Genomic DNA, 57671 nt, shown 5'->3' with positions numbered 1-57671 from the left:
CTGGCCATTATTACCAGCCTTATTCTTATTGGGGTTTACTATGCCCTACCTAGTGGTAAAGCCCCCGACTCGTCGCTGTCGCTTCGGCCCAAAGCGGTGTTGGGCAATTTTTTCACAGTATTGAAGCAGCCACAGTTTTTAACCTATTCGCTGGTGAGTGGTATCGCAACGGCTGCTCCATTTGCCTACATTTCAGGCTCACCCGATGTGTTCATGAACATCTATAAGGTGAGCGAACAGCAATATGGCTGGATTTTCTCATGTCTGGCCATTGCCATTATTGCCCCTTCGCAATTTAACCGATTCCTGCTGAAGCGGTTTAGCAGCGAGCAGATTATCTATACAACATTACTCTACCAGTCGACGGTTGGGCTAATTATGGTATTCGGCACCTGGGCAGGCTGGTTTGGACTGTATGGCCTGATGGGTATGCTCTTTCTGTTTCTGGGCGGGCAAGGGCTAACAGCCCCGAACTCAACCGCGCTGTCGCTTTCGCCCTTCGTTCGGCACGCGGGTAGTGCTTCTGCCCTGATGGGGAGTTTCCGAATGGCTTCGGGGGCGGTAGTGTCGGGGGCGGTCAGTGTGCTTCACAATCATACGGCTATGCCAATGGTAGGCGTTATGACTTCCTGTTCGGTTCTGGGACTTGTGATTCTGTTGGTTGGACAACGGATTATCGACTACCGTAGCAAACGCGCTCAATTTAATACGGTATCGGAAGTTGCCCTGTAAGACTGATTCGATGGGTTCGAAAAATTCATTACTTTTCCGAATAACCTTCGTTTGCCATGCCCGACAATGCTGAAAGCGTAAACTCGTCTGACAGCCCGTTCGACTACCGTCTGGAGTCCCTTACGATACCCGATCTCACAGACAGCGTTCTGGCCAGGCATAGTTTGGGCTGGATGTCCGACGCGACCGAATTGTCGGCTATTCAGCCACTGGTTATTTCTGTCGATCAGGGCTCGTTTACCAGTGCATCGCGCCTGACGTATTTCCCTACCGTTACCGTAGTACAGGATGGGCAATCGCTTCGGCTATCCTGCTTGTGCGGAGGTGGGGGTGGGCGCTTGTGCAACCATGAGGTACAGGTTTTGGCGAGTATCGTCAGGCGTCGGGAACTTCGCCTGTTTTTTGACCGGCAGTTGCGTCGAGATGCCATAATTCCTGTCGCCAAAGAATATGGTCTGGAAACAGAACCAGATCTGGATGCCTACTTCCAAGTCATCTATGAGAACAAGACCGTTTGTATCCGCCCTAGCCGGACCGACCTGTTATCAATCACTCCGGCAAGTAATGAATCGCTTCAGGCTCAGCTAATTCCTCAGCGACTAAGGCGGCTCCCGGTAGTAAATGAACCCGTTACGCGTCAAAAAAAGATCGTTGTTTTTGCGAAACATCGGTACTACGATCCGTTTTGTCTGGAATTATTCGAGGCCGCAACCGCCCGCGATGGTAAACCCAAAAACCCATTAACGCCGATTCAGCCTCTGAATCTGACTGCGGGAACGGCTCGTCTGGACGAGTTGAAATTTTATTCGGCCCTTGCCAAATTTCAAAATCACCACCGAACAAAACAGGAAGATACCGACCTCGAAACCTTACGAATCATTGTCAGCAATCCGTTGCGGTTTTCTTTCTTTTACCATTCCAGTGCGATTTCTGAAAATATAACCACCCATTCGCTGATTCCGGTTGTGGTGCAGGCCCTCAACGCAACGCTTACGCTGTCGGTGAGCCAAACCGGCAGTTTTTATACGCTGAGTGGCACCCTGCTACTCGACGGAGTACGGTATGCCCTGCATACGCTTGTACTCAAATATGACTATTTCGTTCTGCTCAACGACAAACTGTATTTAATCGATACTCCCGATAAGGTACGGTTGATTCAGTTTTTTTGCGCCAGGGGCTCCTCAATTCTGGTTCACCAATCGAAATACAACGAATTTCGGCAGGCCGTTCTGACCAACCTAGAAAACAGAATCCCAATTGATTATGCCTACCTGAAACCTGCCACACCAGAACAGCTAACCGAATCCGGGTTCAATCAGGAGCGGGAATGCATCCTCTATCTGACCGATACCGAACAGTATATACTGATTACACCCGTCATGAAATACGGCACTGTTGAAGTCCCGGTTTTATCGAAACGGCAGATTTACTCGGTCGATAGCCAGGGTAAACCATTTTTGGTAGCCCGCGACGATGCAGCCGAAATCCAGTTTACGATGGCGATTATTAATCAGCATCCCGACTTTGCTGACCAGCTCGATCTTAGCGAGTTCTATTTGCACAAAAAACATTTTCTGGACCCCCACTGGTTTCTAGATGCTTTTGATGATTGGCAGCGTCAGAATATTCGTATTCTCGGCTTTAACAAACTCCGAAACAACAGGCTGAATCCGCATAAAGCCAAGGTTTCGGTAGTTGTCAATAGCGGCCTCGACTGGTTTGAAACGTCAGTGGGCTTATCGTACGGAAAACAAAAAGTTAGCCTGAAACACCTGCACCGGGCACTTAAAAACAAAAGCCGGTTTGTAACCCTGGATGATGGAACGCAAGGCGTATTACCTACCGAATGGCTCGACCGATTTGCCGCTTTTTTTCAGGCGGGCGACATTGTCGACGAGCATATCCGAACGCCCAAAATTAACTTTTCGAGTATTACCGAACTCTACGACAACGAGCAATTAGCTCCCGATCTGCGTAAACAACTGGCTGAACTAAAGAACACATTCGCCAACTTCCGGTCTATTCAGCCCGTTGCCATACCCAAAGAGCTGCACGCATCGCTCCGCGACTATCAGAAAGAAGGGCTAAACTGGCTGAATTTCCTCGACGATATGGGGTTTGGCGGCTGTTTGGCCGACGATATGGGACTCGGCAAGACCCTCCAGATCATTGCGTTTTTACTTCTGCTGCGGACCAAACGAGAATCCGCTACGCACCTGATTGTAGTGCCAACGTCGCTCTTGTTCAACTGGCAGGCCGAACTAATCAAATTTGCGCCCAGTCTGAAGTTTCATGTACGGTATGGCACTACCCGAAAGCTCCGTAAAGATGAATTCGGGCAATTCGATCTTATTCTCACTTCCTACGGTACACTTTTATCCGACATTCATTTCCTAAAAAGCTACCCATTCAATTACATTATTCTCGATGAATCGCAGGCCATAAAAAACCCCGAATCGCAACGTTATCAGGCCGTTCGAAGGTTGCAGGCCTACAATCGAATCGTACTGACGGGTACACCCATCGAAAACCACACCTTCGATCTCTACGGGCAGCTTTCGTTTGCCTGTCCGGGTTTGCTGGGTAGTTATACCCATTTCAAGGGCCATTATTCAACGCCAATTGACAAATTCGACGATCGGCAACGCGCCCGCCAGCTTCAGAAAAAAATTGACCCCTTTATTTTACGCCGAACCAAAGCACAGGTTGCCCGTGAGCTTCCCGAAAAAACGGAAATGATCATTCACTGCGAAATGGGGCCTGAACAACGAAGCGTCTACGACGCCTATGAACGAGAATTCCGCAACTTTCTGCTATCGACTCAGGAAGGCGACATACCCCGCGTGCGTTTACATGTGTTGCAGGGACTGACCAAGCTGCGGCAAATTTGCAATTCGCCCGCGCTCCTCAATGATAACGAGTTCTACGGTGATTCGTCGGCCAAAATTGATAGGCTGATCGAACAGATCGAAACAAAATCGCCACAGCACAAAATCCTGGTTTTTTCGCAATTCGTTAGCATGCTCGATCTGATTCGGGCCGAACTTGATTCCCGGCAGATTGGTTTTGAGTACCTCACCGGCCAAACCAGCAACCGCGCTGCCTGTGTCAGTCGTTTCCAGTCGGACAGTAACGTTCGGGTTTTCCTGATTAGCCTGAAAGCAGGCGGCATCGGCCTCAATCTGACTCAGGCCGACTATGTCTACATTGTTGATCCATGGTGGAACCCGGCCGTTGAAAATCAGGCTATTGACCGAAGCTATCGGATTGGGCAAACGAAAAATGTGGTGGCCATTCGACTAATCTGTCCCAACACAATTGAAGAAAAGATTATGGAACTCCAGGAATCGAAAAAAGAGCTGGCCAACAACCTGATCAAAACCGATGAATCGACGCTTAAATCACTGACCAGAGCCGATTTATTGGCGCTGCTGGGCCCATAAAACCGACTTAGGTCAAGCATAGACCTGAGAGCTGCCGTTCTGATCGAAAATTCCCGACCGAAGCCAGTAAACAAAACAGCCGTAGCGGGTAACTAAACCGCTACGGCTCACGCATAAGTTCATTGGTTTTAAACAGCACCAGACTCCGCCACGGGTTGTTCCTGCTCAATAGCGGCCGGGTCCATGTACATAATTGACCAGTTATGGCCGTCCAGATCTTCGTAATCGCGGCTATACATAAAACCCTGATCATCGGTGCCATTGACTGTAGTAGCACCGGCAGCAATGGCTTTGTCGACCAGTTCATCTACCGCTTCCCGGCTATCGGCCGACAGGCAGAGCACAGTTTGGGTGACTTTGGTAGTATCGGCAATTTCTTTCTTAATAAACGATTGAAAGAAGGGTTTAACCAACAGCATTGCATAAATATCCTCACTGATAATCATACAGGTTGCTTTCTCATCGGTAAACTGCGGATTGAACCGATAGCCTAGTTTGGTGAAGAATTCGACCGATCTGTTGAGGTCACTGACGGGCAGATTAACAAAGATTTTAGTTGCCATATGTATTTGTCATTACGATTTACATAGCAAAAATACCACCCATCGGCCAGACGACAGGGGTGTGTTTGCGGCATTGTAGCGGTGCATTTGCGGCAGCGTTTCAGGGTCTGTTCAGGGCTATCGACACACTTTTTTGGGCAACGGTTCATGATCACTTTTCAATCTGATTATCTTCGCAAAACCTATCGTTCTATTGATGAAAAACCTCTCCATTCTGCTTCTTATATTTTTAGTCAACTGGCTCTATAGCTGCCAGACTCCCCTTAAAGATCAACTGTGTCAGGCCTGGCAACTGGATGGCTTTGATGTTAGCCCCGACTATGAGCAAACGCTTGCTCAGGAGAGTTCGGAAACCCAACGAAAACGGTTCCGATCTTTCATGCGTACGTATATGAAAGAAATGGTTATCCGGTTTTACCCTAATGGCGATTATACCCAATTAAGTAACAACCGCTATACAACAGGGCGATGGTCGTTCGATGAAGCCAGTTCGTTGCTGACAATTACAGAAAATGAAGGCAAGCTTAGGTTCAGGGTCGAACCCAATAATGCAACTTCGTTAAAGCTTTTTATTAGCAACAGTAAGGATGTGGGGCATGAACAAATGTCATTTTCGCTGAAGCAGGATACAGAATATCAGCACGATGCCATTGATTTACTAGCCAGAGAGCGCAATAAATGGCGCCAAAAACCAACTCATCCCGAATCGGCAACCGAGCTAAAAAATCGTCTGATCGATCAGTTAGCATACATTATAGATTATTTCGAGCTGACTCTAAAAAAGAAACAGGGCTACTTCAATACGAGCTATTTAGACGCCCCGTTCCGCTTTTATCAGAATGGAGTCGGCTTGTATAATGAATCTGAACTGCCCACAAACTGGAAAAACTGCTATTTTAATGAAGCTGATGCCTTAAAAGCTCATGCCATGCTCATCAGCGCATTTAAAAGCGGCCTCGTCTATCCTGCCAAAACGGAAACCTTCACGGAAGGATATGCCAAATTTCTCAGGCAGGTTAAGGTTTATCTTATTGCAGAAAATAATGAAACTACGGATACTAGTCAATAACAGCGGATTTGTCGGCGTTGTCGGTTCCACCATTGGTCTATGTCGGCAAAAAGCTACGCCTAACTCTGGCTCAAGATTCATGTAAAGGGTAAGCAAACAACTATGGGAAAGCGGAACTGGTAGCAAAACCGGTTCCGCTTTCCCATAGTTGTTTGGCCCACTTAAATTCTGACGCTTGTGCCATCGAAAAGAGGGATATTCATCGAGAAATTTTCGCCGTATTGAAGTTTCTGTTCTTCCAAAATACCAAGCGCTACCTGTTCGCCCAATCGTAATGATTCAATCTGGTCTGACCAATAGTGGACTCCCGCCCAATCGCGTCCGAATGCAATGTTAGCTGCCAGCTTATTCAGCTCATTTTCGACGGTCAGTTTTCCTTTAAACGGCAGGTCTTCGGTCAGTTCTTTACCACCATTGGTAGGCACATAAGCAAACGGCAATACATACCCTTCATCAAAAAAAGCTTTCAGAATTGTAACGCAGGCTCCGGCAACCGTAGCATGACCCGACCCGTAGGAAGGGTGCATAGGCGATCCTTCAACAAAAGCCATCGGAAGCAGAAATGAATCTTTACCCGCAAAGCCATCGCTATCGCGATCGGGCAATGCGTTCTGGCTGGCGTTATGAATCCTGACCGCATCCCAGACTTTTTTAGCATTGGCCGGAACGTTGCCTTTAAATACGTCAGTTGCTTTTTTCATACTATCCAGATTGGTGGTGTGCCCAGTTCCATAGCGATGAATCCAGCCCCCGACCACTTCGGGGCGCACACGCCGATGAACGTTGTATTTCTGATACCGGACCGCCTTGAGGGCACGAGTGGCCACTTCCGACACCAAATTCAGGATATGGGGTGGTCCAAACTGCGCGAATCCGGTCTGTTTGTCGACACTGTCGGGCAATCGAAATGGCAGACCCGGATCAAACGGCGCATCGATACCTAACAAAATAAGACAAGCATTGAAATAGGCCTGATGTAGTGCATCGTAGTGAACCCAGGTACACAAATCGCGGGGTGTCCAGATAAACCGATAGCCGTCATCCGTATTATCATACGTTTCCAGTTTACGCAAATCGGCTCCGTTCTGCACATCGAGCCACTGTTTCCAGTTTGTTATGTAATCGACATCGGGAGTAGCCACCCGAACACGCTGGTCGGCCGTAATTGCTCCATAGGCGATCTTCCCTTCCTCTTTCGTAAACAGGCCCGGTTTGCCCAGGGCGTCGTTTCCTACATACAGAAACTGTGAAATATAATGGCCAAAGTCATCGCCTTTTACATTACCCCGGAAAATATCTTTACTGGTATAGGGCACTGCTCCGTAGCTCATCCGGGTTAGATCGGTGGGATCTTTGAAGTACCCCCGTTTGCGAAGCATCTGATAGGGCTGCAGACCATATACAGTCTGCTGGTTAAACCAGGGGAGCGAATTCAGATCGGCCAATGCATCGGCTATTTTGGGGCTCGTGTCAAAATCCGTAAACGGAACATCCCGACAGAGTGCCATCCAGTACAGCTCCAGCATTTCGGCAATCAGTTCTTCGCTGTCCAGCCCGGGCGCGGGCGGAATAGTTAACGACTGTGCATCGGGGCCTTCCAGATCATAGGTCAGGCCTGCTCCCATACTTTCCCAGCCCCGAACTTTTGCCTTTGCTTTTTTAGCGATTTCAGATCGCCAGTTTGTGTTCTTATTCAGATTCAGCACCCGAATCGATTCGAGATCGCCCACATCGCAGGCCCGAATAAACAGCTGATAATCGTCGTCTTCGGGCTTCACCATAAAGCCATCGGCAGTATGTTCGAAGCCTTTCGTAAAAGCAGCCATGTAGGATGGATAACTTTTTCCATCACCACCAATGATGCGGTAACGGTTCTCTTCGCCATTCGAGCGCTGATAAGGGTGTGGACGGTTGTAGGCGACATCGGCTGCCTCATAGCGAAGCAGATGCGCCGAGATTCTACGGTTTTTCATATAATCCGGAAAATGGGTGGATTTCAGTTCATCCCCTTAGTCGGCATCTATCCCGGAATCTGTAACACATCGCCCCAAAAATTTTCCAATCCCCGGTTACTCACACATTTCACCATCCAAGCGAAAATACCGAACAGCCACGGGCATAGCAGCGGTAGAATCGACAAACCCTTTCAGGGCAAAAATGCCCACGTACTTTGGTTTAATGCTAAATTCGTAGGTAGCCACTTCTTTAAACGAAAAGTTGTCGACCGGACTCGCTGAATACAAAAACCGAAACTTCTGGCCTTGTTTTTCAATTCGAAAGGCAAAATTTTTAAGGTTATTGGCCGCCAGCCGACGGTCGTTGGCAGTCTCTAACTGAAACAATGGTTTGTGGGCAATTTCCTCCAGATTGGTATACCCTTTTCCATACGATGCAACTGCCTGTATCAGTATTTCGCCGGGCCTGACATATCCGCCGAAAAAATCGTTGTATGCCAGCGATATCCGAATACTCCTGCCCGCAAACGTAGTATCTTCCAGCAACACCAGCCCGGCCTGCTGCCAGTTGGCAACAGGTACAAAATCAGTAAAATGTACTTCGGCACGAAAACAGTCGTTCCGGATCGGTTGCAGCAACAGGTTCTGTATTTGGGGTTCTTCGCCGGTTTTGTGCCAGTTATCTCCTTTTAATGTAAACAGTGTCAAACGGTTAGGAGTCTGGCCGCGTCGATTCCAGAACACAGCATTCGGGCTATGCAAGACCCATCCTTTCTGGCTCAGGTACGACGTATCAGTCGAATGAAAATCATCGGTCATTTGCTGCAACTCCGGCTTTCGTAGCAGCCATAAACAGCTAACGGCGGCTAAAATGAGTCCTCCCATCAACCAGCCAGACCAAATCGGTTTGCGGGGCTTCGCGACGGATACCATCGATTGGGCCGAGTGTTTTAGCGATTCCCGATACCGAAACCAGTACGGAAAATACTCTTCGTTCTTCTTGCGCTCGGCTTCGGTCGTAACTGGTGCTTTCAGAACATACCGCGCCAGCGTATCGAGTGTGGCAACAGATGGATTTTCCTGTCGGCCCGAAGTGGGGTTTCGCAGGAAAGCCGCGTAGTTTTTAATACTCCGCCACCCAATTACTAAGCCGGTGGCTTCTTCGATTTCGTTGCTCAGATGTTTGCTTTCCGATTCGGACAAGGGTTCACTCAGCGAGTGTCCAAAACACGTTTCAAGTACATCTGCAAATAAAGCGGTAAACGCCCGACGGTCTAACTCATCCATACTGTCAATGGCATTAATCAATCCCTGAAGCCGGTTTACTACCGAAATATTGGCGGTTGAAGCATCCTACGACTCCGGAAACGTGATTTCTGTAACGTTTCCGCCCAAATTCCGGCCCTTCTTAGCCAGCAGATGAAGCTTTGTTGAAACGTTTGTCGTCGATCGATCCTTCTTATGAAAACGCTATTGCTGCTTGTTTCCGTCTTCTTTAGCCCCTTGGTTCGGGCGCAACAACTTCAGTTTCATTACGATTTCAGGCATTCTATTGACCCTACCCAGAATCGAAGAAATTATGCTACCCTTGTGTTTGAGTATTTCAAATCGAACGACTCAACCGGATCGTTTTTGCTGAAAATGCAGACCGACTTTTCGGGCGAAAATAACAATATCGGCCAGCTCTTTCTACAGGTTTCCAAAAATCTACGCTATTGGCGCCCCCCGCTCTATCTGTCGTTAACCTATAGTGGCGGGTTGGGCGTTGCCCCTCCCGCCTATGGCTACTACTTAACTAATTCATTTGGAATAGGCGTTGCTTATCCCTTTCAATGGAAAGGGGCCTGGTTCAGCACGAGTCTGGTTTATCGATACAACGCCTTTCCGAAGGCAAGCCATGATCCGCAGCTTACGTTCTATTTCGGGAAGGGGTTTTTCCAATATAAGCTGATGATAGCCGGGAGCCTGGTTGGCTGGAGCGAAAACCGAAACCAGGGTACAGATTATACGGCAGGACAACAAGGAAAAAAAATTGCTTTTTTTGGCGATCCTCAACTCTGGCTCAAGATTGGAAAAAGTGTTTCGTTGGGTTCGCGTATCAACCTCTATTACCACACCCTAACCAGCGAAAACCGCATACAGGTTTACCCAACTCTGGCGCTAAAAACCCAGTTCTGACTTTTCTGAACAGGCTCCAGACTCACGCATAAAAAACCTTTACGACTATGCTGCCTAGCACCAGAACAAAAAAAAGGAATAACATACCCACAATATAGACCGTACCAATGCCAGGTCCTTGCTGACTGTAGGCACTCAGGGCTTTATCCATGGCCAGATGTGCGCCAATGACCGAAGCGATCCAGATGCGTAGCATTAGCCAGTTGCGCTCAACCCCCGGCACAAACCAGAATGCAAAGGTCAACAATCCGGCCAGCGCAATCCAGAGATGAAAATCCTCCAGAATACCATCGATCGATTTGGAGGGTGGCACATTGGCCTGAGCCAGCATAACCGATGCCAATACCAGCAAAGCCCAGAATAACTCCGGGCCAATGAGAATATGAAGAAGTCGCGACATGGAATCAGCCTTTTAGTGCTTTCACTAACGAACCAATCAGGGAGGGGTAGCCAATCAGCGAAAAAATGATCCCGAACCCACCAAACACAGCGGGCAGCAGCCAGCTATCTGCACCTTCGAGGGTTACATCCTGCTGAGGTTTGTCGGGCATATACCAGAGCTTAACCGTATCGCCAACCTGAAAACTGGCCGGGGTCGTGTAGGTCTGTGAGTAGTAGGTAATGGGTGTGCCATCGACCGTTCTGAACTGCACAATGGGTGCCTGTGCCGTGGTGGTTCGGCCTCGTTTATCACGACTATAATACGTATCGATCACAATTCCCTGCGTTTCGATACCCGTCTGAACAATTCGCTGAGTGGATTTCCAGCTTATATAGGCGGCTACCGTAAAAACAGTACCTACCAGGGCAAACAACCCGAAAAACAACAGGCTGCCATCTACGTTGAATCTCATGTTACGATGTTCGTTCGTTTTGTAGTGACTGGAACAAACCTACTTTGTAGGCCACTGATTCACAGCAACCTACAAACTGGTTAGTAGCAACAAACCTACTATTTTTACGAGATTCTCAGGATGAGATTTTGTGTATACGGTATTGCTTCTACGTCATTGGTCAATAGTCATTCGTTCTTACTGATGCCTATTGACCAACAACCATTGGGCTTAAAAATCGGTATTGGGCTGTTTGAGATCCAGCGGTTTAATCCAGATGTTTCGATACAGCACATCGTGTCCTTCAGCCTGTAACTTTATACCACCGGGCGTATCGGAAATGCCTTTGCCGCCATCGTTTCCACCGTCGATACCCGAATTAGGGCCACCCCAAACCTGATTGATGGGCTGGTTGGTATGTGCCTTTTTGCCATTGAGATAAAGTGTTACCATGGCCGGTTCAGTCCGTTTGCCGTCTTTGAAACGAGCCGCCCGAAATTCAATATCGTATGCATTCCATTTGCCAATACCCGTATACAGGTGGTAGGGCGATGGCGACTCGTTGATTACGGCCCCCAGCCCATGTGAGGTGGTATCACCATCAAAAATCTGGATTTCGTAGCGATTTTGCAGATAAACACCGCTATTGCCACCCGCTTTACTGACAAAAAACTCCACATGCAGCCGAAAATCGCGGAAAGTTTCTTTCGTTACAATATCGGCAGCGCCATATTTTCCACCGATGGCCGCCGGGTCATTGCTGTTCAGAACCGTTCCGGTGCCTGCCGGATCTTTTTCGATCTGCCATTTGATGGGCAATGTAGCCGATAAACGCGGTCCTTGCCAGTACGTCCATTTTTCGTCGAGCATCTTTCGCGACCCGTCAAACAACACTTCGGCTCCTGTTATTGGTTTAGCCCCTACTCCTATCTGGGCCTGAGCGCCAGTAGTTGATGCCAGTCCAATTATTGATAGTAAAGTAGCGGCTTTTATACCCGAAATTTGGTAAAAGAAATTCATCAGACTTCATGAGTTATAGATCGAACCAATTTACGTAGTAAGCTACCGCTACTGATTATCTACTTCCAGCGGAATTCCCGTACCTGGCTGAGCCGGATTCTGACGAAAAATTTCTTCCAGACGGGCAAAAAGTTCGGGGTGTTTTTCCTGCAAAAGATCAGGGCGTTTGAAAAAGTATTCCGACACTACGGCAAAAAATTCAGCTTCGTTCGTAATCCCATACGGATTTATATCCGACCGATTGTCTTTAATTTCCTGAATGCTTCTATGAATCAGTTGGAGCCAGGGTTTGAGGTGGCTTTTATCCAATAAATATTTCGGTAAACCGTCGGTAGCACCATCCACCTTGTCGAGCAGATGAACAAATTCATGAATGCCCGTATTACCTTTACTGCTTTCGTTGGCAAATCCTTCGTGCAGGGCTGGCTTTGAGAGCACCATTGTGCTTTGCAAAGCGCCCCCCTCGCCAACCATCCCCAGAATAGTGCGCTCCTCACCAGTAGTTTCATAGGCTTCATTAAACCGATCGGCATACAACAAAACATCAGTAAGCGGATAATACCAGTCGCTAAACCCAAAAATCGGAATAATGGCGCTACTGGCCACCAGCACTCGGTCCAGGTCATCGACAACGGTGCCAATACCCTCAATTTTGGTCTGGTTTAGAAAATGCCTGACCCGCTCTTCAAACAATGTTTTTTGTGCAGGGCTCAGCGAGTGGTAATAGGCAACATGCGTTTCCAGCAGTTCGGGATAAGTAGCCGGCAACGGTTGAGCTTCCTGTTTTTTCTGTTGTTGCTTTCGCCACAAAAACCAGATTACCAATAAACCAGCAAGAACAGTCAGCAGAATCATTTGAAGAAAATAGGTTTAATCATCAACAACAGCACTTTTGCAAAAAACCGTGCCACGGTTCTCCCATTAGGTACAAACTAACCACGGTGCGTTGTATGCTGGCTCGGCTTTTTGCGAAAGTCCTGACCAATTCAACTATACCGTTGCGTTGAAGTAAAACTCAAAGTTTTTGTACCTGCACCGATACTTTCGAGTTTACTTTTATCAATGCCTGGATGCCATCGGGCCGGACGGCTATCTTCTGCGGCACAAAGTGGAATGACTGAATGCCCAGATCTGTTTTTTTGCCAGGACCTTTCTCAAACGCTTCGTTGATTTTCTGGGGCAGTTGGTTAATTTCGTCGCCCAGCGAAATAGTCAGCAGGCTTTGCAGTAATTTCTGTAATCCTCGATGAACTATCGATCCCGACAACTTCGACAGCGCATCGTCGGTAGCCGCGTCGAAGTCCAGATTATGAATACTTAGTGTATTGGTAAGCGTGTCGAACACGGGCCGTCCGCGCAGGTAAATTATGCCATCAATCAGGCCACTTACGGTTGTTTTCACCACAATATCACGCTGTGAACCATAGATAGACGCCCCGTTGATTGTCAGCATTCCCAGGGCTATTTTCTCGGGTTCTTTCGTCAATGTTCGGGCCAGCATCTGATTGATGTCGGCATACGGAATAAAGCTCATGATGTGCAGTTCGGACACCTGCGAAACGGTGTCGCGTTTCTGTAACTGGGGTAAGGGGACTTTCGTTGGAACAGGTTGTTTAGGTTTTAACTCCGTTTCGGTTTCAAAGGCAATGCGCAGATGGGTTGTTATGGCCTCATTATTTCCGGTAATGGGGCTAGCGGCTACACTGATCGGCTTAGGCAATAGCCACAGTCCATACTGTTTGTTGATACGCAACGGTTTCTGAATATCCTGCCAGATCGGACTCACCGTCTTGTCGAGCCGAAGATCTTTGTAGATAGCCGAATCAATGGCTTGCTCGATGTCGGATTTATGTCGCTCCAGTACTTTTTGTGCGAGATTTGTCAGCGATATATCTTTTCCTAAAAGGCGAATCTCCGGTTCCTGAATCCATTGGTAGTCGACAAACTTGATTTTGCTGGCCATCCGCCAGTTTTCTGTTACGCGCAATGGGCTCTGAAAATTAACGTGCATAGCACAGAACGGTTTGTTCGGGGATGTTTTGTCGGAGCTAAAGGGTGTCGTGAGCCACAGTTGCAACGGAGCCGATAGTTTCACCTGCTGATTTTCGTATTGAATCTGAACCGGTCCCGAACGTTCGACTCTAAACGATACGATACCCCCTTTCTTTTGGCCTTTCGATCCTTTTCCGACCAGCACAGGGTCCAGTTCCTCATTAATTTTTTTTTGCAGTTCTTCCAGCCTGAACGTGATTGGCCCGGCCAGGTATGAACGCATGGGCGGAATTGGCGGATCGAAGCCTTCCGCTTTCGGAGGCTTTGTATTCACATGCTGACATTGCAGGAAAAACAGGCACATTGCCAGCGTAAGCAGCAACAGATTTTTTTCGGACGATTTCATTAACGTGTAGTGACGTACTGCAGAATGCAAGCGATCAATCAGCCTCAATTTAAGCGGCTTCACTATAGTTAACTTCTCTCCTATTTAGTTGTTTTTGAGAAACCTAGTTAGCTCCGCCATTAATAGCAGCGCCACTCTTTTCCTGCTTCTGAAGATAGTCAAGCCAAATGGCTAAATTTATGATTCGTACAAGCGGAGGCATTGCCGCATACTCTCCTTTATAAAGAAGCGATATATTTTCCATAACGGTAGCTCTATTCACTATTTTCCAGATTGGGTGATTCAGCGGTGTCTGCTTTTCAAAATCATTCCACAGATCCTTAAACAAAGCGGCATAGTGCGTAGTAAACACAGCTTTAGTAGTCCGGTTACTAATTTCTTCTGGCAAGTAATTAATTAATGCTTTTCGGACAGTTCCCCGTTTTCGCCCATTGTCAAACTTAATTCGTAGTGGTATACTCAAACAAAGCTCAAGCAACTCTCTATCGAAAAAGGGGTGGAACGTTCGCATATTATTTTGCCTGTACAATTCAAAATACTCTTCCTGGCCATATGTCTGGTTTCCCTTAAAGATAGCTTTCAACTGGCGTTTTTGAAAAAAACGTTGAGACGCATTCGTTGTATCTGCTATAACAAGCTCTTCGAACGGATACTTATTCAAAATCCGTTCTCTTTCAGAAAGTATATCTGCATTTATCAATCGATCAGCATTAGGTCGGGGTTGTTTTGATTTTACGTTAAGTTTATCGATAAGTAATTTTAAAAAATCCAAAATAGAACAATCAAAATATCGCATTAATATCCATATCAACTTTGGCATACGTCTCCATACCCTTTCCTCTTTAGCTCCCTTAAGAAAAAGCTTTATTGTGTAAGCCCTCTCCATAGAAACCTTCTTTTTTTCACAACTTACATTATTGTTAGTATAGATAGAATTACTGAATAACTGACTTATAGCCTTCTTTAAGGCAGGCCAGTCTTTTTTGATAAAAAGTTCTTCTGGATACAATAAACCGTAATCAACTACCTGATCGCCCCAATGCCCCGACAATAATACATCACAATTGTTCTCTTTCGCAGACTTTATTAACTCAAGTTGAATAGTATGGTTAATTACAAATAGAGGTTGGCCCGTTTGTTCTATAATTGCCTTAATGGCATCGTAACTGGAAAGGTCAGACTGAATAGTCCTGTGTATGTTTCCGCATTTACCTACAACCGCCTTTATATAATTATCTTCCTGAGCTTCTTCAGTTTCTGGCTTAAAATTAAACGTATAAATAGGTTTTTTTTGTAATGACTGAGCCACACAACACACTGATGAAGAATCCAGACCGCCACTTAACGATGCGGCTATTTTCTCCGAATGTGTCGTACTTTTTTTTACCGACTTAACAAATAGATCCCGAAAAGTAGTAATATACTCTTCATCAGTAAAAGATTTATATTTTACTATATCAAATTTACCATATCGCTTCAACACTTTGGTATCTCCCTGGCCAATTAGTGTAATATAACCAGGCAGTAACCTGTATATATCGCGATAGAACGTGTGGTTGTTAGGAAGCTCAAAAACGTTAGCACCTATATATTCTACTATTTTTGCATAGTTAATACCCCTATTGACCTTGCCTGATACAGCCAAAGCTTTCATCGAGAAAGAAAAAATCCTTTGCCTTGTTTCTCCTGGCGATTCGTAATAATAAACAGGGAAATTTCCCATAAAATCACGAACGGCAATTATTATATCAGTATTAGCGTCATAAACTATGAATGACGAATCGTCAGGCCGTACGTTATCAATAAACTGTTCACCATATTTTAAATATGACAAAAGAATGAAGTCCTGAGAATTATAACCGCACTCCCATACATATACGTCGTTCCTAGACTGAAAATTAATAATATAATTGGCAGATGAGTTTCCTGAAGAATCAAGCTCAGTCTGCCAATTATAATCGCAAAAAATAAAGGAGCTGTTTGAAGAAACAAACGTTTGCAAACCGCTATTCATTAACTCACATTATTTATAGGCACTCTATTGCAGGTCCTCTATTATAGAACCTTCATCTAAATTTACGCTACCAGCCCCTAATGTTAGCTGTTTAACATTACCTAATTTTATTAAATCAGGCCTATGGTACTGTCTCTTAACAAGTTTATCAAGTTGTAAATGAACCTTGCTTTCTTCCCGCATTTTCATCTAAATTTAAAATACATAAACAGGCTATCACATTACAAAAGATACAAAATGCATTCCATTGATTCTTTTTAATATAAAGGATACTAAGAGCGTGTTGGGGAATTGAAAAGAGTTGAGAGTCGTGTCAACTTTGTATCGACCAAAATGCAAAGTGATGACCAAACAGTGGCAACCACTGACCGACCCTCAATGGGACGCAATTTCGCCTTTCTTTGACCTCAAACGCAAGCGAAAACATGAATTGCGCCAGATCATCAACGTTATTCTGTGGCTGCTGCGAACCTCAGTGCTGGACATTGAGGGAGTAGAATAGGAAAAAGCGAGGGCAAATGCTTGTTTTGTAGCGTGACCAACTTAACAAGATTCCACTCCTCGCTTTTGGACAAAGCTAAGGATTTTGGCCAGGATCTCTCACCGACTCTGCTGAAAAATCTCATCGCCATCGGCTGCGCCATCCTCATCAAGGAGACCGTCAACCTTAACAAGCTTAAGAACCACATGGGGCTACTACTAGGTAATCAGCACACCCAGACGGATTCGCACTATCGCCGACTTACCCGCTTCTTTGACCATCCAGTGGCCCAGCGGAGGCTGTGGAAGTGGCTGCTGGTGTGGATCTTAGGCTATATCAAACGCTGGGATGGCCGCTCCATGAGCCTTTACCTAACGTTGGATGCTACCAGTTGGCAGCTAGGTAAACAACCTATTCAGTTGTTGGTTTTGTCTCTGGTCTATCGGCAGGTGAGCCTGCCTTTATTCTGGATGGATTTGGCCAGGAAAGGTCATTCTTCTCAGCAGCAGCGCAAACGCTTGCTCCAGCAAGCCATGAAGCTCTACCCCGTGAAGGGCTTCTGCCTGTTAGGGGATCGTGAGTACGGGGGTAAAGCCTGGTTGCAGTTTCTAACCCAGAGTGGCCTCAACTTTATTATCCGTTTACCCAAAGATTCTTATAAAGAGGCTATTAGCGCCGGGGGCAAGGCCTACAGTGCTTTGCTCAAGCGAGCTTTAAGGGGCCGCACCGTCAGCCAGTGGTTTACCCTGGAGGGCCACCGCTACCAGTTTGTAGCTCGGTCTCATCAGGATGGCGCCCAAAGTGCGGACCCTTTGGTGCTCTTGATCAGTAATCTAAGCTGGTCCAAACACGTCGTTGTTGAGCGCTACCGCATCCGCTGGACCACGGAGTGTCTGTTCAAGCATTTGAAGAGCAATGGGTTCCATGTAGAAGAGCTGGGCGTTCAGCACTGGGCTAAAATTAGGCTGTTAGTGGTCATTATCGTCGTGTTATACGTGATCTGTGTCGCTGAAGGCTTTCGGCAGTATCATCGGCTTCGTCCGAAAAAGAAGGAATTGGGCAACTTTCAGCCACGGGAGTCGGTGTTCCGCAAGGGTTATTCAGGCGTGGTTAATCAGCTTAGCTCGATTGAACATTTCTTAGATTGGTTGATGAAGCAGTTAAGTAAGCCGCTGAAGATTCCTATCCGCATCTTTTTCTTCAATGTCCAGCACTGAGGCTGCGAACCGGTTGTCAATGGCGGAACCTGCCACCGCAATGGCCTAACTGGCAGGCGGTTTACTATTACTTTAACCGCTGGAAGCAGGACGGCACCTTCGAACGAATCAACGCAGCCTTGAATCAATCAGACCGAAAACGAGTGGGTAAGGAAGCTCAGCCATCTGTTCTATGCATTGATGCACAAAGTGTTAAGTTAAATCCCATGATCTGCGAACACCGGGGTATGGACGTCAATAAACGCGTCAACGGGCGAAAACGAGAGTTCGTCGTGGATACCGACGGCCGCTTGTGGGTGGTCGATGTGCATGCGGCAAATGAAGCAGAAGGACCGGCGTCAATTTCTCTGATTGGGACAATCCTTTGGCGAGTTGGGGAACGCCTGGAGAAGGTTTACGGCGATCAGGCTTACAATGGAGCTTTTGCCCAGGCATTAACCGAGTGGAGCATCGATTTCGAGAAGGCTTCGCGTCCCGAATCAACCCAAGGTTTTGTGCCTGTGGCCAAGCGATGGGTCGTTGAACGGAGCATTGCCTGGACGAATTTCTTCCGGCGCATCGTCAAAGATTACGAGTACACGCTATCTTCTTCGGTGAGTTGGCTGTATTTAGCAAACATTCAGATCATGCTACAACGCCTTTGACTGCTTCACCAAATAAAATTCCCCAACACGTTCTAACACTTTAGCAAAACAAAAAGCATGAATAAACAACCAAAAGATACCAATTTCACTATATCCTAAATATGCTATAAAAAAATACGGTTAACCGCCTATCGTCAATTCAAATAAATAACAATATAATACCATTATATTTTTCATTAATCTAGCTTCACATTAAACCAGCATTGCTTGTTTTTGGCGTCCTCATCCCATTCAGTAGGTTTTAATCAGAAACCGGCATTATGGCATAATTTTATTTAGGCTCCTAACTATTTTTTTAGAATTTGCCAGGGTATCCAGTTAGCGAATTAAGTCAGGCATAATCAGCGCCTTAACTTAATCTACAGTTTGAGATTGTAACTGATAAATAGGAGATTAGAAGCGATACTCCGTTAACTATGTAGTAGTTTTATAGCCTAATATGCATTTCGATGGCCGAAGAAGTACCCTACGGAGATCCGAACACACTACGAGATCTGGTTGATTATCAAATGCCTTTTGGTAAGTACAAAGGTCGGCTGATTCGGGAATTGCCCGTTTCGTATCTGGAATGGTTTGCCCAGAAAGGATTTCCTGCCGGGAAGCTGGGCATGCTGCTCCAGACAATGTATGAAATAAAGCTTAACGGCTTAGAGTATCTCCTTGCCGGGATTAGAAACTAACAACGAACCGTCGTCCGGTATCAGCTTTTTGACAAGAACTGATACCGGACGACGGTTCGGCAAGCAGAGATTAAAATAATTTTTCGTTAGGCGGTTTAATGCCTTTTGTGCGAATATAGATAGTTGCCTGTCCCCGATGGTGCGTCTGGTGCTCAAACGCTTTCGACAGCGCTACTTCGCGGGTCATTTCCCGAGGACCCATCTTTATGGTTTCGGCCAATTGGGCATCGGTTAACCCTTTAACCGCATCAAGCATAAAATCGTAGCTGTCCATTACCGCTTTGGTAAGCCCCTCTTTCGTTTTAAACTCGCTCATTTCTTCCATCTTTTTCCCCTGCATCGGATTGGCTTTGCCACTCACCAGTGCCGCAAAGTTGTAGTTGGCAGCCGCCAGATGGAGCATTTGCTCAGCAAAACTACGAATCTCTGGAACGGGTTTGAAGCCCATGCCATCTTCAGGCATCGTATCGAGATACTCCTTCGTAAACTCTTTAGCCCGTTGCCAATCGGCGGTTAGCTGGGCAATGGTTGTCATAGGCTTCGTGGCCTGAACAGACGTCAGCGTCATCAGGAAACCAACGAAGGCCAATACCAGCCGAAAAGGTAGCTTAGTAGTCATAATGTAAATGATTTGGTTGATAGGTTATCACAGAAATCGTTCATCAACAAAAGAGCATTCAGCCCCTAAGCTACTGTCTGTCAGTTGCTGGCTCCTTCTTTACATTTATTGGTGATTGGAATATAATAGCGATGCTCATTATTTCTTCTCTTCCTCTTTCAATTTTGAAGGTGATCTCCAAAAATCAGCAGCACCGTATTTCCCTTTTGTAAGGTCGCCACCATACAAAGCCGAATTTAACAACACCCGATAGGTGCCCAGCGGTTGCCCACGCCATTGTGGACGAAAACCTATCAAGACAACGTGCCCTCGCCCCTGCTGTACATCCAACGAAGCGGCATAGCCCTGCAGGTATTTTTCGCCCAGCAAATAGCCCGACCGTAGTGGCGAACCTGTTGGCGCAAATTTGGCCAGTGCCTGCCCTTTAAATCCGTCCAGCGTGGCAAATACCGGACTTCCGTCTACAAACACAGTGGCTTTGGCGGGCATTCCGGCCATAACCGGATGTGTCGGGTCGGTTTCGACTTCGAGCAACGATCCGCCGGTAAAATAGTCTTTTCGCGGACTACCTGCCACCACATTTTTAACGGGCAGATGAAGAGCCTCGATGGCGTAATCACAACTGGCGTTCAGGCAGACCAATGTACCACCCTCAGCAACAAAAGCAGCCAATACTGCACTGCCTGATTCTCCCAAACCACCTTCGTAAGCAGGCGGTACAATGCCTTTGGCAAAGCCATTTTTAAGGGTTTGTGGCCGGTCGGATGCCATCACGATCACATCGAACCGATCGCGTAGGTCAGCCGCCGACATATCACGATTGCTGATGGCCACAAATGGTACCTCAAACTGTTCCAGCACCCACTCGGTCCAACCGGCATCCATACTGGCCGTCCAGGGTTTATAGAGTGCAATACGAGGTTTTACAGTCGTTCCTGACGAATTTGTTGTCAGTTCGGCCATGATACCCAGTTCTCTGACCCATTGTTCCAGCGTAGCTTTAGCGACACCGCTAATGGTATAGCGCTGACTTTCTTTGTCGAATTTCACCGCCCCGCCCGATTTCAGTGTCCGGCCAATAATTTTGAATGAATTATTTTGTATTGGGCTAATGAGCGCCACCGTTCCCGAACCCGTCAATCGGCCCTCAGGCGCTTTGATAGCTGCCGAAACCGGATTTGTATCAAAACCAATTCCGGCGATAAAGTCGGCAGGAGTTGCATCTTTTTTATCATCCTTCTGCCAATCCTTTGCTGTTCCACCCAATAGCTGAATTGCATTGTTCACCTCAGCGGGTAACGGACTCATAGCGGGTAACACACTGAGTTCAAACTGTAGGGGAAGCGTCCAGCCGGCCGCATCATATGGTTGTTCGGGTGGCCCGCCCGGAAACTCCCGCAAATCCGGGTACGACTGCACATCGAGCAGTTGTCGGGTCAGTTCGGCATATTCCTGATTCATCGGAATCACCCAGGTTCCTTTCGGATAACTACGGCCCTCAACCTGAACCTCTTTCGTCAGTTGTCCAATCCGAATGCCATGAAAAGCCAGTCGGCGCAGCAGTTCAACGGGCCGCACAGGGTCACGTTGTTTTTGCGGGATGAAATAGGCGTAGGGCGGTTCCTGTTCATATTTTTTGATGGTGTTCCGACCGGCCTGGTAGCGATTGTAGAGCAGTACATCGCTGTATTTGGCGGCATAATCGAGGGTAGCTAGTGACGCGGTTTGCATATACGCGATGGCATCGCTGATTCGCCACCAGCCCCCAGGCCATGGACTCGAATACAACGACTCGTTTCGGAACTCTTTTTTGTCCTGGGGGAAATCCCGAACAGTATAAAAATGCGGTGTAGCATAATTATACAAGGCCGTTTCGGTCCAGAACGACGGGATGTTCTGCATTACCGGCATATAGTCGATATAGCCCGGATACCAGGCATCGAAACCCGTTCCCATGTGCGTAGCGCCTTTCTGGCCGTTACTTTCGAGGGCCTGGGCCATTGCCATGCCAATCATGTTCACCTCACGGGCAATGATCGGCGGAGTTTGAGGAGCAATGGGTTCGGCAAACGGCGGTAGCCAGATCCGGGTTGGGAAGGGCGAGGTCTGGTGATGGACAAAAATGATATTCGGCTCCCATTCGCGCCACGTACGCGCCACCACCCGCGACTCGATCATGTTGAGCATATAGGCATCCCGATTATTGTCGTGCCCAACGTATTTCTGATACAAAAACGGGGGCGGAGCAATCTCGTAAGGCGTTCCAACATTCGATTTGTACCAATCGCCAATCATGGTTTGCCCGTCGGGGTTGAGCGATGGCCACAGCATCAGGATTACATTGTCGAGAATGGCCTTCATTTTAGGCTCCGATGCTTTACTGAGCATGTCATACGCCAGCGAAATAGTATGCTGTGCACCAGCCACTTCCGACGCGTGCAAACCCCCATCGATATGCACCAGAGGTTTTCCTTCGAGCGATAGTTTTTTCGCTTCCTCATCGGTCAGCCCAGCCGGGTGTGCCAGCCGTTGGGCAATGTTGCGATACTTGTCGATGTTGGCCAGATTCTGGGGCGATGAGATCAGGGCAAAATACCAGGGACGACCTTCGGAGGTTTCACCGACATAGACCAGTTTGAGCATATCACTAGCCTCGTCGAGCTTTTTGAAATAACTCAACGCCTGCTCATAAGTAGCCAGCTTAAAATCGGCCCCGACTGGAAAACCAAGTGTTTCCTCGGGTTTGGGAATGGGCTTTGGCTGAGCGATGCCTGCCAACCCCGTCAGCAGACATAAACCGATCATGAGCAGACTTGCCTGCTTGACTAAGTACACGTTTTCCAGCATAGTTCAGGTTGTATTATTTTTTCTTTTTCGACAGGATTTACAAGATGAATAGGATTTTAATCAATAAACTAATCCTGTTCATCTTGTAAATCCTGTCGAAAAAACACTGTCAATCCTGTCAAGAACTCATTTACCAGCGTCGAAATCATCGGGCAGACGCTTCAGCCACAAATTACGAACCCGCCCGTTCGATACCCGCAGTCCGACAACAGCTTTTTTTGGATTACGCACGGTTTCTACCGTCGACATAAACCACCAATTAGTCGAGAATTTATCGTCGCCGGTCAGTTTCATGGACGTTTCGCCGTGGTGTACATGCACCAATTCCAGGCCATCGCCCTTCTGACGGATGGTGTAGATAGCCTCTAACTCCGGGCTATAATAGCGTCCGACATAGTCGGCAGGCGTAAGCTTATCAGACTTTGTCTCCGTCGTAGGCGGCTTAGGCGCAGGTGGTGTATCGGTAGGCTTTTGCTGGTAGGACGCCAAATACAGGTCAGCCATTTGCATCGCCTTGGCATTTGTATTCGCTTCGGCCTGATTGCTCAGGACAATAAACCCGTAATCTTCTTTCGGGAAATAGGTAAGGTTGGCCCGAAAACCGGCGTCAGCGCCATCGTGACCATAGTAAGCCAACCCTTTTCGGTTGCCGTGTACGAGGGCAAAGGCATAGGGAATACTGTCGCCATTGGTCAGTTGCCCCCGTTCCAGCATCTGTTTCATGGTAGCCGCATTGCCAACGGCCGGATTTTTGAAATTAGCCATCCAGTGGGCCAAATCCGTAACGGTCGTGAATAAACTGGTAGCTCCGGCATTGGCATAGCTCAACACACTTTTCTTGTAAAACCCGACCGATGGATCATACGACCGATGAAAGGAATAAGCCCGGCCCTTTACGATCCGCTCATCGTCGTCATAAAATAGCGTTTTGGTCATACCTAAGGGTTTAAAAACATGCTGCTGCATCCAGTTGCGAAAAGGTTGCTTACCTACCCGAGCCACAATTTCGGCCAGTAAGGTATAGCCCGTGTTGCAATAAAGGTACTCGGCTCCTGGTGCAAAATTCAGCTCCCGCTGACGTCGGACGAGGTTAAAAATATGTTGCTTCGTAATCACATCGCTCATATCCCAACCAGCCATGGTCAGCAATGCCCATTGATCGCGCAGACCACTAGTATGATGAATCAGGTGACGAATCGTGATTTTCTGACCAAAATCAGGCACTTCGGGCAAGTATTTTCGAATATCATCGTCGAGTGAAAGTTTACCTTCCTGTGCCAGCAAGACAATACCGTAGGCTGTAAACTCTTTTGATATCGATGCTACATGAAAGATGGTTTCTGGAGTTATCGGAGCGCCGGTTTCCACATCGGCCTCCCCAAATCCTTTGGCATAAATCAGTTTACCGTCATGAACAACGCCTACCGCAACACCGGGGCGCCCGGTGCCGTTCCATTCAGAAAACAGTTTATCAGCCTTTTGGGCCAGCGAATCAGAACCCTTCTGGGCATACGTAAGCAAGGGCCCTAGCGCCACTAGCAGGGCAAGGAGTCGTTTCATAGCTTCAGAAGAGTATAGGTTATCCGACAGAGAAAGTTTATTCGGCAATTTACCGAAACTACGGAATTTTCATAAGACAATACAGGCGAAATGGGACACAGCTTGGTATAATGATTAGGACCCTGGCAAATCCTAATCATTATACCAAGCTGTGTCCCATGCGTCAGGGCTTTACTGCTTACTGAGCTTTACGTTACTGATATAGACACGCACGTTTTCTGCATCGTCGGTCATATTGACCCAATTGATCGTACTAAACTGAATGCCAGCGGGTATTGTACAATACTGACAGGGTTTATCATAGTTGCTTTTAAAATCTGATGAGGTTGCAAACGGCTTGTTGTTAAGAAACAGCCTAACCTCCGAACCTTCCTTTTGCAGTTTTACATGTACTCTATTCTGACGATTCGTGAACGTTGTCAGTGGCTGAACCGACTGCCCTCCCGCTTCGACATAGGTGTTGGATTTCACCAGTGGAAAACTGACGAGCTCTATTTTTGCCAATCCCCGGTAATTGTTGTTATGGTAATCGGCCTCATTGCCGGCCGTAATCTGGACTCTAATTCGGGTAGTTGCGCTTTTAGGGTTGCCTTTAAGGCCCCCGGCCAGTTCCAGTTCAACAGCTCCTCCCGTTCGGGAGCTAAACTCGTCAGTTGCAATATCGTATTCCAGCGAGAAATTTTCAGGTAGTGGTTTAGGTAATGCCGTCGGGTCGACCCTGTTACCATAACCCAGTTGCAGCCATTTTCCGGGCAGGTTTTTTACCGTCGTCACCTGCGAGGCTTTTCCGTAGGAATAAAAATACCAGCCTGCTGGTCGGGCACCCGCTTCGTTAACCGAAAAATCGTCCAGAAAAAGTACTCCGGCAGGTAATGAGGAGGTAGCCGATGAATTTTTCCAATAAGTTCGTTTAGCATAGTTAGCCAGGGTCATTTTCAACAACTCTTCATTGACGGGGCGATAGGGTTGCCCCTTCACTTTGTCGGGGTCGAAAAAGTAGTTGTATACGTACTCAAAGTTGAAATGCTCGGAAATGGCCCGGTATAATTCATGCTCCTTCCGTCCATTCTCTTTTGTGGCATACGGGAAGCGAATGGCGATCCACTGAGGCTGATCCGTTTTGCACTTTTCATAGATCGCTGGTTCGTAGGTATAGACACCATATTCATGCATAAGTCCTTTCGAAAACGGATCGATCTTAAACGGGTCGGATGAGCCATCGACGGTATAAATGGTTGGCTGCATATCCCGAATGATTGCGGGCTCATTCAGCCGAGTGGCATACTGATCGCGCAGCGCTTTAAGTTTTTCCCGATACGTTTTCACCTTTTCGCGCTCCGATGCCATCACCTCTACCCGTGCCTGTTCGCTGCTGAACTGACGGGCAACGTCTTCTTTTTTCTGCTGCAGATGGCGCTCAAACGACTCATCGGAGAGTTGAATAAACTCACCTTTTGTTAATTGCCGGATCGGCAGTTTATTACCCGGAACCAGATATACCGTAATGCCATTGCTAGTCATCGTTGTCAGGTATTTTGCCATGTTCGGGTGACGTTTCGGGTCGGCGTCTTTAAATTTCTTTCGGAAGAAATCGCTGTCCATATAGCCATCGGGCAATAACGTAAAGACATATTGAGAAGGCGTATTGAGGTAGTAAGCCGGGTTGATGTCGAACACGACATTGGCTGCAATCTGAAACGGCACCCAGGTTTCATCTACGGGTTTCAGATGCCCCTGTTTGTCTCTCACATCCAGTGCAGCATTATATGCCTGAAAGAAAATTCCGTAAGCCTGCGGGAAATATTCGTCTTTTTTGGCATAATACCGCTTTTTGAATACACCCAGCCCGCCAACCGGTGTGTAGGATTGCTGCATCCACTGCACAAACAGATTATTGATTTCCTGCTGTCGGATTGAAAACGTTTTACCACCACTTAGCAAAGGCTTCACAGGTTTATCGGCGGGGGAAAGTTTAGTGTACCAACCCATCACACTATCTTCAAGCACCTGCCGTTCGCTATGTTGCGCAGCCGCAATGAAGAAGCTGGCTAAACAACCCAGCAACAATAAGCTTTTTTTCATACGTAGTTTGGTTTTTTCGATAGGATTAACAGAATTCCCAGGATTAGTTAAGCCAGCTAGTTTAAAACTACTTCTGGAAACCCTGTTAATCCTCTCGAAAAATAACACCGATTGCGAAAGCACAGCCCCATCGTGCATTAGCTATTATTTCCCGGTTGACCAACGCGAGAGCTTTTTTGCCCGAACGGTGTTGTATAGATAGCCCCAGACAATGATTGGGGAAGTAGTTACTTTTGTGGATGACTTATTTTGACGATCTGCTCGACCTGCTAAAGATCGAACGAGCCGAAGACCGCGCCCAATATCAAAAACTCACCGAAACCACGTCCATTGCCGAACGGCGGGCCAACGGCCTGGCCTGGTATCCGATTGCGATTCGGGGCTCCGAAATGAGCCGGGGAGATTACCTGACGGTAGAGATTGAACGCACAACGCATCAGGATATTCCGCATCAGCTCCGGTTTGGGATACCTGCTGTTCTATTCAGCAATTACGATCCGAAAGCCGACCGGGTCGAAGGCACCATAACGCACCAAAGCGGCAACCGCGCCAAGATAACCCTGCGTACCGACGAACTCCCCGACTGGTCGCGGGATGGAAAACTGGGCATCGAAGTACTGTTTGACGAGAATAGCTACGACGAAATGGAGCAGGCGCTGAAAACAGCCAAAATTCAGAACAACAAATCAGACAATCGTCTTATTCAGATTTTGACGGGCAGTAAAGAGCCTACGTTCTCTTCTGAAATTCCGAAGCTGACGCTCCCCCGTTTGAATCCGAGTCAGGTAGCGGCCGTCGAGAAAATAGTGGGTGCCAATGAACTGGCTATTGTACACGGCCCTCCCGGTACCGGAAAAACCACCACCTTGATTCAGGCTATTAAAACGCTGGTCAAACAGGACAACCAGAAAATACTGGTAGTAGCTCCCAGCAACACGGCCGTCGATCTGCTCAGTGAAAAATTGCACAACGAAGGGCTCAATGTACTCCGAATCGGCAACCCGGCCCGCGTATCAGATCGGCTAATGGCCCTCACACTCGATCATAAAGTATCGGAACACAGCGCTATGAGAGAAGCGAAAAAGCTGAAAAAACAGGCGAATGAGTTCCGAACTATGGCCCATAAGTACAAGCGAAATTTTGGCAAAGCCGAGCGCGAACAACGCAAAGCCCTGTTCGACGAAGCACACCGGATCATGAAAGACGTGGCCAACACGGAGCAATATGTCATCGACGATCTGCTTGCCAAAGCGCAGGTAATTACGGCTACACTGGTTGGTGCCAACCACTACACCGTCCGGCATCTAACGTACCATACCGCTGTTATTGATGAAGTTGGTCAGGCCCTCGAACCCGCCTGCTGGATTCCGATCCTGAAAGCGCAGAAAGTAGTGCTGGCCGGTGATCATTGCCAGCTCCCGCCCACCATCAAATCAGCCGAAGCAGCCCGGAAAGGTCTGGCTAAAACCTTACTCGAAAAATGCGTAGAGTTGCATCCCGAAGCGGTATCGCTGCTGGATGAGCAGTACCGGATGCATGAACACATCATGGGCTACTCGTCGCAGGTCTTTTATGAAAACAAGCTAAAAGCCCATGCGTCGGTAGCCCGTCATTCGTTGTACGACGGTGATACCTCGCTGGTGTTTGTGGATACGGCCGGTTGCGGATTCGATGAAAAGCTGGACGGTACCAGTTCGACCAATCCCGAAGAAGCGGCCCTGCTGATGCGGCATCTGAGCCAGCAGGTCGCGGAGTTGAGCAACCATTATACCATACAGGACTTTCCGACCATTGCCCTCATCTCGCCCTACAAACAGCAGATCAACATCCTGAAAGAACAGTTATCACAATACCCTGATCTATTGGCATATGGCACTAAAATTTCGGTAAATACCATCGACAGTTTTCAGGGGCAGGAGCGCGACATTGTCTACATCTCACTGGTTCGCAGCAATACTGAGGGCGACATTGGCTTCCTGTCCGACATTCGCCGGATGAACGTCGCCATGACTCGCGCCCGCAAAAAACTGGTGATTGTTGGCGACAGTGCCACCCTGGCCAGCCTGCCTTTCTACGCCGACTTTATCACCTATGCCGAAGCCTTAAACACCTACCAAAGTGCCTGGGAATGGATGGGGTAAGATGAGACATAAATGACTATGCTACATTAGCCTACAAGATGCGTAAGAAAAGTAAATCCATTCCCCTAACCCAATGGCTGTCCAGTTTACTGGGAAGAGGCCAATTTTTCAAGACGATCCATGCCGTTACAGAATCGGGGTTTCTCACTAAAATTGTGTTGTTTCTATTGGCTTATTCCCTCGAACAGGACTTTTTCGTAAAACAGAATAGCTACTCCGATGACATGCTTATGGCATTGTTATGAAGGGCTAGCCATTTGCTTATACACCTTGTTGCTGTTACCACTCATCTATTTATTGAACCGCTTAGATACTTTGTTATACATAGTACTATTTATAACAACTATGTTTGTTTCAGCAGCCAGAAGGCAGTTTTCTATCTATCTGCTCGTTTTCAGCTCCTGGCTATTACCAGAATGAGCTTGCAAACTCACACGATTTTTAACGTTGTAGCCCCACGAACCAACAATGCACATGCGATTCATTTTTAGCCTCTTATTGATTAGTCTCTGCTCATCAACCTATGGACAACTACCCGATTCATTAACCCAAAAGATAGATGCAGTTTTTGCAGAATATGATAAAACCAATACCCCCGGCTGTGCCTTAGCTATCCTCAAAGAGGGTAAAATTATCTACCAAAGAGCCTACGGCATGTCAAATTTAGAATACAACATCGCCATCAACTCCTCCTCAATTTTTCACACTGCATCCCTCTCCAAGCAGTTTACTGCCGCAGCGTTGCTAAAATTATCCCTGGACGGTAAGCTTTCGCTAACCGATGACATCCGGAAATATGTTCCTGAGGTTCCCGCTTTTGGGCATACCATTACGTTGAACCACTTGCTCCATCATACCAGTGGCATCCGGGATCAGTTGGATTTGCAATGGCTGGCGGGCTGGCGTGATGATGATTTGATTACTGAAAACGATATCCTGACTATGTTGACTCGGCAAAAAGCGTTAAACTTTATACCGGGTGAGGAATACGCCTATTGTAATACGGGCTATACTTTAGCAGCAATTGCCGTCAAACGAATTACGGGCATTTCCTTAAGAGACTATGCCGATTCGGTATTCTTTAAGCCGCTGGGCATGAGCCATACGCATTTTCATAGTAATCACTCTGAAATCGTTCCCAACCGGACTTCGGCTTATCGAAGAGACAGGAAAGGCAATTGGAAAATAAGCCTTCCCGTTTTCGATTACTATGGATCAACAAGCCTATTTACGACTGTGGAAGACCTGGCTAAATGGGACGAGAATTTCTATAGTAAGAAAATTGGGGGTGATGCCTTGATAAAATTAATGCGACGTACTGGCGAATTGAATGACGGAACCCCACAGGATTATGCTTCTGGTCTGGTCATCAGCACGTATAAAGGCTATAGAACCGAAGGGCATAGTGGTGCTGATGCCGGTTATCGGTGCAATATGATCAGATTTCCCGATCAACACTTCTCAGTAATTGTATTGGCTAATCTAGCTAACATCAGCGTCAGGTCTCTGACGGACAAAGTCGTCGATATTTTTTTGAAAGATAGCCTTTCTCAACAACCAGTTTTTAAAACCGATAGCACCGTTTTGCGAAATTGGGCAGGTGACTACTTTGATTCCCGAACGCATTCAATCCTAAACGTTAGGGCTAAAGAGGGCAAATTGCTATTGGGCTCTACAGAATTGTTGGCCACTACTAATGCTGAGTTTACGATCCAGTCTTACGAGTTCAAATTTAGCGGGGATTCCATCCATACGAAACTACAGGTTAGCCTGCCAGGCTCGAAGGTTCAGGACTACGACAAGGTAAAACGGATTAACCCGTCGGCGGCAGAACTCCAGGAGTATACGGGAAACTTTTTCAGTTCGGAGCTAAACACGAGCTATAGCTTATCGATAAAAGACGGGTATTTGGTGCTGAAGATGCCCAAAAATGAGATTATAGAACTCGCCCCATTCATAAAAGATGTTTTCGCAGATGGTATTGTGGCTCGCTTCTCCAGAAATAAGAAAAAGGTGATCACTGGTTTTTATCTCACGACCGATCCGGTGCGCAATCTGTATTTTGAGAAAACAGAGGCTAGATAAATGTTTTGAGTTAATGCTAATTCATTTAACTAGCCGTTGCGTTGCCGTTTCACCAAACGCCCCCTTTTTGAATCAATTCCCTTTCAAAGAGTAGGTGCCTCCTGCCAAGCAAATCCCCGTGCCGTTAAGACCATTTATGCGCTTAAAATCCCTTACGATTTTGGAGATCGGTTAGTTGTTTCATTTAAGCCGAACGACAGTTTATTCTGGCACGGGGAGACATAACTGTCGGTTCATGAATTACTCCATTTCAGAAGCAGGTACACCAGCTTTCTTGCGTCTCACCTGGAAGTATTTTAAGAGATCCTGAATTATAGGCTATCCGATTTCTTTTTGACTTTATAAAGAATTGAAACGGCTAGAATAGCCAGAACCATCACTAGTGCAAAAGCGGCTAAACCAATAGCTTCCGTTTTGGCTTCATAGCCTTTGTCTACGATTGCTTCCCAGATTCCAGGTTTGTTTTTGAAGCCTATCATCCATTGCCCAAAATTCCAACTGCTATGAAGCCCTAACGGCAAGGCTAACCCACGGGTTTTAAGTGCAGCAATGCCAAATAAAATTCCGCCTAGTCCCGAACCGATCACTGCCGTCATCCAGTTCATTCCAGCCAGTATGTGTTCACCAATAAAGATCACGATAATGATCAACAAGGCAAAGGCCGAAGTTATCGAGTTACTGAGACTTCTCAACGCGTAGGCACGAAACGCCAGTTCTTCCCGACAGGCCACTAATAAATAGAGCAAAGCTGATAAGCTAATCTCCACTGCCGCCATGTGCGGGTTGAAAACAAGATGTAGACGCCCAAAAAAAAGGACGATTATGGCCTGCATTACGGCCATAGAAAGACCGATTAGATAACCCGTTACGAATCGCTTAGCGCTCTGACTGCCGGGTATAACGCCAACATCGGATAAATGAAGTTTTTCCCATCGAGTAAATCCAACCACCAGCAGAAAGGTCAGCAGAGAGGCCAGGGCAATCGACAGCAGATTGGCAACTGTGGTAGGCAGACTCTTTGTCAATCGGGAGGTAAAGAGCAATATTGCAACGCTAAGGCTGTAAAAGAGTAGAACACGCAGTAGCGTATAGATAGGTTTCTGATGGGAAGTAGGGTGTAGTGAAGATGCCATCAAAAGAATTGATTTGAAAAGATTTGTACATTTTCAAAGCAAATAGAATTGATAACATAGTACTATGCTAAACATAGTATTTATGCGGTAATATTGTAGGATAAAAGGCATCTATTGAAGTAAGTTATCAGAATGTACGGTTTCTTTTAAAAAAATCGAATTGTTTCGTCAAATGCCCATTTGTGGAACAGATAGATGCAAGCGCTCGTCTCAAGTAGGCGGGTTCTAAGAGAAAAAACAGAATTTGCAGGGATTTATTTGCGAGTTGTTCTCTCTCTTAAAACCGCTTACTTTTATTGACAATAAGTTACATTATGCGCTCCTGTACAGCCTGATAGACTGTCCGGACGGTAGGCTGGAAGCCCAGCCGACGAGCCAGCGTACTATCGCTAAGCAAATACCAAGGATTCATGAGCGGCTCACAGGAGGAATCTAAGGGCTCACCAACTAACTGGGCTAATTCGTAAATCGACGTGGGAGCTTCATCGGCGATATTGACGATGCGCCCGTCCATTGTACCCAACAAGGCCAAATGCATCGCCGTGGCGATGTCGCGGTGGTGGATGGTACTCATCCGCATAGCAGGGTGCCAATTGCCCGCTATCGCATACTTCGGCAACGCTTCCAGATGCCCATCCCCATCGCCGTAGACAAAAGGAAATCGCAAGACTACCCAGTTCAGACCACTTTCCCGCAGTTCCTTCTCAGCCGCCACCTTGCTGGCGGGGTAGGCTTGTTGAGGAGCTACGTCGTCATCTTCCCGGCCGGGATGCGGATTATCTGCGTTGTAGACGTTAGTGGTACTCGCCAAAATGAATCGGGCGTCAGGCGCATGCGTTTTTACTATGTTGATCAGGTTGCGCGTCCCTTCCAGATTGCTCTTCCAAATCAGATCTGTGTCTTGTGTGCGAAACACGGCTGCCAGATGAATAATGGCCGACACATCCGTTACAGCCTCAGCGAGCGATGTAAAATCGAATAGATCACCTTCAACCGCCGTTACACTGGCCGGAATACGCTTTCCGGTTCGCACCAGCGCACGGCAGTCCATGCCTGCCTCAACAAGACGCCGGAGCAAGCGCTCACCAACCAAACCGGTTACACCGGTTATCAATATTTTACCTACTTGTCTGTTCATAGCCTATCTGATTTATGATAAGCACAAAGCTCACAATAGCGCCGTGAACAGAGCCGGATGAAAGCCGATGTGTTCAGGACAAATCCTGAAAAAACCCGGCGACTGTTTTCCCCGTTACTTTTTTAAACAAGCGGGAAAAGTAATCAGGATCACTGAAACCGAGTTCAAAAGCTAGTTCCTTAACAGAAGATCGCTCTCCATAGCACAGCCGGCGTCTGGCTTCCAGGATAAGACGATTCGTCATATATTCTTTGGGCGAAAGTCCCGAATACTGTTTAACAAGCTGATATAAACTATCCGTACTGAGAGCAAGCTCCTGAGCAATATCCTTAATGGCCGGGTGATCGGTCAAGTTGTTTTCGACAAATATTTTGAAGCCAATGTATTTGGTAAGTCGGTCATCGGCTGGCTTTTGCTCACCGGCAAAATAAGCCGCATTAATCTCCGTCAGCAGGCTATTGAGATGGGCTAAGATGAGTTCTGGGTCCGTATCCGAAGCCGTTAATAAACCTTGAAGTATGTCAAAGATTGCTTGAAGTCTATTGGCGGCAAGCGTTGAAAAACTTATTTTTTGCTGATTAAGTGGATTCAGCAGGAACGGGTATTGCCTGGGTAATCGGGACAGGCATTCCTCATCAAAGCCCAATTTATAATACTTTTTACTGTGTTGGGCGAAGGCTACCTGTTGAATCTGATGCGGCAAGGCGAAAAGTAATTCATACTTTCCAACGTCGAATGTTTCCCCATCAAGGCCATACGGAGTAGAGCCCTCCAGTATAAAAAGCAAGAAGTAGTACGATAAGCGGTGGGTGGGAGCATAGTTTTCTCTAGTCTCTGGAGACACATGGCCAAAATTGGGAGACACAATTCGAATAGGCAGTTGGCTATTTTGGCTGAAATGTTCTGGTAACGAATTGGTACTGGTCATACCTGGTAATTGCCGAATAGTAATGAATCAAAACCTACTTTTCTACCCTAGGAAAGGCAACCAGTGCCAGACAGAATAGAATATAACGTTTACCCTCAACAACATTGAATACGAATAAGTGTCTCCCAATGACCAACGGTTTTCTGTATCTGTGTGCTATCATTGACTGGTTTAGTCGATTCATTTTGAGTTGGCGATTGAGTAATGCTTTGTTGGCTGATTTTTGTGTCGAAGCGCTGGAAGAATCGCTAACAAGGCGGGGCAAACCAGAAATCTTTAACACTGATCAGGCCGGGCGGCTGGTACCGGAGTCAGTTTACCAGTCATATTTTCCCTAATCCGCTGATTACGAATGAAACAAAAATCCGTATGGACTCAAAAGAACGTGCCCTAGACAATATTTTCATTGAGCGGTTTTGGCGAACGATCAAACACGAACGGTCCGCCGTTACGGCATCTTTGCTTAAAATCACTCATAGCCGGGTAGTCGCAAGTGCATTTGATTGATCGGCATCCGTCAGGGCGGTTTCATGCTGCCATCGGCACGAAACCATTCTTATGCACAAACGAATGGGTACGTTCCCACCGTGGCTATGACAAAGCCGTGACGAAGCAAGCTGTGATTCAGACCGGTTTTTGGGTTGCTCAGGGGCAGATTTTGGCCTTTCAAACGCGCTCCGGCCCGCTTTGGGGGAGGGTACCCTAGTTTTGCCCCGTCAACCAACAACTACCAGTGACCATGTTAAAAAGATGTCCGTTCCTGCTGCTATGGGCCGGTATTAGTACCGTAACCGTGGCGCAACCGAGAGAATTTCCCCCCAGGCCGGGTGCGCCCCTTACGGTATCGGTGTTTTCGCACGCCGTAAGCCTGCCTACATTCCGGGGCTTTCTAAAGAATGCCAATGTCGGCATCCGCGTTGGCACGGAGGTATACTACCACAATCGGCCCGGTTCGCAACTCATTCAGACCTTGAACGTGGGCGTCTATCACCACCGGGCACTGCAAACCGGCCTGTTTTTAAACTCCGAATTTGGCTATCGTAAATTTATCGGCGGCCTGTATGCCGAAACATTCATCGGCCTTGGTGCCCTGGGGCTGTCGCAGCACCTGCGCAGTTACCAACCCGGCGGGGCGGGTGAATTCCGGCCAGCGTCGCGGTTCATGCTCCGGGCCATGCCCTCGCTCAGTGCGGGGCTGGGCTACCGCTTCAGGGCGCACTCGACCGCACCGGTGAGCGTCTTTACCCGCTACGAACTATTTGCCGAAACGCCGTTCAACAACCAGAGGTTACCCCTGCTACCCCACGCGGCCCTGCACGTGGGCACCCGTCTGTTACTCAATCGATAACGCCAGAACGCTATGAAAACGACCCTTTCAGTACTGGCCCTGCTGAACCTGCTGGCCTGTACGCAACTCGACGTACCCCAACCCCAATCTTCTTCCTGCCCGCCAGACGCCTTTGCGGCTCATCCGAAGCATCAGCGGTATTTGAACGAGTTGCAACAGTACCGCCAGAACACCGGCTCACCGGGCAGCCTGCTGCTCATTCAGAAACCCGACGAAGCCCTGTGGGTTGGAGCCGTGGGGAAAGCCAACCTCGAATACCAGACCGATATGCGCGTCTGCGCCCAATTCCGGGTAGGCAGTATTACGAAGGTGTTTACGGCCGTTGTTGCGCTAAAATTAATGGAACGCGGACAGCTTCGCTTAGACGACAAACTAGGCCAATTGCTACCGTCGACGGTGGGCCGGATTCCGCAGGCCGACCAAATTACCCTGCGGCACCTGCTCAGCCATACCAGCGGCCTGGTGGACCCACCCAACAGCAGTCTGCGCTACCAGCTCGGTATCGTTAACGACTATCAGGCCCGGTTCCGGATGAGCACCCACCAACTGCTGACCGAATACATATACGAAAAACCGTTACTTTTTTCACCCGGTACGCAGTTCCGCTACAGTAATGCGGGCTATTGGTTGCTGGGACTAATCATTGAGCAGCAGACCGGCAAGCCGTTACAGGACGTATTCAGCGAGTTGATTTTCCAGCCGCTGGGGCTGACCGATACGTATCTGGAAGTCCGGGACGACCGGAAGGTGGTGCGCGGGTACGCCGACCTCTACGGCAATCGTCGCCTGTTTGATGTAAGCCACCTCGACCGTGCCGATAGCGACGGGGAAGCGGACGGGGGCATTATCTCGACCGCCACCGATTTGGCCCGCTTCATGGCCGGCTTATTCAGAGGTCACCTGCTGTCGGAAGCGTCCCTAAGCCAGATGATGACCTCCGTCCGCCTACCAACCTGCCCGAATGGTGATTGTGAATACGGGCTGGGGCTGGAAACCTGGGCCACCGAACTCGGCACCGCTTACGGCCACAATGGCAGCTCGGTAGGATTTGAAGCCAATGCGCTATATTTTCCGCACAACAATGGCGTGTTTATCCTCTACAAAAATAACGGCAATGGCTCTGACAAGAGCCTGATGAACCGGCTGATGAAATGAAGAACCTGCCCGCTTCACGGCGCCTGGTGTCCACAACGCCCAGCCGCGCCAGTATGTTGCTGTACGGTGGCTGCGTCCTGTTTTGCCTGGTTACGCTGCTGGCTGGAGACTATCTGGCCAATCAGGGCGTACCCAACCTCCGGCTGTTTGGCTGGGATGGCGTGGCGCAGGTAGCGCTGGGCGGTCTGGGCGTCTGGCTGGCCCCCCGTACCGGCTTTGCCGACGGGCTCGACTGGCGCATTTCCAACTACGAGCGATGGACGCTGCCACTGCTGATAGGGCTGAGCTTCGCCGTGGCCGACCTCGCGGTGTTCAAACTGGTGCTGCATCCAAAGCCGGTAACGACCCTGACGCCTTTCATGCAGCCGTTTCCGTATTCGCTACTGCTGTTCGGGTCGGGCGCGTTGTACACCGACTGCCTGTACCGGCTGGTGCCGCTCCCTCTGCTGATGTGGTTGATTGGCCGATTTTTGCTGAAGAACGAACGTAGCGAACGAGTATTCTGGGTGCTGGCCGGGATCAGTTCACTAGTCGAGCCACTCGATCAACTCATCACCGATTCACCCGCGCTCATCGTCTACAGCTTCGGTACGGGCTACGCCATGAACTTATTGCAGGCCGTTTTCTTCCGGCACTACGGCTTTATGGCCGGGTCGGCCGTTCGGCTGGGTCATTATGCTCTCTGGCACATTGCGTTTGGTCTATGGGTTGAAATACAGCATGGATTTGTCTTATTTTAAGCCCTGGCCCACTGGCCGACCATGCCCATGAACCACCTGAATGACAAGATGCTACGTACTGGCGGCCCGCTGGTTCTGTGGGCTGCCGGTACGGTGTTCTTTAACCTGAACACGCTGGTGGCGGCCCCCGTGAGTCGCTGGCGGTTCATTACCTATGGTATTTTCACGCTTTACTTATCCTGGTTTACCATTCGGCAACTGGTTATACAGGCCCAGCGCCGGTATGCCGGTCTGGAACACACCCGGCAACGGATCATCTGGCTGACCGTACTGAGTGTGCCAGTTACAGGGTTGCTGGTACTGGTTCGTTTGCTGCTGACGCAGTACTACGTCTTTGCCAACAAGCAGGAGCCGGATTTGGGTGACCCGCTGTTCATGATCGGTATCGGCCTGTTCTACGCCACCATTATCGGAGCGATCTACGAAGCGCGGTATTTTTTCCGGCAATGGCTGATCGAAAAGCGGGCGTCGGAAGAGCTGCGCCGGACCAAACTGGAAATGCAGCTTCGATCGCTGAAAGAGCAGGTGCAGCCCCATTTCCTCTTCAACAGTCTCAATACGTTGCAGGCGCTGGTAAAAGCCAACGAAAACCCGAAGGCTGTCCGCTTCATCGGTGAACTGGCGCAGGTGTATCGGTATCTGCTGCAAAGCAATGAGCAGCCCCTGATCACGCTCGACGAAGAACTGACCTTTACCCACGCTTACCTCGGCCTGTTGACAACACGCTTTGAGACGGGGCTGCACGTCGACATTGCCGTTGACCCCGCCTGCCGGATCTGCCGCCTGCCGCCCCTGACGTTACAATTACTGGTTGAAAACGCCGTTAAGCACAACGTAGTGTCGGCGAGCCGCCCACTCACGATCCGCATCCACAGCGACGGGTGGGCCAGGTTGGTGGTTGAAAATAACCTGCAGCGACGGCCCCGCTCCGACGTGGCATCTGCCCAAAAAGGGCTGTTGGCTATCAGCCAGAAATACCGCCTGCTAGGCCAGCCCGAAATAGAGATTCAGGAAGACGAACAGGCTTTTATCGTCACAGTACCCCTGGTAAACTAACATTATGAACCTACTCATCATTGAAGACGAACCCCTGGCGGCCCGGCAACTGCAAACGATGGTGCTGGACTACGACCCGACGGTGACGGTGCTAGCTATCCTGGACAGCGTGGAAACGTCGGTCGGCTGGTTTCAATCGCACCCGCAGCCCGACCTGCTGCTGGCCGATATTGAACTCGTGGACGGGCAAAGTTTTGATATTTTTGCCCGGGTAGCGGTTAAATGCCCGATTATTTTCACGACCGCCTACGACGAATACGCACTAAACGCGTTTCAGGTCCATAGTGTGGACTATCTGCTCAAACCGATTGACGAAGCGGCCCTCCGCCGAAGCCTGGCCAAATGGGGTGAGTGGCAGCACCGCTACGGGCCAGTCCATCCGGCTCTCGATCTGGGCCAGCTACTCGCTACGTTACGGGCCAGTCCGCCCCCCGCTCCAGATTATCGCGACCGCTTTTTACTGAAACAGGGAGCCCGTTTGGTACCCGTCGACGTAGCCGACATGGCGTATTTCTTCACGCGCGAACGCTTAACGTTCGTGCAGATGTGGGACGGTCGTACCATGCTGATGGACTACGCCCTGGATGAACTAGGCGAGAAGTTGAACCCAAAGCAGTTTTTTCGTGCCAATCGGCAATTTATCCTGAGCGTGAAGGCGGTCGGCCGGGTGCATCTGCACTTTAACGGTCGGCTCAAAGTCGACCTTAACCCACCAATCGAGGAGGACGTCTTTATCAGCCGCGACCGGGCAGGCGAGTTTCGAGCGTGGCTGGGCGAGTGAATCCTACCAACGAACGTAGGTAACTAATCGTATCCGACTTGTTGTGGTTGACAGGTTTAAAATCGACTGGCCTTTCCATCTGATAAATCGTTCGCGCAACCGTCTTAATATGAAGCCCACATAGCAACTGACCGAGTTAATATATAAGCCGCCATTATCGAGTGCAAGTTTAAGCAGAGCCGCTGTTTTTGGCCAACCCCCAATAGACATATGTAATGAAAGTAGAGCCAACAACTGACCGGGGTAACTCGGCAGTGATTCACGAAACGTTCCAAAGTTCCGGCTGTAGAAAGTGTGCAATAAAAACATAGTTTGTCGATACGATCCCTGCAAAACCATGTACCAACGTGGGTATTATAGCGTCTGGCGTTTATATACGGCTCAGGGTTATCAATCACCGATTAATTTTGAGAATCGGACTGCCGAAGCGGCAGTATTACCAGACTAATTTCACTCAATCTCTAAATCAAAAAGTGTCCGGCAAAACCGGCCCACCTCATTTTGCTATTACTCTTTGCTTTATCCACTCAGGCGCTTTTCGGCCAACAAACAAATACGAACGTTTCGTCCAGTATTCCTTTTAATTTGACCAGCTATAATAACCTCTCTGTAAAAGCGGTATTGAATGAGAAGGATACGGTAAATCTGATGGTTCATACGGCGGCCAACACCGTTACACTTACCGAAGACGCGGCCAAAAGTCTTCGCTTCGATGGAGCCGATAGCGTAAAAAGCTGGGGCGGCTCTGAAAATACATCGTGGTTCAGCAAGAGTAATCTACTCCAGATTAGTGAGCTAATGCGGTCGAATACACCCATCTGGGAAAATAAAAATTCCGGTCCGCAAACCGTCAATACTTTTATCTAAAACCAAACCGATTGCTAAAAATCGCTTACACCGCCAGTTGAAGCCAAGCCATGTCCGATTCGCTACAAAAGCATATCCAAAAATTCATCACCGTCAATGACCAGAATCTTGCCGACGCTTTACCGTTTTTCCGGTCGATACACCTCCGTAAAAAGGAGAATCTACTGGAGGAAGGGCAGGTCTGCAAATCGAATTATTTCGTCGTAAGCGGATGCCTTCGGATGTTCTTCATCAATGAAAAAGGCGTGGAGCAAACCGTACAGTTTGCGCTCGAAAACTGGTGGCTCTCCGATTATACGTCGTTCTCCACGCAAAAGCCCGCTGTGTTTTCGATTCAGGCCGTCGAGAAATCGGAAGTTATGGCCATTGATTATGCCCAAAATGAGGCTATGTTGACGCAACATCCTTATCTGGAACGCTATTTCCGACTCGTTCACCAGCGGGCACATGCAGCGGCTCAGTATCGGATGAAGTACCAATACGATCACTCGCGGGAGGAACTTTACCACGAGTTTGTCCGACTGTTCCCGGAGTTTGTCCAGCGAATTCCGCAATACTTACTGGCTTCGTATCTGGGTTTTACGCCCGAATACCTGAGCGAAATCCGAAGCCGAAAGCATTCTTAAACTGGTTTAAGAAGTCTGGCCTGTAAGTGGATTTACCTTTGTTCCAACCAAAACAACACAGCAATGGAACAACGAGTAAAGATTCAACAAACGCTGCCTGCGGTCTGGAAGGCCATGTACGGCTTATCGGCCAGTGTCAGTCAACTGAGCATATCGCCGATTCAAAAAGAACTGATCAAGATTCGGGCGTCGCAAATCAATCAGTGTGCCTTCTGCCTGAATATGCACACCCGCGATGCGCTAAAACTCGGCGAAACCCCACAGCGCATTTTTCTGCTGAACGCCTGGCGCGAAACCGACCTGTTTACGCCCGAAGAGAAAGCGATTCTGGCCATCACCGAAGATGTAACCCTGATTCATCAGCATGGTGTTTCGGACGCTACCTATCAGCAGGCCGGGCAGTTTTTCAGCCCCGAAACCATTGCCGAAATCATTATGTCGGTGGTGGTCATCAACGCCTGGAACCGCATTGCCGTAAGTACAAATCTACCCATCGACTAAGGCGCATCGTCAACAACGTTTCAGCCCAAAGCCCATCAGGAATGATAGTCATCTCATTCCTGATGGGCTTTGATGCATTCGTGATGCTCCCTTCGATGTAGAAAACTCCACTCAAAGGCTTATCTTTGCGGAGTTCATTCAATACATTCCAACATGTAAGATCTAAGTAACAGGATAATTTTCCTGAGTTCCGGCCCAACGGAACGTTTGACAGTTCATTTGTCAGATCGTCAACTACACCACCCAGACGTGTATTGACCTATACTTAGCAATCATGTAATCCATTTCATTTATCTGAGTCATTGCTGCTGGCCTATTTATCCGGCAATGGCTACGACTCCCTCTATACAGTCCATTCCTTTCGGACCTGTATAGCTATTTCATTAATCTACTTCAGTTCATTTTCTAAATTCCTCTTCCTCATGAGTATCGTCGTGAACGCACTTTCCTATATCTATCCCGATCACGAAATCCTGTTTCAGCACCTTCACCTGTCGGTGGTTACCGGCGAAAAAGCCGCGCTGGTTGGCCATAACGGGTCGGGCAAATCAACGCTATTACAACTGATTGCCGGGAAGCGAATGCCCTCCGAAGGCGAAATCGGCCTTTCCGAAAACCTATATTATGTACCGCAGCATCTGGGACAATATGACGAACAAACAGTAGCCCAGGTTCTCGACGTAGATTCCAAATTGCGAGCATTACAGGCCATTCTGGAAGGCAACGTCAGCACCGACACATTTACGCAACTGAACGATGAATGGGACATCGAAGAGCGCGTACAGGCAGCTTTGTCGTACTGGCAGCTGAATCATGTCGATCTGAACCAACCGATGAAATGGCTGAGCGGTGGCGAAAAAACGAAGGTCTTTCTGGCGGGTATTCTCATCCATGAACCGGGTATTATTCTGCTCGATGAACCCTCGAACCATCTGGATACACAAAGCCGTGACCTGCTGTATGCGTTTATCCGGAAAAGCAAAGCGACGATGCTGGTGGTTAGCCACGACCGGGCGTTATTGAATCTGCTCGACACCACGCTGGAGTTAAGCAAAAGCGGTATTGAGGTTTTTGGCGGCAACTATGATTTCTACCGGGAGCAGAAAGAAGGCAAACGTAATGCCCTGCAAGCCCAGCTAGACGAAAATGCCAAAACGCTCAAACAGGCCCAGCAAAAGGCCCGCGACCTGGCCGAACAACGCCAAAAGCAGGAAGCCCGTGGCAAAGCGCAGGGTAAAACCCAATCGCTCCCCCGAATCATTGCGGGCGGGCGGAAAAGTCAGGCGGAGCAGAGTACGGCAAAGCTGAACGATGTTCAGCATGAGAAACTAAACGGGCTGGCCGACCATCTTAAACAGATAAGGAGCCAGATTCAGGACTATCAGACTCTGAAAATAGACCTTCAGTCATCGGGCTTACATCGGGGCAAGATGTTGATTGAAGCCAAGGACATCAATTTTAGCTACGGCAGTCAGATGCTCTGGCTTTCTCCGCTGAGTTTTCAGATACGCTCCGGCGACAGAATCCGTATCTCCGGGGCTAATGGTTCGGGCAAAACAACGTTGATCAACCTGCTGACCGGTGAGCTACAACCGTCGACGGGAAGCCTGTACCGAGGTGATTTTCGCTATGCATGTATCGATCAGGAATATTCGATCATCAGCAAGCAGTATTCTGTTTATGAACAGCTTCAGCAGCACAACAGCCGCCACCTGCCGGAGTCGGAGCTGAAAATGATGTTGTATCGTTTCCAGTTTCCCCGCGAAGCCTGGGACCGAAAATGCGCGGAGTTGAGTGGTGGCGAGAAAATGAAACTATCACTTTGCTGTCTGGTGGTCAGCAACAACGCTCCCGACCTGTTGATTCTGGATGAACCGACCAATAATCTGGACATTCAGAGCCTGGAGGTACTTACATCGGCCATTAAGGACTTTGCGGGTTCCGTCGTCGTTATTTCGCACGATCAGTATTTCATTGATGCGATCGACATTGACTCGACAATTTCAGTGAGGTAAGTTTTGACAGCCTTACTTTTACATCTGACCTGATTTGACAAAACTGAGCGCAGGCACTATGGAAGCAGATTACGCCTTATTGATCAATACTATTCGTCATTGGATAACGGTAGCAGAAGAGGAAGAAGCTATTGTTCATCTTCTGTTTGAACGCCGGACAATAAACGCCAGCGATTTTTTTCTGCAAGCTGGAGATGTCTGTCATTATGTAGGCTTTGTGGTGAGGGGTCTGCTCCGGTATTACATCCTGGACGACGGACTGGAGCATACGTACGATTTCTCAGCCGAGCAGTCGTTTACCTGCAATTATGAAAGCTTTCTGACCCAAACACCCTCCATCCGGTTCATTCAGGCTATTGAAGATACGCAACTGCTGGTTATTAACTACCGTAATCTACAACGGTTGTATGAACAACTAATGGAGGGGCAAAAATTCGGGAGGCTGGTAGCTGAAGACCTGTTTGTTGGGATGTTGCAAAAGCTCACCTCGTTTTATAAAGAAACTGCCGACGAACGATACGATACGTTTATCAGAAGTTTTCCGAATTTGCAGGAGCGGGTACCTCAGTACGTGGTCGCTTCTTATGTTGGTATCAAACCACAGTCGCTCAGCCGAATTCGGGCGCAGCGGGCAGGAAAGCACTATTGACGATCTTCACCCATGTGAATGCGAATGGCTGTATGGAGCCGGACCTTTGTCGGGTCAAAACAAATCATACAGCCATGCTCACAGAAAAATTGCCTTTAGGGGCCAAAATCGTCGGTTATCTATTTACGTTCGGACTTCTTTTTATCGCTGGTCGTTTTTTGTTAGCCAGCGAGTCCGCCGAACACGACTTTGGGCTTATTTATAACCAGCCCAACAATTCGTTTCATTACATTAAAGCCGTGCGGGATCTGTTTTCAGGCGTAACCATCGGTGCTTTCACGCTATTGAACTGGCGCAAACCACTTGCCATCGTCTTTCTGACGGGTTCACTGGTTCCGCTCGGCGATATGATCATTGTTCTTACGTCACCTTCAGCCTTGGCAAGCGCAGCCTGGATTCATGGCCTGACGGCACTCACAGCCTGGATTACCAGCTACTTTCTGCTACGCCCAAAAAATCGGTAAGCGACTTATTACTCGAAAATAGACAGGTACCGCTGAACCGACGCATCGAACACGGACCGACCGTTTTCCGCAATGACCATGCCCTCGAAAGCACCGTAGATACGGTCGAACGAAACCCCGGCCATCCGATCCCGGATCTGTTCAATCGCTTTTTTGGGCAACGGAATGAGATTCGGATAGCTGTACATAAACGTAACAAGCCGTCGGCTGCGGGCTACGTAGATGGTATCGCCGGTTAGCAGGTTCGTTTGCCCGGACGAATCGGGCTGGAGCAGTACGCAACTTCCCGGAAAATGACCACCCGTATTGATGATCTCCATACCGTCCCAAAGCGATTTTCGTTCGCCCGACCAGAACGCTATGGCTGATGTGTGATTTTGCACCCAAACGGCGTCGCTCTGGTGAATATAGACCGGACATTCAAAAACTCGCGCCCACTCGGCCATCAGGCTATAGTAGTGCGGGTGCGAGATCGCAATGGCTTTCAGACCGCCCAGGGAGCGAATGAAGGCAATGGTGGGTTCGTCCAGAAACGGCAGACAATCCCACAGTACATTGCCCGATTCGGACAGAATAAGAAACGCCCGTTGACCGATGGCAAATGCGGGGGTAATTCGTAGATCATACAGCCGGTCGCTAACCTGACTGAACCGGATGGCGCGGTCTTTTGCCAGTGTTGCCAGGCTCGTCCATGTTTGGCCGTTATCGCCAATATACTGCCGCTCGTCGTCGCAGATTGGGCAGAGTTCGGGTAAGGCAACGTCTGATGGATATTGCGTTCCGCAGGTCGCGCAAATGGTCCTGTGGTCAGTGAATAGTATCATCGAAATCATGGGGATGGATTCATTCGACAGGATTTACAGGATATTACTGATATAAAAAATCCTGTAAATCCTGTCAAAAACTATTTCTTCTCCAACTTCTTTAACTCACTCTGGATATACTCTTTCGAGAGCCAGTTCGTACCCATCATAACGCCTTCAATGTTGCGCGTCTGGGTGATGTCGTTCAACGGATTTCCGTTCAGCAGCACCAGGTCTGATACGTTTCCGGTTTTGATCGTTCCCCAATCTGACTTATTAAAGTACGAGGCCACGTTGACCGTTCCGGTTCGGAGGGTTTCGTAGGGTGTGAGCCCCGCATCAACCAGGTATTTCATTTCGTGATGAATCGAAAAACCCGGCACGTTGAGCACCTGTGGTGCATCGGAACCCAGCAGCAGATCGACACCGCCTTTCTGGCATTCGTAAATCAGCTTCCGACGAATCTGGATTAACTTCTCGGCATGTTCTTTCGAGAAATTGGGGTTGCTGTTGTAGCTGGTCTTCTGATTCAGCCAGTTCGTTATCTCCTGCGGTTTCATGTATTTGAACTCTGGCGCATTAGCAAACGCATCGGCGGGTAGTGGCGAAAGCCAGCGTTCAGCCAGCGCCTGCGTCGGAACGACCCGAATGTGTTTGTCGCGCAAGCCCTTCACCAGTTTCGGAATCTGCGACACATCGGCCCGGTAGGCAATCCACGACCCAAACAAACCCGTTTCCGGCTCAGCCAGTGTATCCGAGCGCGGCACAATGGCTTCTACAAATCCATCCAGATGATCGATGGACGAATATTCTGCCTCAATAGCTCGCCAGACACCTACGTTGAACGATACATGGCCTACAAATCCAATCCCTACTTCATGAGCCGTTTTGGCAATGGCCGGAAAGGTGGCCAGCGTAAGACCGGGATGCAGTTTGAGAAAATCGTAACCAGCCGCTTTTTGCTCACGCACCATCTCGGCACCCCGTTCGGCCGTTTTGACGGTTTGCCCGTTGAACGATGGTCCTGTGGTATAGAAATGTGGTCCCAGAATTTCCCCGCTGTTGATTTTGCTGCGTAGTTCGAGGTGTTTGGGGTGGCCCAGCATCCCTCGAATAGTGGTGATCCCGTTGGTCAGGTACAGCATCAGCACGTCTTTCATGGCCTGAATGTCGTCGTTCGGCGGCACGTGCGCATGAATCTCCGCCCAGCCGGGTGTCAGGTATTTTCCTTTGGCGTCAACCACCAGCGCATCACTACCAAATTTTACACTTCCTTCCTTTCCGAGCGCCGTTATCCGGCCGTTCTTCACCACAACAGTTTGATTGTCCAGTACGCGTTCACGGTCCATTGGAATCACATTCACCGACCGGAATACGATTTCGCGTTGGGCATTGCTGGCGAGGGTTTGCGCGGGGAGCGTGGCGCAGGGTGCCAGGAGCACCGTGTTAATAAAGAGAAAAAGTAAGGTTCGCATGATAGGAACGAGTTTGTTGTCAGGAATAGCACTAGCCGATGGTGAACCAATTTCGGCCCGTTCTGATTGGATACTATGTAATTGAACGATTCAGTCACTGAGCAAACAATATCCTGATAGTCAATCGCTAATTCACGCAATCAGGTTGGTAAATTTATTTATTTCGGCCTGAATAACCCACAAGCCATTTCCGAACAAGCTGTCTCATGAAAGTCAAAGCCATTATTACCGGTGCTACGGGCATGGTAGGCGAAGGTGTCCTGCTCGAATGCCTGAACCATCCTGATGTGGAACAAGTGCTGATTGTGAACCGCAAAGCCAGCGGTTTTTCGCATGCAAAACTCCGCGAAATTGTTCACAAAGATTTCTTCAACCTGGCCCCCATTGCCGATCAGCTAGCAGGGTATAACGCCTGTTTTTTCTGTCTGGGCGTATCGTCGGTGGGCATGAGTCAGGATGAATACAAACACCTGACCTACGACCTGACCCTGCATTTTGCCGAAATTCTGGCCCAAAAAAGCCCTGATTTAACGTTTTGCTACGTTACCGGGGCAGGCACCGACAGTTCAGAACAAGGTCGGGTTGCCTGGGCGCGTGTGAAGGGAGCCACCGAAAATGCCGTAATGCGCCTGTTCAAAAAGGCATATATGTTCCGGCCGGGCTTTATGAAAGCGACTCCCGGCCAGAAAAACATAAAAAGCTACTACACTTTTTTAGCCTGGCTATATCCTATTGGCCGAGCACTTTACCCGGCCGGTTTTTGTACCCTGAAAGAAGTGGGACAGGCCATGGTCAACACTGTAACGAAAGGCTACGAAAAGCAAATTTTGGAGGTAAACGATATTGTGGAACTGGCCAAACAATAAAAAATCATTGGTCATTTGTCAATGGTCATTGGTTTTTCTAATGACCATTGACAAATGACCAATAACACGACACTAACTAAGCTAGAACGGGCCTCGGCTGCACTTCCCGCACTTCTATTTTACCCTGATAGGCCAGAATTGGGCAAGCTTTCGCCATCTCAGTGGCTGCGTTCAGGTCAGCGGCCATCACCCGAATGGCACTTACTACCCGAAAATTCGAATCGGTCAGATAACCCAGCGAAATCACCCGCTCTGGTCCCGAAATGACAACCCCTGGCTGGTTGATCAGGCTACTGCCAACAAATACACCCTGCTCAGTCCAGTGTTGAATCAACGCTCCCCAATCGGCGGAATTTTGCTTCTGTTGTTCCGGCGTTAACGTCTGTTGTGTGCCAAACTGCACTAAAAAAACATATTCGTTCATGGTCGTCATTGTTTTGTTTTAGCAACGCATCTCGCGTCTGACGATGCAAAACTACCCTGACGATCAGCCCCGGAATTGTAAAAAATCATTGATTTACCAGTAGCGGCCAGCCTTGAAAAACTGTTGCGGAGACTGACCGGTAAACGACTTAAAATCGTTGATAAAATGCGCCTGATCGAAATAGCCAGCGGCATAGGCCGTGTCGGTCAGGCTTGTTCCTGGTGAGTAGCGATTAATGATGTGCCGAAAGCGAACAATTTCGGCAAACTGCTTGGGCGAGGTTCCTACCATACGCCGAAATCGTTTTTCGAACGGATCGCGACTGATGGGCAAGTCGGTCAGTAGTTCTTTTATGCGAATTGCCCCGTTGGTCCGCCGAATGTTCCGAATTGCGTTCGTAACAAGGGCATCGGTCGTAATGCCAGTCATTCGCCGAATCAGGAATTTCTCTACGACTGACACCCGCTGCCGATTACTCTTTGCTTCGGCCAGTTGTTCTTCCACATCACGGATCAGTTGCGGAGGAAATAACGAATCGAGCGCCACGTTTAAGCCAAACAGTTCGTGAATCGGCTCGCGCACCAAGGCAGCGGCTCCGCCTTCCTGAAAAATAACCAGTAGATTGGCAGTAGCACTGGCGTAGTTTACCAGTCGGGTCGTATTACGAAGTCCAGTGATGACCGATGTTGGTAAGCTGGTGTCGGTGGCGTCGGTCGTATAACTCACTCCGCCCCTATATCGAAAGGCCATAACAGCCGACGTTGTAGGCAGAATTTTATTGACCATTCCCAGATCGCTTTCGATGATCATAAACCGCTTTACCAGGTGGCTCAACTGGGCTGTGGGTAAAAATAGCTCGGTATTCATATCAGGAGATTGTATAAAACCAACCGCTCTCCTGGCAACAGATTTTGGGTCTATTTCATTCAACGGTACCGAACTTGCATCTTAGTCGATTACCGACACGACCACATAATTATCATTCCGGGTGATGCCATACAGGATTACCTTATTTTTTATGCTCCGGTCGATGGCAAAGGCTTGCCCTTCGCTCACGGTCGGAATGGTTTTTATGTATTGGAGCGTGTGGCCCCGTTCGGGTAGTTTAAGCACATATAATTCCGGCTTATCATGCCCGGTGCAATAGATGAAGCCATCGTTGCTCCAGGTTCCACCCGACGTACTGTAAGGCGAAAAACTCTGTAGCACATTACCCGGAAACGCCCAGGCTTCCACCTGCTGCCAGCTTTCGGTAAATTTCACCAGTGTTGTCCACCGATTGTCGCGCCCTTCGGCCATGGCTTTGTTCGAGTAATTGGCAAAGGCGACCCACCAGTGGCCCTGATAAAAATCGGCCCAGGTAACAGACCCCGGAAACAGCCCGAAGCTATGGCTTCCAATATGGCGCAGTGTGCTGGTATCAAAAATTTCGATAGAGCTGGCCATCGGCACATCGGGATAATTGGAATGTGTACAATACAGTTTTTTACCCAGCACCACGCCACTGTTCATGTGTTTCAGCAGTCCGGTTGTATCCTGCCAGGCTGCCACCTGTTTGCCATCGGCTTTGGTATGTTTCGTCAGCGAATGGTTGTTGATGACATAAAAATGTGATTGATCGACCGCTACGCCCTGCTGCACCTGCGGCAGTTGAAAGCGCCGTATCTCCTGAGCTTTCTGACCAAAACTGCCATTGTTGCTTCCCATTAATACCATGAAGAAGAAACCTAAAAGAGAACCATATACATACTGCATAGCCCTATAATGCCTTTGTGTTAAAACCGACAAAACATTTCCGAAAACCGCTTAATAATAGAGACGCGCTCTTTCAGATAGCGCGGTCCGGCAAAGGTATTGGCCCAATCGTCCAGGTTTTCGTATTGAAATCCCAGATAAAATATCCAGAACATGATACCCAGAAATGGTACTGCCTCCAACTCTTCATCCGACAACGGCCGTATTTGCCGATAGCCCTCTACAAAAAGGAGATATTGACGATCGGCCTCTCCTTTCGTGATTTTACCCGTGGCAGTATGAAAGAAAAAATGGACTAGAAACGACGCCAGATCATTTGCCAGAAACCCTTTCCCCGCAAAATCGAAGTCGAATAGCGTTAACCGATCACCGTCGAAATGGAAATTCTTAGGCAAGTAGTCATAATGGCAGTAGCCATAGCTAAAACAATCGGTATCGAACGTTCCGAGTTTCTGAATAACCTGACCAGCAATGGCCAGTAAGTATGAATACCCTTCCGGATCATCGACAAACCAGGGTTTCAGCCGTTGGAGCGGCCGTTGGAGCGTAGTTTCAATGTCATATGCGTTACGCTCATAGGCCAATTCGATTTGGGAGGTAATATTGTGGTTAAATGCCATCTCACGCCCAATAATCCGCAGTTGTTCATCCGTAAAATCGTAGACGTTTTTGCCATTAGCAAACGAGAATAATACCCCATGGCGCGTTCCTTCGGCCGCAGAGAATACCTGGATTGACTCGTTGTTACGGTCCAGAATCGGATAGGAAACCTGAGCCCCACGTTCGTGCAAAATACGGATCAGCTCGACTTCGCCTTTTATTTCATTCAGCTTTCGATGGGCACTTCGATATACCTTGAAAATATAGCTATCGGTCAGGCCATCCAGTCGATAGGTATCACTCACGCCGTGCAACAGGAATTTTCCCGTCAGATTCGTGAGACCATAGTGCTTTTCAATATGGTTGGTTAATGCAACTGTCGATAACGTAGAGTACTGGGTAGGAAAGATGTTCATGACAGAGTGAGTTAAAAGCTGGGTTATCTAACGCAAAAAGGGCTGTGGTTTACACAGCCCCAATCCAGTACGTAAGTAAGTTTACAAATACACCGGCAAACCCGTCCGAACCGATTCGTCGCAGGCAAACGCAATTTGCAGGCTGTTAACGGCATCCTGCATATGATCGGTCAGGTCCAGGTTTTCCTGAATTGCTTTCAGGAAATAGCGCTGCTCCCGGTTGCAGAGTTCCTGATGATTCGGTTCATCCTGCATATCGATCCAGGTATCGGCTTCTGCAAATTCATCATTTGCATTCAATGTTGCCCGGTGAACCCGAAGCGATTCGGTTTTCGTATGGGAATCAACATCATCTGATTTACCAGCTGCTCCGGCATTTTTCGCCACTATCGACACACAGCCTTTCGGCCCAATTACGTCTTTCACAAAGAAAGCTGTTTCGCTCATCATGGGTCCCCACCCGGCTTCATACCAGCCCACCGAGCCATCCTCGAAACGGATCTGTAGCTGGCCGTAATTGTAATTACCAGCCGGAATTTCGTCGGTCAGTCGGGCACCAATGGCATTTACCTGAACGGGTTTCGAACGTGTCATCTGGCACATCACATCAATATAATGAACTCCACAATCGACAATTGGGCTCAGGCTTTTCATCAGATTCCGGTGAACGGTCCACATGGCTCCGTGGCTCTGTTGGTTTAGGTTCATCCGCATCACCAGCGGTTTCCCCATCTCGCGGGCCACGTCAACAAATTTTTCCCAGGACGGATGATGCCGCAGAATATAGCCCACAACGAGTTTTTTACCCGCTTTTTGGGCAGCAGCCATAACTCGCTTAGCGCCTTCGACGGTGTCGGCCACTGGCTTTTCGATAAACACATGGCAGCCTTGCTCAAAAGCCTGAATAGCAAACGATTCGTGGGTGTCGGGATAGGTCGAAATACAAACAGCATCGGGTTTGGTTTCGGCTAATGCTGTTGCATAATTGTCGAATAGCGGATAGCCGCCACCCAGTCGTTGGTTGAGTATAACCTTACTATTACCGGTCGATACGATACCGCAAATTTCGAATCCGTCGAGGTTTTTATACGCGGTTGCATGGGAAGCTCCCATGTTGCCGCATCCGACGACAAGCACCCGCAATGAATTTGTTGAAAGAGACATGAAAATGACGTTGACAGGTAGTTAGTGTTAGGCGCATTGGATCGTCTGAGCAATTCTCAGGTAGCGATTTGATGCTAAACTATTCGATCGAACCACAAAGATAGTACATCTATCAGAAGTGCTGTAGTGGTTTGCAGAACAGATATTCGTAATCTGCAAGTAATTTTGTAGGCTATGCATTCAGATTCGTCATCACTTCCTTCAACTGCCACGCTCGATGTACTCTATCGATCGGATGACTTGGTAGCGATCAATAAACCACATGGGCTGCTGGTGCATCGGTCGCCAATTGCCAGCGATGCCAGCGAATTTGCGGTTCAGGTTCTCCGCAACCAGCTTGGGCAACGGGTTTATCCGGTTCATAGACTTGATCGCAAAACGAGTGGTGTTCTTCTTTTTGCCCTGAATGAGACCATGAACTCCCTGATGCAGCAACAGTTTGCTGATGGTTTATTATCGAAAGCCTACCGGGCTATTGTTCGTGGCTATACGGCTAATGAACAGGTTATTGACTATCCACTCCGGCGCGACGACGGTGTAGTTCAGGATGCTGTTACGCGCCTGAAAACCCTCCAGCGTACCGAAATTCCATTGCCATTCGGCAAACATCAGACATCCCGCTACTCACTCGTTGAGCTCACGCCCACTACCGGCCGAATGCATCAGTTGCGGAAGCACATGGCCCATATTCTGCACCCCATTATTGGTGATCGTCCGCACGGCTGCAACAAGCAGAATAAACTTTTTCTGGATCATTTTCAGATGAATACCATGCTGCTACACGCCTGTCAGCTTCAGTTTAATCATCCCCTTTCTTCAGAAACCATCGTCATTTCCGCCCCCCCACAATCTGAATTTCAACGTATGATGCATGAATTATTCGGAAAATATCATTAACCTCGTCAAACTATTTCTTACTTACCAAAACAACCAATGATTATTCTGTAAGCCATCGTTATCTGGCAAAAAAAACATAGGCAAAGACTCAATAACCACGAAATAACCGCTCACACCAAATTTTATACGGTTCATCATCGAAAAGAGCCATCTCATAATTTGTTGTTTTAATCGGGAAAAAAGCCCCTGTACTTTTGTCCGCAAGTGAACAGAGGCTGTCCGGTTGTGGACGTTATCAGCGATCAGCAAAACACATAACATGCTGATAATCAACAATAAATCCAATTGGCACAACCTTTGGCTTAGTAAAGACAAACAGATAAACAACAAACACTAAACACAAATACTACCATGTTAACACTAATGAGCAAATTGGCCGGTTCGATTTTGATGAGTGCCGCTACGCTGGCAAACCCAACCACACCCAAAGCCCTTCCTTTCGATGCCAGCGCCTTTGTAACAGTTAATAACCAGATTCAGCTTGCTGTCAGTAAAACATCCGACGTTCCAGTAGTTGTACTGCTTCGGAATGCGAACAACCAGATTCTATTCCGTCAGGGCATTAGCAAAAAGGAGTCGAAATATGCGGTAAAACTGAATGTTGACGAACTAGCCGATGGTGAGTATGAGCTTGAGGTAAGGTCGAGCGAAGGCAGCATTCGCAAACACCTGAATGTGTCGACGCAGCCAGTTCAGCAAACCGCCCGTGTGGTGGCTATGCAGTAAACGACAAATGAATTAAAAACGCAAAACCCGGCATCGACCGGGTTTTGCGTTTTCTCTCAAACCAGATTGGTCAGGAAACACCTTTAAATTCTTCCTGTTCAACAAAAGGCTGGCTTCTAAGGCGTTTGCCGGTTGCTTTAAACAGTGCGTTGGCAATTGCTCCTCCGGCTGGCGGTAGCGAAGGTTCGCCGAGGCCAGTAGGTTCAATGGTATTCTGTACAAAATGGACTTCAACCTCAGGGACTTCGTTTAAGCGGATAAGCCGATAGTCGTTGAAATTTTTCTGCTCCGGTATGCCGTCCTTAAACGTTATATGACCGTACATGGCATGTCCAATTCCGTCGACAACACAACCCCGAACCTGCTGCTGGGCTCCACTCTGATTAATAACAATACCACAATCAGCAGCTGAATAGACTTTTTGCAGAACGGGTTTTCCTTTTTGCATCACAACCTCGCCCACCTGCGCCACATAGGAGCGGTGGGAGAAGTAAACGCTGAACCCCTGCGCCAGTAGCTTTCCGTCGGGGCCTTTCTTTTTACCCCAGCCTGACTTTTCGGCGGCCAGCTCAATTACGCCTTTCATCCGGTCAATATCGTATTTGATTGCACCGATCGGTTTCTGCTTGGCTTTATCGAGCAATTCGAGCCGGAATTGCACTGGATCTTTACCGGCTGCCTGTGCTACTTCATCAAGAAACGATTGTTCGGCAAAAGCCAGGAAGTTTGTGATGGGCGCTCGCCAGGGACCAGTCGTAATTGGCGATTTATGATCGACACTATCGATCAGCAGGTTATCTACGGCCCCCGATGGGAAATTATCTTCGCGTGTGGCGTTTCCGGCATTAATACTGGCTCCGCGCAATTTATAGCCGATCATGTTCCCCTGTGCATCCAAAGCCGCTTCGAACCGATACCGGACAGCCGGTCGATAGCTACCTCCAGTCATATCGTCTTCACGAGTCCAGATTAGTTTAACCGGGGCATTCACTAGTTTAGATACCTGAACAGCCTCGACCACATAATCGGCCTTTAAGCGACGTCCAAAACCGCCCCCCATGCGGGTTAGCTGCACAGTTACCTTGTCGGGCGATATTCCTAACAGTTTAGCCGTTTCGTTACGGGCTAATTCAGGGGTTTGCGTTGGCCCAACCAACTCAACACCATCGGGGCGGACATGCGCAAAGAAGTTCATCGGTTCCAACGGGCTATGTGGCAAGAATGGGCATTGGTATTCGGCCTTAACTACCTTAGCCGCGCTTTTAAAAGCACTTTCTACATCGCCATCTTTCCGTCGGACGGTCGCTTCTGAGCTATCCAGCATTTCTTTGAACAGTCGGTTATGGTCGGCTGTACTTTCCAGTGCATCGGCCTTTTCCCATTCAATTTTCAAAGCGTCTTTAGCTTTTTTGACCTGCCAGGTCGATTTCCCGACAACAGCTACATTGTTATCGAAGGTTAGCACATTAACGATTCCAGCTATTGCTTTGGCGGCTTTATCGTCGACTGATTTTAGTTTATACCCAAAGCCCGGTCGCTGAATCATGGCAAACAACATGCCATCACGGTAGAAGTCGAGGCCGAAAAGGGGTTTGCCCGTAAGAATTTTCGCATTATCGACATTCTTAACCGTAGTACCAATGAGCTTGAAGTCTTTGGTATTTTTCAGTTTCACATCGGTCGGAACAGCTAGCTTACTGGCGTCTGCTGCCAGTTCGCCATAATCGGCTCTCCGGTTGCTGGCAGTATGCAATACGTATCCATTTTCGGCTTTACACTCCCCTACCGGCACATTCCACCGCCTGGCTGCTGCTTCCAGCAACATTTGTCGGGCAGTTGCTCCAGCTTTGCGCAAACGCTGCCAGGAGTGTGGGATAGAGCCGCTACCACCGGCAACCTGACGCTCAAATTTCTTGGTATCCAGAGGAGCCTGCTCAACAACAACTTTTTTCCAGTCGGCATCCAACTCTTCGGCAACGATGATTGGGAAAGCCGTTTTTATACCTTGTCCAACTTCAGGATTAGGCGAAAAAATAGTGATAATGCCCTGCGGATTAATGGAGAGATAGCTGTTAAAATCAACGCTCTCTGCCGCAGCAATATCAACAATTGCCGATGTTGCCGCTTCCGTTTCAGCCCAATTGAAGCCTAACAGAAGTCCTCCACCGGCAGCCGTTGCTATTTTCAGGAAATTTCTACGACCTGGCTTTGATAAAGTCTGCATAGCTATTTGGTTTTAGCAGGTTTAGAAGATGCAGAATATTCTGATGCCCGTTTTACGGCTTCGCGAATGCGATGATAGGTACCGCACCGACAAATGTTCCCAGTCATTGTATCATCGATCTGGGCTTGAGTAGGTTTGGGAGTATGCTTCAGGAGGGATGCCGCCGTCATGATCTGACCTGCCTGGCAATAGCCACATTGTGCTACATCGATTTCATCCCAGGCTTTCTGAACAGGATGATCGCCCTTTTCGGAAAGCCCCTCGATGGTTGTCACTTTACTTTTTCCTACAGATGAAACAGGAAGAACACATGATCGAGTAGCCTCGCCGTCAAGATGAACGGTACAGGCACCGCATTGTGCGATTCCGCAGCCATACTTTGTACCAACCAGCCCGAACGAATCACGCAATACCCACAGTAAAGGGGTATCGGGGTCTACATCGGCCTGATAGCTGCGACCATTGATTTGTAGTTTGAAGATAGCCATTGGTTTTCAGGGTTGACTCTACGTAGCTAAGTTAGGAAAACTCAGAAACTACTCATCTACAAAGCCCCAAAAGCTTATTAATGGCCGCACTACTTTTTTTAGGAGTATTTAGGATTCCCCTAAAACAGAGAAAGCCCTCTTTGGGAGGGCTTTCTCAACAATTCATCAGGTGGCACCTACCTACTCTCCCACTTGTGACAGCAGTACCATCGGCAGTACGGGGCTTAACGGCTCTGTTCGAAATGGGAGAGGTGTTCACCCGCCTTAACAGCACCAACCTGTTGACTCTTTTGAGCTTATACGCTCAACTTCTTTTCGTCTTTAAGCCCACAGAGAGAAACTTCGATAACACTATCCACACAATAACTCCTCTAAGCTGTATTATACTCGCGTCCGGGCTCATTAGTACGACTCAGCTCTATGCATCTCTGCACCTACACCTGTCGCCTATCAACGTGGTCGTCTTCCACAACCCTTTATACCGGATGACTCATCTCGGGGCCAGTTTCGCACTTAGATGCCTTCAGCGCTTATCTGTTCCCAACGTAGTTACTCGGCCGTGCCTGCGGCCAAACAACCGATTCACCAGCGGTTGGTCCATCCCGGTCCTCTCGTACTAAGGACAGACCCCCTCAGTCATCCCACGCCCACCACAGATAGGGACCGAACTGTCTCACGACGTTCTGAACCCAGCTCGCGTGCCACTTTAATCGGCGAACAGCCGAACCCTTGGAACCTTCTCCAGCCCCAGGATGTGACGAGCCGACATCGAGGTGCCAAACCTCCCCGTCGATGTGAGCTCTTGGGGGAGATCAGCCTGTTATCCCCGGCGTACCTTTTATCCTTTGAGCGATGGCCCTTCCATGCGGAACCACCGGATCACTATACCCGACTTTCGTCCCAGATCGGCCTGTATGCCTCACTGTCAAGCTGGCTTCTGCTATTGCACTCCCCTGCCGATTACCGTCCGGCATGAGCCAACCTTGGGAAACCTCCGTTACCCTTTCGGAGGTGACCACCCCAGTCAAACTACCCACCAAACACTGTCCCCCTTACAGGGTTAGAACGCCAGTCAGCCAAGGGCGGTATTTCAAGGTTGATTCCACGATGCCTGGCGACACCGCTTCGCAATCTCCCGCCTATCCTACACATGCCTGACCAGCATCCCATGTTAAGCTGTAGTAAAGGTGCACGGGGTCTTTCCGTCCCGTGGCGGGTAAGCGGCATCTTCACCGCTACTACAATTTCACCGAACTCATGGTTGAGACAGTGCCCAGATCGTTACACCATTCGTGCAGGTCGGAACTTACCCGACAAGGAATTTCGCTACCTTAGGACCGTTATAGTTACGGCCGCCGTTTACTGGGGCTTCAGTTCAAACCGTCGCTCACGCTAAGCTCCCCCCTTAACCTTCCAGCACCGGGCAGGTGTCAGACCCTATGCGTCAACTTTCATTTTAGCAGAGTCCTGTGTTTTTGGTAAACAGTCGCCTGGGCCTCTTCTCTGCAGCCTCCCACTCGCGCAGGTAGGCCCCCCTTATCCCGAAGTTACAGGGTCATCTTGCCGAGTTCCTTAACCATGATTCATTCGTGCACCTTAGAATATTCTTCCCGGCTACCTGTGTCGGTTTGCGGTACGGGTATCCATACGCTTAACGCCATTCAACTTTTCTTGGAAGCATCATCAGTCCTTCGCTTCAGCCGAAGCCTCCGCTCAACGCCCACTTCCGTCCGGACGTAGAACCCCAAACACTCCGTCATCAAATGACCTGCATGGATAGTAGAGGACTATTAACCTCTTCCCCCTCAGCTGCGCCTGTCGGCTATGCCTTAGACCCCGACTAACCCTCCGTTGACTGCCATCGCGGAGGA

General features: G+C 48.5%; 49 protein-coding genes, 2 rRNA genes and 1 pseudogene (2 of these 52 running past the window's edge). 25 read left to right on the top strand and 27 right to left on the bottom strand.

Annotated features, from left to right (window positions below):
* Nucleotides 1-732, top strand: the 3' portion of a protein-coding gene (locus WBJ53_RS11700) for a multidrug effflux MFS transporter (protein ID WP_338876301.1). Its footprint begins 501 nt before the window's first position; only the last 732 of its 1233 coding nucleotides appear in the window; its start codon lies off the left edge, out of view; the stop codon is at nucleotides 730-732.
* A 56-nt stretch (nucleotides 733-788) separates the two neighbouring features.
* Nucleotides 789-4175, top strand: coding sequence for an SNF2-related protein (locus WBJ53_RS11695; protein WP_338876300.1), 3387 nt, complete (start codon nucleotides 789-791; stop codon nucleotides 4173-4175).
* 128 nt (nucleotides 4176-4303) lie between these two features.
* On the opposite strand, the gene WBJ53_RS11690 is transcribed toward WBJ53_RS11695, so the two are convergent.
* Nucleotides 4304-4738, bottom strand: coding sequence for a VOC family protein (locus WBJ53_RS11690; RefSeq protein ID WP_338876299.1), 435 nt, complete (start codon nucleotides 4736-4738; stop codon nucleotides 4304-4306).
* A 196-nt stretch (nucleotides 4739-4934) separates the two neighbouring features.
* On the opposite strand from WBJ53_RS11690, the gene WBJ53_RS11685 reads away from it, so the two are divergent.
* Nucleotides 4935-5807: a hypothetical protein gene (locus tag WBJ53_RS11685; protein ID WP_338876298.1), complete on the top strand. Its 873-nt coding sequence runs from the start codon at nucleotides 4935-4937 to the stop codon at nucleotides 5805-5807.
* Between the two features lie 161 nt (nucleotides 5808-5968).
* Here WBJ53_RS11685 and WBJ53_RS11680 read toward each other — a convergent pair whose 3' ends face one another.
* A complete protein-coding gene (locus tag WBJ53_RS11680; RefSeq protein WP_338876297.1) occupies nucleotides 5969-7780 on the bottom strand; it encodes a vanadium-dependent haloperoxidase in 1812 nt (603 codons plus the stop codon).
* A 96-nt stretch (nucleotides 7781-7876) separates the two neighbouring features.
* Nucleotides 7877-9049 carry a hypothetical protein gene (locus WBJ53_RS11675; RefSeq protein WP_338876296.1) on the bottom strand — a complete coding sequence of 391 codons (1173 nt, stop codon included), beginning with the start codon at nucleotides 9047-9049 and terminating at the stop codon, nucleotides 7877-7879.
* Between the two features lie 174 nt (nucleotides 9050-9223).
* Here WBJ53_RS11675 and WBJ53_RS11670 point away from each other — a divergent pair, with 174 nt between their 5' ends.
* Complete coding sequence (locus WBJ53_RS11670) at nucleotides 9224-9940, top strand: DUF5020 family protein (protein WP_338876295.1); 717 nt, start codon at nucleotides 9224-9226, stop codon at nucleotides 9938-9940.
* 22 nt (nucleotides 9941-9962) lie between these two features.
* Here WBJ53_RS11670 and WBJ53_RS11665 read toward each other — a convergent pair whose 3' ends face one another.
* The 6 genes from WBJ53_RS11665 to WBJ53_RS11640 form a co-directional block, all read right to left on the bottom strand.
* Nucleotides 9963-10340, bottom strand: a complete 378-nt coding sequence (locus WBJ53_RS11665) for a hypothetical protein (protein WP_338876294.1) — start codon at nucleotides 10338-10340, stop codon at nucleotides 9963-9965.
* 4 nt (nucleotides 10341-10344) lie between these two features.
* Entirely contained in the window at nucleotides 10345-10794 is a 450-nt protein-coding gene (locus WBJ53_RS11660) for a DUF3592 domain-containing protein (RefSeq protein ID WP_338876293.1), read from the bottom strand.
* 210 nt (nucleotides 10795-11004) lie between these two features.
* Nucleotides 11005-11793, bottom strand: a complete 789-nt coding sequence (locus tag WBJ53_RS11655) for a DUF1080 domain-containing protein (protein WP_338876292.1) — start codon at nucleotides 11791-11793, stop codon at nucleotides 11005-11007.
* A gap of 48 nt (nucleotides 11794-11841) precedes the next feature.
* On the bottom strand, nucleotides 11842-12648 hold the full coding sequence (locus WBJ53_RS11650; RefSeq protein WP_338876291.1) for a M90 family metallopeptidase: 807 nt from the start codon (nucleotides 12646-12648) through the stop codon (nucleotides 11842-11844).
* Between the two features lie 160 nt (nucleotides 12649-12808).
* Nucleotides 12809-14191, bottom strand: a complete 1383-nt coding sequence (locus WBJ53_RS11645) for a DUF4403 family protein (RefSeq protein WP_338876290.1) — start codon at nucleotides 14189-14191, stop codon at nucleotides 12809-12811.
* A 103-nt stretch (nucleotides 14192-14294) separates the two neighbouring features.
* Nucleotides 14295-16193, bottom strand: coding sequence for an asparagine synthase-related protein (locus WBJ53_RS11640; protein WP_338876289.1), 1899 nt, complete (start codon nucleotides 16191-16193; stop codon nucleotides 14295-14297).
* 355 nt (nucleotides 16194-16548) lie between these two features.
* On the opposite strand from WBJ53_RS11640, the gene WBJ53_RS11635 reads away from it, so the two are divergent.
* The 4 genes from WBJ53_RS11635 to WBJ53_RS11620 all read left to right on the top strand — a co-directional run bounded on the left by WBJ53_RS11635 (nucleotide 16549) and on the right by WBJ53_RS11620 (nucleotide 19227).
* The gene (locus WBJ53_RS11635; protein ID WP_338876288.1) at nucleotides 16549-16707 is read left to right on the top strand and encodes a hypothetical protein; all 159 of its coding nucleotides are present in this window, start codon (nucleotides 16549-16551) and stop codon (nucleotides 16705-16707) included.
* A gap of 65 nt (nucleotides 16708-16772) precedes the next feature.
* Complete coding sequence (locus WBJ53_RS11630; protein ID WP_338868327.1) at nucleotides 16773-17903, top strand: transposase; 1131 nt, start codon at nucleotides 16773-16775, stop codon at nucleotides 17901-17903.
* Entirely contained in the window at nucleotides 17900-18547 is a 648-nt protein-coding gene (locus WBJ53_RS11625) for an IS5 family transposase (RefSeq protein WP_338877184.1), read from the top strand. Before WBJ53_RS11630 ends, WBJ53_RS11625 begins: the two co-directional genes overlap by 4 nt.
* Before the next feature lie 449 nt (nucleotides 18548-18996).
* Nucleotides 18997-19227 carry a DUF3820 family protein gene (locus WBJ53_RS11620; RefSeq protein ID WP_338876287.1) on the top strand — a complete coding sequence of 77 codons (231 nt, stop codon included), beginning with the start codon at nucleotides 18997-18999 and terminating at the stop codon, nucleotides 19225-19227.
* Nucleotides 19228-19297: 70 nt separating this feature from the next.
* Here WBJ53_RS11620 and WBJ53_RS11615 read toward each other — a convergent pair whose 3' ends face one another.
* The 4 genes from WBJ53_RS11615 to WBJ53_RS11600 form a co-directional block, all read right to left on the bottom strand.
* Nucleotides 19298-19846 (bottom strand): DinB family protein, encoded by a 549-nt coding sequence (locus WBJ53_RS11615; protein WP_338876286.1) that lies wholly within the window; start codon nucleotides 19844-19846, stop codon nucleotides 19298-19300.
* A 138-nt stretch (nucleotides 19847-19984) separates the two neighbouring features.
* On the bottom strand, nucleotides 19985-22693 hold the full coding sequence (locus tag WBJ53_RS11610; protein WP_338876285.1) for a M14 metallopeptidase family protein: 2709 nt from the start codon (nucleotides 22691-22693) through the stop codon (nucleotides 19985-19987).
* Between the two features lie 126 nt (nucleotides 22694-22819).
* Nucleotides 22820-24253 carry a serine hydrolase domain-containing protein gene (locus WBJ53_RS11605; RefSeq protein ID WP_338876284.1) on the bottom strand — a complete coding sequence of 478 codons (1434 nt, stop codon included), beginning with the start codon at nucleotides 24251-24253 and terminating at the stop codon, nucleotides 22820-22822.
* Nucleotides 24254-24424: 171 nt separating this feature from the next.
* Nucleotides 24425-26335, bottom strand: coding sequence for a hypothetical protein (locus tag WBJ53_RS11600; RefSeq protein WP_338876283.1), 1911 nt, complete (start codon nucleotides 26333-26335; stop codon nucleotides 24425-24427).
* Nucleotides 26336-26574: 239 nt separating this feature from the next.
* Here WBJ53_RS11600 and WBJ53_RS11595 point away from each other — a divergent pair, with 239 nt between their 5' ends.
* Nucleotides 26575-28476 (top strand): AAA domain-containing protein, encoded by a 1902-nt coding sequence (locus WBJ53_RS11595; RefSeq protein WP_338876282.1) that lies wholly within the window; start codon nucleotides 26575-26577, stop codon nucleotides 28474-28476.
* 474 nt (nucleotides 28477-28950) lie between these two features.
* Nucleotides 28951-30561 carry a serine hydrolase domain-containing protein gene (locus WBJ53_RS11590; protein WP_338876281.1) on the top strand — a complete coding sequence of 537 codons (1611 nt, stop codon included), beginning with the start codon at nucleotides 28951-28953 and terminating at the stop codon, nucleotides 30559-30561.
* Nucleotides 30562-30872: 311 nt separating this feature from the next.
* Here the strand turns inward: WBJ53_RS11590 and WBJ53_RS11585 are convergent, their stop codons facing one another.
* From WBJ53_RS11585 to WBJ53_RS11575, 3 genes are all read right to left on the bottom strand, one after another.
* Nucleotides 30873-31694, bottom strand: coding sequence for a CPBP family intramembrane glutamic endopeptidase (locus tag WBJ53_RS11585; protein ID WP_338876280.1), 822 nt, complete (start codon nucleotides 31692-31694; stop codon nucleotides 30873-30875).
* Nucleotides 31695-32001: 307 nt separating this feature from the next.
* Nucleotides 32002-32832: an NAD(P)-dependent oxidoreductase gene (locus tag WBJ53_RS11580; protein WP_338876279.1), complete on the bottom strand. Its 831-nt coding sequence runs from the start codon at nucleotides 32830-32832 to the stop codon at nucleotides 32002-32004.
* Nucleotides 32833-32905: 73 nt separating this feature from the next.
* Nucleotides 32906-33760, bottom strand: coding sequence for an AraC family transcriptional regulator (locus WBJ53_RS11575; protein ID WP_338876278.1), 855 nt, complete (start codon nucleotides 33758-33760; stop codon nucleotides 32906-32908).
* Between the two features lie 122 nt (nucleotides 33761-33882).
* On the opposite strand from WBJ53_RS11575, the pseudogene WBJ53_RS11570 reads away from it, so the two are divergent.
* The 12 genes and pseudogenes from WBJ53_RS11570 to WBJ53_RS11515 form a co-directional block, all read left to right on the top strand.
* Nucleotides 33883-34198, top strand: a pseudogene (locus tag WBJ53_RS11570) (DDE-type integrase/transposase/recombinase); the annotation flags it as partial.
* Nucleotides 34199-34499: 301 nt separating this feature from the next.
* Entirely contained in the window at nucleotides 34500-35108 is a 609-nt protein-coding gene (locus WBJ53_RS11565) for a hypothetical protein (protein WP_338876277.1), read from the top strand.
* A 12-nt stretch (nucleotides 35109-35120) separates the two neighbouring features.
* Nucleotides 35121-36263, top strand: coding sequence for a serine hydrolase domain-containing protein (locus tag WBJ53_RS11560; protein WP_338876276.1), 1143 nt, complete (start codon nucleotides 35121-35123; stop codon nucleotides 36261-36263).
* The gene (locus WBJ53_RS11555) at nucleotides 36260-37003 is read left to right on the top strand and encodes a hypothetical protein (RefSeq protein ID WP_338876275.1); all 744 of its coding nucleotides are present in this window, start codon (nucleotides 36260-36262) and stop codon (nucleotides 37001-37003) included. Before WBJ53_RS11560 ends, WBJ53_RS11555 begins: the two co-directional genes overlap by 4 nt.
* A 27-nt stretch (nucleotides 37004-37030) precedes the next feature.
* Nucleotides 37031-38059, top strand: coding sequence for a histidine kinase (locus WBJ53_RS11550; RefSeq protein ID WP_338876274.1), 1029 nt, complete (start codon nucleotides 37031-37033; stop codon nucleotides 38057-38059).
* Between the two features lie 4 nt (nucleotides 38060-38063).
* Nucleotides 38064-38840, top strand: coding sequence for a LytTR family DNA-binding domain-containing protein (locus WBJ53_RS11545; protein WP_338876273.1), 777 nt, complete (start codon nucleotides 38064-38066; stop codon nucleotides 38838-38840).
* Between the two features lie 501 nt (nucleotides 38841-39341).
* Nucleotides 39342-39707: a hypothetical protein gene (locus WBJ53_RS11540; protein WP_338876272.1), complete on the top strand. Its 366-nt coding sequence runs from the start codon at nucleotides 39342-39344 to the stop codon at nucleotides 39705-39707.
* Between the two features lie 50 nt (nucleotides 39708-39757).
* Complete coding sequence (locus WBJ53_RS11535) at nucleotides 39758-40333, top strand: Crp/Fnr family transcriptional regulator (protein ID WP_338876271.1); 576 nt, start codon at nucleotides 39758-39760, stop codon at nucleotides 40331-40333.
* A 63-nt stretch (nucleotides 40334-40396) separates the two neighbouring features.
* Complete coding sequence (locus WBJ53_RS11530; protein WP_338876270.1) at nucleotides 40397-40834, top strand: carboxymuconolactone decarboxylase family protein; 438 nt, start codon at nucleotides 40397-40399, stop codon at nucleotides 40832-40834.
* Between the two features lie 422 nt (nucleotides 40835-41256).
* The gene (locus WBJ53_RS11525) at nucleotides 41257-42849 is read left to right on the top strand and encodes an ABC-F family ATP-binding cassette domain-containing protein (protein ID WP_338876269.1); all 1593 of its coding nucleotides are present in this window, start codon (nucleotides 41257-41259) and stop codon (nucleotides 42847-42849) included.
* 58 nt (nucleotides 42850-42907) lie between these two features.
* Complete coding sequence (locus WBJ53_RS11520; protein WP_338876268.1) at nucleotides 42908-43498, top strand: cyclic nucleotide-binding domain-containing protein; 591 nt, start codon at nucleotides 42908-42910, stop codon at nucleotides 43496-43498.
* Nucleotides 43499-43572: 74 nt separating this feature from the next.
* Nucleotides 43573-43962: a DUF4267 domain-containing protein gene (locus tag WBJ53_RS11515; protein WP_338876267.1), complete on the top strand. Its 390-nt coding sequence runs from the start codon at nucleotides 43573-43575 to the stop codon at nucleotides 43960-43962.
* 8 nt (nucleotides 43963-43970) lie between these two features.
* Here the strand turns inward: WBJ53_RS11515 and WBJ53_RS11510 are convergent, their stop codons facing one another.
* Nucleotides 43971-44786, bottom strand: a complete 816-nt coding sequence (locus WBJ53_RS11510) for an MBL fold metallo-hydrolase (RefSeq protein WP_338876266.1) — start codon at nucleotides 44784-44786, stop codon at nucleotides 43971-43973.
* An 80-nt stretch (nucleotides 44787-44866) separates the two neighbouring features.
* Nucleotides 44867-46240, bottom strand: coding sequence for an amidohydrolase family protein (locus tag WBJ53_RS11505; RefSeq protein ID WP_338876265.1), 1374 nt, complete (start codon nucleotides 46238-46240; stop codon nucleotides 44867-44869).
* Between the two features lie 206 nt (nucleotides 46241-46446).
* Here WBJ53_RS11505 and WBJ53_RS11500 point away from each other — a divergent pair, with 206 nt between their 5' ends.
* Nucleotides 46447-47106: an epimerase gene (locus WBJ53_RS11500; protein ID WP_338876264.1), complete on the top strand. Its 660-nt coding sequence runs from the start codon at nucleotides 46447-46449 to the stop codon at nucleotides 47104-47106.
* Nucleotides 47107-47182: 76 nt separating this feature from the next.
* Here WBJ53_RS11500 and WBJ53_RS11495 read toward each other — a convergent pair whose 3' ends face one another.
* The 5 genes from WBJ53_RS11495 to WBJ53_RS11475 all read right to left on the bottom strand — a co-directional run bounded on the left by WBJ53_RS11495 (nucleotide 47183) and on the right by WBJ53_RS11475 (nucleotide 51465).
* Nucleotides 47183-47530 (bottom strand): hypothetical protein, encoded by a 348-nt coding sequence (locus WBJ53_RS11495; protein ID WP_338876263.1) that lies wholly within the window; start codon nucleotides 47528-47530, stop codon nucleotides 47183-47185.
* A 93-nt stretch (nucleotides 47531-47623) separates the two neighbouring features.
* Nucleotides 47624-48397, bottom strand: coding sequence for a helix-turn-helix domain-containing protein (locus tag WBJ53_RS11490; RefSeq protein WP_338876262.1), 774 nt, complete (start codon nucleotides 48395-48397; stop codon nucleotides 47624-47626).
* 81 nt (nucleotides 48398-48478) lie between these two features.
* Entirely contained in the window at nucleotides 48479-49285 is an 807-nt protein-coding gene (locus WBJ53_RS11485) for a hypothetical protein (RefSeq protein WP_338876261.1), read from the bottom strand.
* 20 nt (nucleotides 49286-49305) lie between these two features.
* Nucleotides 49306-50301 (bottom strand): phosphotransferase, encoded by a 996-nt coding sequence (locus WBJ53_RS11480; protein ID WP_338876260.1) that lies wholly within the window; start codon nucleotides 50299-50301, stop codon nucleotides 49306-49308.
* 81 nt (nucleotides 50302-50382) lie between these two features.
* Complete coding sequence (locus tag WBJ53_RS11475) at nucleotides 50383-51465, bottom strand: Gfo/Idh/MocA family oxidoreductase (RefSeq protein ID WP_338876259.1); 1083 nt, start codon at nucleotides 51463-51465, stop codon at nucleotides 50383-50385.
* Nucleotides 51466-51639: 174 nt separating this feature from the next.
* Between WBJ53_RS11475 and WBJ53_RS11470 the strand changes: the two genes are divergently transcribed.
* Together WBJ53_RS11470 and WBJ53_RS11465 are read left to right on the top strand one after the other, a co-directional pair.
* Nucleotides 51640-52362: a pseudouridine synthase gene (locus WBJ53_RS11470; RefSeq protein ID WP_338876258.1), complete on the top strand. Its 723-nt coding sequence runs from the start codon at nucleotides 51640-51642 to the stop codon at nucleotides 52360-52362.
* A gap of 351 nt (nucleotides 52363-52713) precedes the next feature.
* A complete protein-coding gene (locus WBJ53_RS11465) occupies nucleotides 52714-53088 on the top strand; it encodes a hypothetical protein (RefSeq protein WP_338876257.1) in 375 nt (124 codons plus the stop codon).
* A 70-nt stretch (nucleotides 53089-53158) separates the two neighbouring features.
* Here the strand turns inward: WBJ53_RS11465 and WBJ53_RS11460 are convergent, their stop codons facing one another.
* The 4 genes from WBJ53_RS11460 to WBJ53_RS11445 form a co-directional block, all read right to left on the bottom strand.
* Nucleotides 53159-55312, bottom strand: a complete 2154-nt coding sequence (locus WBJ53_RS11460; protein ID WP_338876256.1) for a xanthine dehydrogenase family protein molybdopterin-binding subunit — start codon at nucleotides 55310-55312, stop codon at nucleotides 53159-53161.
* A gap of 2 nt (nucleotides 55313-55314) precedes the next feature.
* A complete protein-coding gene (locus WBJ53_RS11455; protein ID WP_338876255.1) occupies nucleotides 55315-55800 on the bottom strand; it encodes a (2Fe-2S)-binding protein in 486 nt (161 codons plus the stop codon).
* A gap of 167 nt (nucleotides 55801-55967) precedes the next feature.
* A 5S ribosomal RNA gene (gene rrf, locus WBJ53_RS11450) occupies nucleotides 55968-56078 on the bottom strand.
* Between the two features lie 103 nt (nucleotides 56079-56181).
* Nucleotides 56182-57671 (bottom strand): 23S ribosomal RNA (locus WBJ53_RS11445) (it continues 1343 nt past the right edge of the window).

Origin of the sequence: Spirosoma sp. SC4-14 (genome assembly GCF_037201965.1) — a bacterium.
Classification (GTDB): domain Bacteria; phylum Bacteroidota; class Bacteroidia; order Cytophagales; family Spirosomataceae; genus Spirosoma.
Note: the sequence above shows the minus strand (reverse complement) of the source record. Positions and strands in the feature narration are given on the sequence as shown.

Excerpts from the sequence above, each read along its gene's own strand:
- WBJ53_RS11480 (WP_338876260.1), bottom strand. The coding sequence starts at position 50,301 with ATGAACATCTTTCCTACCCAGTACTCTACGTTATCGACAGTTGCATTA.
- WBJ53_RS11595 (WP_338876282.1), top strand. The coding sequence starts at position 26,575 with ATGACTTATTTTGACGATCTGCTCGACCTGCTAAAGATCGAACGAGCC.
- WBJ53_RS11505 (WP_338876265.1), bottom strand. The coding sequence starts at position 46,240 with ATGCGAACCTTACTTTTTCTCTTTATTAACACGGTGCTCCTGGCACCC.
- WBJ53_RS11470 (WP_338876258.1), top strand. The coding sequence starts at position 51,640 with ATGCATTCAGATTCGTCATCACTTCCTTCAACTGCCACGCTCGATGTA.
- WBJ53_RS11465 (WP_338876257.1), top strand. The coding sequence starts at position 52,714 with ATGTTAACACTAATGAGCAAATTGGCCGGTTCGATTTTGATGAGTGCC.
- WBJ53_RS11490 (WP_338876262.1), bottom strand. The coding sequence starts at position 48,397 with ATGAATACCGAGCTATTTTTACCCACAGCCCAGTTGAGCCACCTGGTA.
- WBJ53_RS11520 (WP_338876268.1), top strand. The coding sequence starts at position 42,908 with ATGGAAGCAGATTACGCCTTATTGATCAATACTATTCGTCATTGGATA.
- WBJ53_RS11610 (WP_338876285.1), bottom strand. The coding sequence starts at position 22,693 with ATGCTGGAAAACGTGTACTTAGTCAAGCAGGCAAGTCTGCTCATGATC.
- WBJ53_RS11635 (WP_338876288.1), top strand. The coding sequence starts at position 16,549 with ATGACCAAACAGTGGCAACCACTGACCGACCCTCAATGGGACGCAATT.
- WBJ53_RS11685 (WP_338876298.1), top strand. The coding sequence starts at position 4,935 with ATGAAAAACCTCTCCATTCTGCTTCTTATATTTTTAGTCAACTGGCTC.
- WBJ53_RS11615 (WP_338876286.1), bottom strand. The coding sequence starts at position 19,846 with ATGACTACTAAGCTACCTTTTCGGCTGGTATTGGCCTTCGTTGGTTTC.
- WBJ53_RS11495 (WP_338876263.1), bottom strand. The coding sequence starts at position 47,530 with ATGAACGAATATGTTTTTTTAGTGCAGTTTGGCACACAACAGACGTTA.
- WBJ53_RS11665 (WP_338876294.1), bottom strand. The coding sequence starts at position 10,340 with ATGTCGCGACTTCTTCATATTCTCATTGGCCCGGAGTTATTCTGGGCT.
- WBJ53_RS11560 (WP_338876276.1), top strand. The coding sequence starts at position 35,121 with ATGAAAACGACCCTTTCAGTACTGGCCCTGCTGAACCTGCTGGCCTGT.
- WBJ53_RS11485 (WP_338876261.1), bottom strand. The coding sequence starts at position 49,285 with ATGCAGTATGTATATGGTTCTCTTTTAGGTTTCTTCTTCATGGTATTA.
- WBJ53_RS11620 (WP_338876287.1), top strand. The coding sequence starts at position 18,997 with ATGGCCGAAGAAGTACCCTACGGAGATCCGAACACACTACGAGATCTG.
- WBJ53_RS11675 (WP_338876296.1), bottom strand. The coding sequence starts at position 9,049 with ATGGATGAGTTAGACCGTCGGGCGTTTACCGCTTTATTTGCAGATGTA.
- WBJ53_RS11575 (WP_338876278.1), bottom strand. The coding sequence starts at position 33,760 with ATGACCAGTACCAATTCGTTACCAGAACATTTCAGCCAAAATAGCCAA.
- WBJ53_RS11590 (WP_338876281.1), top strand. The coding sequence starts at position 28,951 with ATGCGATTCATTTTTAGCCTCTTATTGATTAGTCTCTGCTCATCAACC.
- WBJ53_RS11680 (WP_338876297.1), bottom strand. The coding sequence starts at position 7,780 with ATGAAAAACCGTAGAATCTCGGCGCATCTGCTTCGCTATGAGGCAGCC.
- WBJ53_RS11550 (WP_338876274.1), top strand. The coding sequence starts at position 37,031 with ATGAACCACCTGAATGACAAGATGCTACGTACTGGCGGCCCGCTGGTT.
- WBJ53_RS11690 (WP_338876299.1), bottom strand. The coding sequence starts at position 4,738 with ATGGCAACTAAAATCTTTGTTAATCTGCCCGTCAGTGACCTCAACAGA.
- WBJ53_RS11455 (WP_338876255.1), bottom strand. The coding sequence starts at position 55,800 with ATGGCTATCTTCAAACTACAAATCAATGGTCGCAGCTATCAGGCCGAT.
- WBJ53_RS11530 (WP_338876270.1), top strand. The coding sequence starts at position 40,397 with ATGGAACAACGAGTAAAGATTCAACAAACGCTGCCTGCGGTCTGGAAG.
- WBJ53_RS11660 (WP_338876293.1), bottom strand. The coding sequence starts at position 10,794 with ATGAGATTCAACGTAGATGGCAGCCTGTTGTTTTTCGGGTTGTTTGCC.
- WBJ53_RS11605 (WP_338876284.1), bottom strand. The coding sequence starts at position 24,253 with ATGAAACGACTCCTTGCCCTGCTAGTGGCGCTAGGGCCCTTGCTTACG.
- WBJ53_RS11475 (WP_338876259.1), bottom strand. The coding sequence starts at position 51,465 with ATGTCTCTTTCAACAAATTCATTGCGGGTGCTTGTCGTCGGATGCGGC.
- WBJ53_RS11460 (WP_338876256.1), bottom strand. The coding sequence starts at position 55,312 with ATGCAGACTTTATCAAAGCCAGGTCGTAGAAATTTCCTGAAAATAGCA.
- WBJ53_RS11585 (WP_338876280.1), bottom strand. The coding sequence starts at position 31,694 with ATGGCATCTTCACTACACCCTACTTCCCATCAGAAACCTATCTATACG.
- WBJ53_RS11535 (WP_338876271.1), top strand. The coding sequence starts at position 39,758 with ATGTCCGATTCGCTACAAAAGCATATCCAAAAATTCATCACCGTCAAT.
- WBJ53_RS11515 (WP_338876267.1), top strand. The coding sequence starts at position 43,573 with ATGCTCACAGAAAAATTGCCTTTAGGGGCCAAAATCGTCGGTTATCTA.
- WBJ53_RS11580 (WP_338876279.1), bottom strand. The coding sequence starts at position 32,832 with ATGAACAGACAAGTAGGTAAAATATTGATAACCGGTGTAACCGGTTTG.
- WBJ53_RS11600 (WP_338876283.1), bottom strand. The coding sequence starts at position 26,335 with ATGAAAAAAAGCTTATTGTTGCTGGGTTGTTTAGCCAGCTTCTTCATT.
- WBJ53_RS11645 (WP_338876290.1), bottom strand. The coding sequence starts at position 14,191 with ATGAAATCGTCCGAAAAAAATCTGTTGCTGCTTACGCTGGCAATGTGC.
- WBJ53_RS11565 (WP_338876277.1), top strand. The coding sequence starts at position 34,500 with ATGTTAAAAAGATGTCCGTTCCTGCTGCTATGGGCCGGTATTAGTACC.
- WBJ53_RS11670 (WP_338876295.1), top strand. The coding sequence starts at position 9,224 with ATGAAAACGCTATTGCTGCTTGTTTCCGTCTTCTTTAGCCCCTTGGTT.
- WBJ53_RS11545 (WP_338876273.1), top strand. The coding sequence starts at position 38,064 with ATGAACCTACTCATCATTGAAGACGAACCCCTGGCGGCCCGGCAACTG.
- WBJ53_RS11525 (WP_338876269.1), top strand. The coding sequence starts at position 41,257 with ATGAGTATCGTCGTGAACGCACTTTCCTATATCTATCCCGATCACGAA.
- WBJ53_RS11655 (WP_338876292.1), bottom strand. The coding sequence starts at position 11,793 with ATGAATTTCTTTTACCAAATTTCGGGTATAAAAGCCGCTACTTTACTA.
- WBJ53_RS11650 (WP_338876291.1), bottom strand. The coding sequence starts at position 12,648 with ATGATTCTGCTGACTGTTCTTGCTGGTTTATTGGTAATCTGGTTTTTG.
- WBJ53_RS11510 (WP_338876266.1), bottom strand. The coding sequence starts at position 44,786 with ATGATACTATTCACTGACCACAGGACCATTTGCGCGACCTGCGGAACG.
- WBJ53_RS11500 (WP_338876264.1), top strand. The coding sequence starts at position 46,447 with ATGAAAGTCAAAGCCATTATTACCGGTGCTACGGGCATGGTAGGCGAA.
- WBJ53_RS11695 (WP_338876300.1), top strand. The coding sequence starts at position 789 with ATGCCCGACAATGCTGAAAGCGTAAACTCGTCTGACAGCCCGTTCGAC.
- WBJ53_RS11555 (WP_338876275.1), top strand. The coding sequence starts at position 36,260 with ATGAAGAACCTGCCCGCTTCACGGCGCCTGGTGTCCACAACGCCCAGC.